The organism is Mycobacterium bourgelatii, from assembly GCF_010723575.1.
Classification (GTDB): Bacteria; Actinomycetota; Actinomycetes; order Mycobacteriales; family Mycobacteriaceae; genus Mycobacterium; species Mycobacterium bourgelatii.
The window spans coordinates 56894-114564 of record NZ_BLKZ01000002.1 but is presented as its reverse complement, the minus strand read 5'-3'; the positions used below and the strand labels follow the sequence as shown (position 1 = coordinate 114564).

Sequence of the window (57671 nt, the reverse complement as noted above, 5' to 3'; positions counted from 1 at the left end):
GCGGTCAGCTCACCGAGAAGGTGCGGCGCAAGCCGTTCAGCGTGGTGCTGTTCGACGAAATCGAGAAAGCCCACCAGGAGATCTACAACAGCCTGTTGCAGGTCCTCGAGGACGGCCGCCTCACCGATGGGCAGGGTCGTACGGTCGACTTCAAGAACACCGTGCTGATCTTCACGTCCAACCTGGGCACCTCCGACATCTCCAAGCCGGTCGGCCTCGGGTTCAGCCAGGGTGGCGGTGACAGCAACTACGAGCGGATGAAGCAGAAGGTCAACGACGAGCTGAAGAAGCACTTCCGCCCGGAGTTCCTCAACCGCATCGACGACATCATCGTCTTCCACCAGCTGACTCGCGACGAGATCATCCAGATGGTCGACCTGATGATCGGCCGGGTGGCCAACCAGCTGAAGAGCAAGGACATGGCCCTCGAGCTGACGGACAAGGCCAAGGCGTTGCTGGCCAAGCGCGGCTTCGACCCGGTGCTGGGTGCCCGTCCGTTGCGGCGCACCATTCAGCGCGAGATCGAGGACCAGTTGTCGGAGAAGATCCTCTTCGAGGAGGTCGGTCCGGGACAGATCGTGAAGGTCGACGTGGAGAACTGGGACGGCGAAGGCAGCGGCGAGGACGCGGTGTTCACCTTCGTCGGTACTCGCAAGCCTCCTGCCGACACGGATCTGGCCAAGACCGGCGCGCACAGTGCGGGTGGCCCGGACGCGTAGCTCGCGTACCGGGACTCCCGCGCCTAGCGGGTGCTAGCGCGGCTGGACTAGCGCGAAGGCCTGCTTGGCGACTTGCAGCATCCAGCTGGTCACGGTCGGCCCGTGATCGCGCGGCCAGTTCAGCTGAAAGCTGACGACCCACGGCTGCGCGGTCTTGTCGACGGCATACCAGCTGAACGTCAGGTCGCCCGGCAGGCCGCCCGCTTTCGCGCCGATGTACGGCCACATGTCGCGATCCAGCTGGATGCCGGCCACGGCGGACAGGATCTGCCTGACCGGCGCGGCCTTGCCGACGGCATCGGCCTGCAGTGCGACGTGGACCCGGCAAATGTCCTCCGCGCTGCCGTACCACTCGGCGCCGTAGCTGGACGCCGGGGTGTGCGCTCGGGTCGGATCGGGTCGATAAGGCGTCGAATTCGCCTGCTGTAGCAACTGAGCCCGGACCGGCGCGGGGGCGTGCTGCCATTGCTCGCGCAGGTCCGGTTCACCCCAACCCACCGAGAACAGTTCGTACATGGTGGGGAAGGGCGTCATGCTCGCCGGATCGTGATGCCCGGCGCTGGCCAGTGCGCGCTCGATGGCGCGCGTGCCCAACTTCTCGATCAGCAGGTCGGTGGCCATGTTGTCGCTGGTGGCGATCATCTTTTCGGCGGCCGTGCGCACCGAAACCGTCGCCCCCGGAGGCAGTTCCAGTCCGGACGAGCCCACGGCCTTGCTCTTCTCGGTGACGGTGAGCATGTCGTCCCAGGACACCGTGCCGTCCTGGATCGCTCCGGCCAGCGCGTGCAACACGTAAAGCTTGAAGATCGATGCCAGCGGCAAGGACTCGCCCGTGTTGCTGCCCGCCACGCGGTCACACTGGCCACCGTTGACCTTGGCCACCTGATAGGAGTAGCGCGCGCCCGTCTTGCTCAGGATCGCGTCGACGTCGCGCCAGGACGTGACGGACGGTGGTTCGGTTTCCAGGTCGAATCCGTCAACCAGGCCGGTGTCGTCGGTGTGAATCCGGATGTCGTGCCGTGCGCCGTATGACGACACCAGATGCAACGTCGCCACACTGGCGCCGATGTCGACGCCGTCGAAGGCGAACGGGCGATCCCACCAGAGCGACTCCATGGTGTTTTCCACGGAATCGACCTGATCCTCGACGGCCAGGGTGGCGACGCCAACCGGACCGATCGGCCAATCCGAGTTGAGCATGTCCAGCGTCTGCTGGGCCCGCAGACCGGGCGGCGTGTTCGTGTCGATCCGATGCCCGGGATTCGCCGCATTCGCCGACGGCGTGGGGGAGGAGGCACAACCGGGCGCCAGCGTCACGACCAGCGCAGCGGCCGCGGTGAACGCGAGCACCCGGCGGGGGCTAGCCTTTCTTGTCGGTCCCCGCAACGTCCATCACGACCTCAAATTCCAGGAGCGTGGCCCCCGTCGCGACCGGGTTGGCGCGCTCACCGGCGTGGGCATGGATGGCGGGTCCTTGCGCCCAGGCCTGAAAGGCTTCTTCGGATTCCCACTGCGTGACGACGAAGTAGCGGTCCTCCCCCTTGACCGGTCGCAGCAGCTGAAAGCCGAGGAAGCCGGGCTGATTGTCCACGGCGTGAGCCCGGTGGGCGAAACGCTTCTCCAACTCGGGACCAGCGTCGGCGGGCACCTCGATTGCGTTGATCTTCACCACTGGCATCTGGCTAGGTTACCGTGCCCCGCATGCCCAGCGATTTGTTGACCCATCGCGGCGGCCTGGGCGCGCCGCTGGTCTTGGTGCACGGGCTGATGGGTCGGGGCAGCACCTGGCCTCGCCAGCTACCGTGGCTGACCAGGCTGGGCGCGGTGTACACCTACGACGCGCCGTGGCACCGCGGCCGGGACGTCGACGATCCCTACCCGATCAGTACCGAGCGCTTCGTGGCCGACCTCGGGGAGGCGGTTGCCGGGCTGGGAACGCCGGCCAGGCTTGTCGGGCATTCGATGGGCGGCCTGCATTCCTGGTGTTTGGCTGCCGAGCGGCCCGAGCTGGTTTCGGCGTTGGTAATCGAGGACATGGCACCGGATTTCGTGGGCCGCACCACCGGTCCTTGGGAGCCGTGGCTGCACGCGCTCCCGGTCGAATTCGACTCCGCCGAAAGGGTATTCGCTGAGTTCGGGCCGGTGGCCGGCCAATACTTCTTGGAAGCATTCGACCGGACGCCAACCGGCTGGCGACTGCACGGCCACACCGCGCGCTGGATAGAGATCGCCGCCGAGTGGGGCACCCGCGACTACTGGGAACAGTGGCGTGCGGTGCGTTCGCCCGCACTGCTCATCGAGGCCGGAAACTCCGTGACGCCGCCGGGACAGATGCGTCGGATGGCCGAAATCGGTTATCAAACAACGTACTTGCACGTTCCCGGGGCTGGGCATCTAATTCACGACGAGGCTCCAGACGAGTACCGGCAGGCGGTCGAGTCCTTTCTGGCTATTCCTCACCCGCCAGGCCGAACCGACCGTCGGCCGTCTGAGTGACCAGTCCGTCGGCCAGCAGCGAATACAACGCACGGTCGCGCTGTGCGGTGTCGGTCAGCCACGCCACGTCCAGTTCGGCGCGAGTCACCGGAGAATCGCTGGCGCGCAAGACATCCAGCAACCTGCCGCGTACCTGACGATCGGTTCCGGCGTAGGTTTGCACCCGCCGAGGCGGGCCGGCAGACGGCGGATATCCGGCACGTCGCCATGCGCACTGGCTGAGCGGGCACAGCCCGCACCGCGGTGTGCGGGCCGTGCACACCGTCGCACCCAGCTCCATCAGCGCAACCGAAAAGCGTGGTGCCACATCACCATCCGGTAGTAGTGCTGCGACGTCCGCGTGGTCGCGGCTGGGCGACGCCGTCCCGGCATCGGCGCGACCGTGTACGACGCGGGCTACCACCCGCCGAACATTGGTGTCCACCACGGGAACTCGCTTACGATAGGCAAAGCATGCGATGGCACGTGCCGTGTAGCTTCCGACGCCGGGAAGCGTGAGTAGGACGTCAACGTCGTCCGGAACGACGTCGTTGTGGTCACGGGCAATGACGGTGGCGCATTCGTGCAGCCGCTTGGCCCGCCGCGGATAACCGAGCTTGCCCCAGGCCCGCACCACATCGGCCGGGCTGGCGGCCGCGGTGGCCGAAGCGGTGGGCCACCGCCGCACCCACTCGGTCCAGATCGGCAGTACCCGGGCCACCGGCGTCTGCTGCAGCATGAACTCACTGACCAGGATCTGCCACGCGCTCACACCCGGCTCGCGCCAGGGCAGATCACGCTGTGCGCGCTCATACCATCCCAGAAGTTCATATGAACACAGCGGTGAAGTGCCAGTTTCGCTAGGCATTGGTGGTCAAACCCCTACAGAATGGCTGCCATGCCCAATGCAAATCCGGTGTCCGCATGGAAAGCACTCAGAGAGGGTAACGAGCGATTCGTCGCCGGCCAGCCTCTGCACCCAAGCCAGAGCGTCGACCACCGGAACAGCTTGGCCGCCGGGCAGAAGCCGACCGCGGTGATCTTCGGCTGTTCCGACAGCCGAGTCGCCGCCGAGTTGATCTTCGACCAGGGCCTCGGCGACGTGTTTGTGGTGCGCACCGCCGGACAAGCCATCGACACCGCGGTGCTGGGCTCGATCGAGTACGCGGTGACCCAGTTGAACGTCCCACTGGTCGTGGTCCTCGGTCACAACAACTGCGGTGCGGTGAAGGCGACCATCAGCGCGCTCGACGAAGGCGCCATACCGGGCGGCTTCGTGCGGGACGTCGTGGAACGTGTGGTGCCATCGGTGTTGGCGGGCCGGCGGGACGGCCTGACCCGTGTCGACGAGTTCGAGGACCGGCACGTGAGCGAAACCCTTTCGCAGCTGGCCTCGCGCTCCTCCGCCATTGCGGAGCGGGTAGGCGAGGGCACACTTGCCCTGGTCGGTGTCACCTACCAGCTCGCCGAGGGAAAGGCGAAGCTGGTCGACCACATCGGTGACATCGGCGAAGAAACCTAGCCTTCTACTCGTCGGCGGCCAGCAAAGCCAGCGACACGCCGAGACGGGTCAGCCGAATCCGTGTGACCTGGGCTTATCGTGTCACTGTGCTGGATCTAGAACCCCGTGGCCCGCTACCTTCGGAGATCTATTGGCGGCGAAGGGGCTTAGCCCTGGGCATCGCGGTGGTCGTGATCGGTATCGCCGTCGCCATCGTCATCGCCTTCGTCAGCAACAGCAGCGCCGGGGCCAAGCCCGCTAACGCCGAGAAGCAAGGCACCGCTCAGGGCGCCTCGGACGCACCGCAGGCTCCGCCGCCCGGGCAACAGGCCGGGCAGCCCGAGGGAAACACTCCCGGTGCGCCGGTGCCGCCGGTGGCCAACCCGGAGTCGGCCACGCCGACCGCGGCGGTACAGCCACCGCCGGTACTCAAAGAGGGCGATGACTGCCCCGATTCCACCTTGGCCGTCAAAGGACTGACCAACCAGCCCCAGTACTACATCGGTGACCAGCCGAAATTCACCATGGTCGTGACCAACATCGGACTGGTTTCCTGCAAGCGCGACGTCGGCGCCGCGGTGCTGGCCGCCTACGTCTACTCCCTGGACAACAAGCGGCTGTGGTCCAACCTGGACTGCGCGCCCTCCAACGAAACTCTGGTGAAGACGTTCACGCCGGGTGAGCAGGTGACCACCGCGGTGACTTGGACCGGAATGGGCTCGGCGCCGCACTGCCCCTTGCCGCGGCCGGCCATCGGACCAGGCACCTACAACCTGGTTGTGCAGCTGGGCAATCTACGGTCACAACCGGTGCCGTTCGTGCTGAACCAGCCGCCGCAGCCGCCGGGACCGGTCCCCAACCCGGGTCCGGGGCAGTCGCCGCCGGCCGAGTCGCCGCCGATCCAAGGCGGTTAACCCCCCCCCGTCGACGCCGCCCGCCGTGGGCTAGTGATCTGCGATGGTCGACTCGGCCAACTGCGACAGCCCTTCCCGCACGTGGCGGGCCCACATGGCGCCGATGCCATCCACCGATTGCAGGTCGTTGGCGCTGGCCGCCAGCAGGTCCTGCAGCGTTCCGAACGACCGGACGAGCAGGTCGACGTGGGCGAACTGTAGCCGGGGTATCGCGGCCATCGCCCGGTAGCCCCGTGGGCTCAACGCGGAGTCCTGGGCGTCGGCCGTCGTCGGGTATCCGAAAACCTTTGCCAGAGCGGTGAGTTCGAGCAGGTCGGTGTCCGACAGCGAGTCCAGCTCGGCCAGGGTCGCGACGATTTGCGATTTGGACGGCGGTTCGGGACTCGCGTGGTAGTCGCGCACAATCAATTCCAGGGCGACGTCGTTGCCGCCCAGCAGCTCCTCTAGCTGTAGCCGTAGCTGGCGTCCGTCCGTGCCCAGTTCCACCGCGTCGTAGTCGATCACCCGGCCGATGCGACGGACCAGCTCGAGCCGCTGTACCACCGTCATCACGTCGCGCAGCGTGACGAAATCCTCGATCTCGGCCCTCGCCAGCTGTCGGTTCACCTCGTCGAGGCGGGTCTTGTACCGTTCCAGCGTCGCGATCGCCTGGTTGGCGCGCGACAGGATGGTCGCCGAGTCGGCCAGCACGTGGCGTTCCCCGCCGACATACACGGTCACGATGTTCATCGAGTGGCTGACGGAGATGACCGGGTACCCGGTCTGGATCGCGGCGCGCTCCGCCGAGCGGTGCCGGGTTCCCGATTCGTCGGTGGGTATCGACGGGTCCGGGACCAATTGCACATTGGCGCGAACGATGCGGCTGCCGTCGGTAGAAAGCACGACGGCCCCGTCCATCTTGCACAGCTCGCGCAGCCTGGTCGGCGCATAGCGGACGTCGAGCGGAAAGCCGCCATCACAGATGGCTTCGACGTTTTCGTCGTAGCCAAGCACGATCAGGGCGCCGGTACGGCCACGCAGGATGCGCTCCAGGCCGTCGCGGAGCCCGGTGCCGGGTGCCAGGCGCGCGATTGCCTCGCGCAGGGTCGGACGCGTCACAGCTCGCATTCTGCGGCCCCGCGGGGTTAAACGTCCAGCTTCCGAGGTCCGGTGAGTCGGCCGACCCGATGATCGGCGATGTCGACCATGTGCTCCAGAGCGGCGACGATGGTGGGCGCGCAGAGCGTGCGCAGCCCGTCCGGCGGGGCGTGGTCACCCGGCGGGACCAACGCGATGTTGAACCCCTGACGGGCGGCTTCGGCCAGGCGACGGTCCATGCCGCTGACCCGGCGCAGGTCGCCCGCCAAGCCCACTTCGCCGATCATCACCGCCGTGGCGGGCAGTGGCAGGTTCGCGAAGGCGGAGGCCAGGGCGATGGCTACGGCCAGGTCGGAGGAAGGGTCGGTCAGTCGCATGCCACCCACGGTGGACAGGTAAATGTCGTTGACCGCGATGTTCAGCCCGGCGTGCTTTTCCAGCACCGCGGTGATCATCGCGGCCCGCGCGTGGTCGATCCCGCTGACCGCCCGTCGCGGCGAGCCGGTGGACGTCCTGGACTCGCCCCCGGTGAGCAATGCCTGCACCTCGCCGAGCAATGGCCGCTTTCCGTCGAGCGTCACGGTGATGGCGGTCCCCGGGACCGGCGTCGGCCGCTGATCCAGAAAAAGATTCGAGGGATCGGCAACACCGTCGATGCCGTTGTCGTGCAGCAGGAAGCAGCCGACCTCGTCGGCGGCGCCGAATCGGTTCTTGACCCCGCGGACCATCCGGAGCGCGCCGTTGCGGTCGCCTTCGAAATGCAGTACGACGTCGACGAGGTGTTCCAGCGAGCGTGGGCCCGCGATGGCCCCGTCCTTGGTTACGTGCCCGACGAGGATCAGCGCGATCTCACTCGCCTTGGCCGCGGCCGTCAGCGCCGCGGTGACCGCCCGCACCTGCGTAACCCCACCGGCGACGCCGTCGGCCTCGGTGGTGGACAGGGTCTGCACCGAGTCCACGATGACCAGGGCCGGCCGCACCATGTCCAGGTGGCCCAGTACGGCGTGCAGGTCGGACTCGGCGGCCAGGTATATCTCTTCGAGTTCCATACCGGCGCAACCAGTCCGGTCGGCCCGCAGCCGAATCTGGCCGGCCGACTCTTCGCCGGAGATGTACAGCACGCGTTTGCCCGACTGCGCCCAGCGATGAGCGACCTTGAGCAGCAGCGTCGATTTGCCCACCCCGGGCTCGCCGGCCAGCAGCGTCACCGATCCCGGCACCACACCGCCGCCGAGTACTCGGTCCAGTTCGTCGATACCCGTCGGGCGATGCCGGCTCAGGTTCGGCTGCACCGAGCGAATCGGGACGGCCCGCGATGCTGGGTTCAAGGATGCCGCCGCCGCGCGACGCGCCCTCGCGCTAACCGATCCGCCGACCGCGCTGAGCACGGTTATCTCTTCGACCGTGCCCCAACTGTCGCACTCCAGGCAGCGGCCCACCCACTTTGCGCTGAGGTGGCGGCATTGCGAACAGCGGTACTGCGAACGTGTATTGGCCACGCCGCGACCGTATCGGTCAGGTGTGACAAACCGACCCCCGCGAATGGCTCGGAATGACTCAGGGGGTGAGTAAGGGGTGACTACGCGTCGCTTGGCTTCTTGATGGGAGCCGAAATCGGGACCTCGAATGTCGCCGCGCCGGCCTTTTCAAAGTTGAACGTGAACTTGTAGGTGATGCCGTTGGTGATGGGCTGCTTCAGCTGCAGGCTGGCCCTGGCGGCAGTGCTGCCGTCGGTGGGACCCGGTCCTACCCGCTGGCCCTCCGGTACACCGACGAACAGCAGGCGACTCGGCAGCACGCGGGTGTCGCCGCTCAGGGACACCTTGCCTATCTCGGTGTCGATGCTGACCAACTTGTCGGGCTGATCCGGTGACTGGTTGACCACCACCGCAACCAGGTCGACGGTTTGACCGGGCTGAAGGAAGTCTTTCTTCTGCTCGGCCTGGATCCGGACATCACGCAGCGCCACGTCGCCGACGCTGAACCGGGAGCCGTTGACCGCAGGTTCTTGCGCTGCGGTCTGCGAGATCTGCCCGGCGCTGCAACCACTGAGCAGTGTGGCGATCACAGCGGCCAGTCCAACCACCGCGGCGCGGATCTTGAAGCGGTTCACTCATTGCCTCCTGCTGGTGACAGCGGTTCGACTATGCACAGTAGTAGGTGCGTCGTGTAGACGGTAGCGGGGCGGGTTGTCGGCCGACCGCGGGGTAGGCGCTGGCGCCTCGAATTGATCCGCTGACCCCGCGCGTTGTGTTGTAAGCCACAGTGTGTGGGGGACGACGAACCCGCCCGGCGGAGCCGCGATTTGGTGTGTCGGAGACCGCGTCGGCGACTCGGATTCGGGGCTCGGCCGGCCCCCTGATGGCTTGTGCGGCAGCGTGACTCACTGCACGTTCTGGCCCGCCTGTCAAGCCCCAATGTTGCCCGCCGGTGCCCCTGACCTGCACCGTTGTTCGGCGGGTGTTTGGCCGCCGTGTTAGCATGGAGTGACGAAAGGGGCTCAAAACTGATGATTTTCAAGGTGGGCGACACCGTTGTATATCCACACCACGGTGCTGCGCTAGTCGAGGCGATCGAAACCCGCACCATCAAAGGGGAGCAAAAAGAATATCTCGTCTTGAAAGTAGCGCAGGGAGATCTCACCGTCCGGGTGCCTGCAGAGAACGCCGAGTATGTCGGAGTTCGTGACGTCGTAGGCCAAGAAGGACTCGACAAGGTTTTCCAGGTTCTGCGCGCGCCGCACACCGAGGAGCCGACCAACTGGTCTCGTCGGTACAAGGCCAACCTGGAGAAGCTCGCGTCTGGTGACGTGAACAAGGTGGCCGAGGTGGTTCGGGACCTGTGGCGCCGTGATCAGGAGCGCGGCCTGTCCGCGGGCGAGAAGCGCATGCTGGCCAAGGCCCGGCAGATCCTGGTTGGCGAGCTGGCGCTGGCTGAGAGTACCGACGACGCCAAGGCCGAGACCATCCTGGACGAGGTCCTGGCTGCAGCCTCCTGAGCACCTCAGTAGTCGCCATAGTCCCGGCCGCTGGGTCGGGTGAGCGGCTGGCTGCTGGCGTACCGAAGGCGTTTTACCAACTCGAGGGGCACTCCCTCGTGGAGCGGGCCGTCGAGAGCCTGCTCGATTCAGGTGTCGTCGACACCGTCGTAGTTGCGGTGCCCCCACAGCGCACCGACGAGGCCAAGCTGATTCTGGGTCGGAAAGCCACCATCGTTGCCGGTGGGGCAAACCGTACCGAGACCGTCAGCTTGGCCTTGTCTAGTTTGAAGTCCAGTTCGTCATCCAGTTCGGCCAGCGACCCGACCTTTGTGTTGGTGCACGATGCCGCGCGCCCGCTGACGCCGCCGAGCTTGATCGTGCGCGTTGTGGAAGAGCTGCGGGGCGGCGCGCCCGGCGTCGTTCCCGCCCTGCCGTTGTCGGACACCATCAAGGCCGTGGACGCCAACGGCGTGGTGCTAGGAACCCCGGAGCGCGCCGGATTGCGCGCGGTGCAAACGCCCCAGGGTTTCGCCACCGACCTCTTGGTGCGGGCTTATCAGCAGGCCGGTTCCGCCGCCTTCACCGACGACGCATCCCTGGTCGAACACATTGGCGGCCAAATTCACGTGGTCGACGGCGACCCGCTGGCATTCAAGATCACCACCCAGCTCGACCTGCTGCTGGCGCGCGCTATCTTGCGTGGATGAACGGGTTGCCGCGGGTCGGCGTGGGCACCGATGTCCACCCCATCGAACCTGGACGTCCCTGCTGGCTGGTCGGGTTGCTGTTTCCCAGCGCTGACGGTTGTGCGGGCCACTCCGATGGCGACGTGGCGGTGCATGCGCTGTGTGACGCCGTGCTGTCCGCAGCGGGACTGGGCGACATCGGCGACGTGTTCGGTGTCGACGACCCGCGATGGGAGGGCGTCAGCGGGGCGACGATGCTGCGGCACGTACTCGAGCTGATCACCGGGCATGGTTTCCGGGTTGGAAATGCCGCCGTGCAGGTGATCGGTAACCGACCGAAGATCGGCTGGCGACGGTATGAGGCGCAGGCGGTGTTGTCGCGGCTACTCAATGCGCCCGTCTCGGTGTCGGCCACCACGACCGACGGACTCGGTCTGACCGGCCGTGGTGAAGGCCTGGCCGCGATCGCGACGGCACTGATCGTGCCCACCCGATAGCCCCCCCGACAGCTCCACGCGTTCGCGGTCGCGGGGGTCCGCGACACGCCAGGTAAGCTGGCACGTCGTGACCGAGAAGGCCCGCTTGCGGCTGCATGACACGGCGACCGGCGCCGTGCGTGACTTCGTCCCGCTCCGCGCCGGGCACGTCTCCATATATCAGTGCGGTGCCACCCCTCAGGGGCTGCCGCATATCGGGCACGTCCGCAGCGGAGTGGCCTTCGACATCCTGCGCCGCTGGTTGATCGCGCGGGGCTACGACGTCGCGTTCATCCGCAACGTCACCGACATCGACGACAAGATTCTGAACAAGGCCGCCGCAGCGGGTCGGCCGTGGTGGGAATGGGCGGCCACCCACGAGCGGGCCTTTACCGCGGCCTACGACGCGCTGGATGTGTTGCCGCCGTCGGCGGAGCCCAGAGCCACCGGACACATCACCCAGATGATCGAATTAATGGAACGCCTGATCGAAACTGGTCACGCGTACGCGGCGGGTGGTGACGTCTACTTCGACGTGCTCAGCTACCCGGAGTACGGGCAGCTGTCCGGGCATCGCATCGACGACGTCCACCAGGGCGAGGGCGTGGCCACCGGCAAGCGCGACCAACGCGACTTCACCCTCTGGAAGGGCGAGAAGCCCGGCGAACCCTCGTGGCCGTCGCCGTGGGGCCGGGGGCGTCCCGGCTGGCACATCGAATGCTCGGCCATGGCACGTACCTACCTCGGTCCTGAGTTCGACATCCACTGCGGCGGAATGGACTTGATCTTCCCGCACCACGAGAACGAGATCGCCCAGAGCCGCGCGGCCGGCGACGGGTTCGCCCGCCTTTGGCTGCACAACGGCTGGGTGACAATGGGCGGCGAGAAGATGAGCAAGTCGCTGGGCAATGTGGTCGCCATCCCCGCGATGCTGCAGCGGGTGCGCCCCGCCGAGTTGCGCTACTACCTGGGTAGCGCGCACTACCGGTCGATGCTGGAGTTCACCGAGGTAGCCCTGCAGGACGCGGTGAAGGCGTATGTCGGCATCGAGGAATTCCTGCATCGGGTTCGCAACCGGGTGGGCGCCATCCTCCCCGGCGAATGGACCCCGCGCTTCGAGGAAGCCCTCGATGACGACCTGTCGGTTCCCGTCGCCCTGGCCGAGATCCACCACACTCGCGCCGAAGGAAACCGCGCGCTCGACGCCGGCGACCACGAAGGCGCCCTGCGTAGTGCGAGCTCGATCCGGGCGATGATGGGCATCCTGGGTTGCGACCCGCTCGACGAGCGCTGGGAGACCCGCGACGAGACGTCGGCCGCGCTGAGGGCCGTCGACGTGCTGGTGCAGGCCGAGATCGAGAAGCGGGAAAAGGCGCGCGAACAACGCAATTGGGCGCTGGCCGACGAGATCCGCTGCCGGCTCAAGAAGGCCGGGATCGAAGTCACCGACACCGCGGACGGGCCGCAGTGGACGCTGGGTGGTGACGGGAAGTAGATGGCCGGAAATTCGCGGCGCCGGGGAGCGATACGCAAAGCCGGCTCCAAGAAGGGGCCCACCGTCGGCTCCGGCGGCCAGCGGCGTAGGGCTTTAGAAGGGCGTGGCCCCACCCCGCCGGCGCACATGCGTCCCCACCATCCCGCGGCCAAGCGCGCTCGCGCCGCGGCCGCGCAACAGTCGCGCCGTCCCGCGAAGCGGGTCGAGGAAGCCGAAACCGTGCTGGGCCGCAACCCGGTGTTGGAATGTCTGCGCGCCGGGGTGCCCGCGACCGCCTTGTATGTCGCGTTGGGTGTCGAGGCCGACGAGCGCTTGACCGAATCCGTCTCCCGGGCAGCGGATTTGGGGATATCGATCCTCGAGGTGCCGCGCAGCGACCTGGACCGGATGAGCGCCAACGGTCTGCATCAGGGCATCGCCTTGCAGGTGCCGCCGTACAACTACACCCACCCCGACGACCTGCTGGCAGCGGCGGTCAATGCACCGCCGGCGTTGCTGGTCGCGTTGGACAACATCTCTGATCCCCGCAATCTCGGCGCGATCGTGCGGTCGGTGGCGGCCTTCGGTGGACACGGTGTGGTGATTCCGCAGCGGCGTTCGGCCTCGGTGACCGCGGTCGCGTGGCGCACCAGCGCCGGCGCCGCGGCGCGTGTACCGGTTGCGCGCGCGACCAATCTCACCCGGACGCTGAAGGACTGGGCCGACCGAGGGCTGCGCGTCGTAGGTTTGGACGCCGGCGGCGACACGGCGCTGGACGACCTGGATGGCACCGATCCACTGGTGGTGGTCGTCGGTTCCGAAGGCAAGGGATTGTCGCGATTGGTGCGACAGAACTGCGACCAGGTGGTGTCGATTCCGATGGCGGGCAAGACGGAATCGCTGAACGCGTCGGTGGCCGCCGGGGTGGTGCTGGCCGAGATCGCTCGCCAGCGCCGGCGGTGACTGCCCGGCAGAATGACGCGCCCGGGCGCTGACCACGGTTATAGTCGCTGAGTGATCGGCGGCGAGCCGTTGACGGGGCGCGATGGGGAATTGGCCGTCATTCGGCGTGCCATCGGTGGCAACCGGTCCGGGGTGGTCATCGCGGGACCGGCCGGGGTGGGCAAGACCTGGTTGGCCCGTGAGGCGCTGCGCTGCGCCGCGACCGCCGGTGAGTGCACGAATTGGATCGTCGGCACCGAGTCGGCGCGCGCACTTCCGTTGGGCGCCTTCATCGGCGTGCTGGGCAATGCGATGTCGGATCCGCTGACCAACGTCCGCCGGGTGATCAACTCCTTTGTCGCACAACAGCGTCGGCGTCGAGTAGTGCTCGGGATCGATGACGCACACTTACTGGACGGGCTGTCTGCCCTCGTCGTGCATCAGTTGGCTCAGTCGGGCGGGGTTCGGCTGGTTGTCACGTTGCGCACGGGCGGCGAGGAACCCGATGCGGTGGCGGCACTGTGGAAGGACAGACTGCTCGCCCGCCTCGATCTGGAACCGTTGTCGGCCCCGGCAACGCACCAGATGATCGAGGGCATCGTGGGCGGTCCGGTCGACGCTCGTAGCGTCACTCGCTTCCAGAAGTTGACCGGCGGGAATGCCCTGTTCCTGCGGCAGCTGGTGACCGATCAGGTCGCGGCTGGACGGATGCGGCAAGTCGCCGGTGTATGGATGTGGGACGGCGACGTTGCCGTATCACCGAGCCTGTCCGACACCGTCGGACGTCAGATGGGTCAGCTCAGCCCGCGGCTCGCGTTGGTGGTCGACACACTCTCGCAGTGCGAGCCGCTGTCCGTTGATGTGTTGCGCGATCTGGTATCCCGCGACGACCTCGAGTCCGCCGAGAGCATGGGCTTGATCAATGTCGAACGCACCAGCGGCGGCTTGATGGCGCGATTGGCGCATCCGCTGTTCGGCGAGCTTCGCCGTGCGAGCGCCGGCGAAATGCACCTTTCGCTCGTTCGCGGTCAGCTGGCACAACGGCTGGGCGCCGACCCGGACGCCGACATGCAGGCCACCGTGCGCCGGGCGCTGCTGACCCTCGAGTCTGACCTCGAACCCGCTCCCGAGCTCTATCTGACGTCCGCCCGGCATGCCATGACGCTGCTGGATCTGGACTTGGCCGATCGGTTTGCGACGGCGGCGGCACGGGCCGGGGCGCCCGGTGCGGACGGGGTTCGCGCGATGAACCTGTTGCTACTTGGGCGGGGCGAGGAGGCCGAGGCTGCGCTGCGCGAGATGACCGACCGCCCAGACGGCCATCACTGGGCGACGGTGCGGGCGGCCAACCTGGTGTGGATGCTCGGCAGGCCCGTCGATGCGTCTTCGGTTCTCGTCGGCCTGAGCGCGCTGCCCGAGACCGCGGCGCAGGTGGCCGAGCGACTGGCGGTTGAGGCGTGCGTGGACGCGGTGTCGGCACGCTGCGAGATAGCGGTTGAAAAGGCAAGGAGCGCTTTAGCTTCCGAAGCCTTGCCGGATTTCCACGCCATGATGGCAGCGCTCGCATTCATCATGGCCACGGGCGCACGCGGCGACGTCGGTGAGCTTGGCGCCGTTGCAGACGAGGCCCTGAAACGCGCCACGACCTCGTTCCAGGCATCCCACATGAGGTTCTGGTTCGGGGCCGTATACGGACGCGCCTGCCGACTCACCGGACGGATAGACGAATTCGTCTTGACCGCCGAGCAATTGGCGCAATCGGCACGCGACGTTCCCGGTCTGGCCTACGCCAACCTGGCTCTGCTGCTGGGTAACGCCTGCCTCGTACGCGGCCATGCCGCCGAGGCGGCACGCCTCGTGCATGAGGCGTTAGCAGGAGTCCAAATACACTCCATCACAACCGGTTTGAAGCCGGCCAGCTACTTCGCGTTGGCCGAGGCGCACGCCAAGCTTGGACAGCCAGACCAAGCCGGCGATGCGGTGGCCGCGGCCCGGTCGTGTGTGCCGCCGGACTTCCTGTTCATGCAGACCGCGCTAGCACTCGCCGACGGTTGGGCGATGGCGGCCGGCGGCCGCTTGACCGAGGCAGTGGCGAATGTCCACGAGGCGGCACGAATCGCCCGAGACCGCGGCCAACCAACCCACGAATTGGCCTGCATCCAGGCCGCCGCCCAGTGGGGTGACTCCTCGCAGGTGGGCAGGGCGCACGAGTTGGCCGGCGCGCTGCCGCTGCCGTTGGCCGCTGCGGTGGCGGCACACGCGCAGGCTCTGTGTGATCGCGACGGCGAGGGTCTGCTGACGGTGTCGGCGCAGTACCGCCGGATCGGTGATCGGGCGGCGGCCGCCGACGCAGCGGCCCAGGCCGCCATCGCATTCAACGAGGGGCAGCAACGCAAGCGTGGCCTGTACGCGGCCGCGATTGCCAGTGAACTGGCGGATGAGTGTGGCGGTTTGTGTACGCCCGCGCTGCGGACCCCGGCGGGCTTGAAACTGTCGGGTCGTCAGCGCGACGTCGTCGAACTCGTTGTCGCCGGTCTGTCCAACCGGGAGATCGCCGAAAAGTTGGTGATGTCGGTGCGCACCGTGGAGGGTCACGTCTACCGCGCCTGCCAGCGAGTCGGGGCCCAGTCGCGCGACGAACTGGCCTCGATCGTTCGATCCGGACCAGGCCGACCCAACGGATGAATTAGGTAGTCGACTACTCAAGCGCACTCCCGTAAATCGGCCATACCGTGCCTCCATCGAATCGACGAAGGAGTTGGCATGGTCGAGATCCTGGATAGGTCCGAAGTCGGCACGCTCGGTCTGGCACCAAAAAATCCACTCCCGTACTGGCAGCAACTCAAGGCGGTGCGGTCATTCATCGGCGGCTTTGAGGCCTTGGCGAAGGCCGGTGGCCCGGTCACCAGGATCGTGCTCGGGCCAAAGTGGTTGCTGCCCAACATCGTGCTGATCGCCAGCCCACAGGGCGCGCGGGATCTGTTGGGGCGCACCGATGAAGTTGCCGACCGCGGCCGAGCCCGCACGATGGTCGAAATGCGCGCGCTGATGGGCGGCAACCTGCTCGATCTCCCGCACGAGCGGTGGCTGCCGCGGCGACGCACGTTGCAGCCGATGTTCACCAAGCGCAAGGTGCACGACTACGCGGAGCACATGTCCGCCGCCGCGCAAGCGATCACCGGCGCTTGGCGGGATGGCGCCGTCGTGGATCTGGACAAAGAGTGCCGCAAGCTGACGCTGCGGACGCTTGGGCGTTCGGTGCTGGGCCTGGACCTCGATGAACGCGCCGACGAAGTGGGTGTGGCGCTGCACGTGTCCCTCTCCTACGTGTCGGACCGCGGGGCGCGCCCGGTGAATTTGCCGCGATGGCTTCCCACCAGGGGACAGCGGGCCGCTCGCGCGGCCAATGAAACGTTGCATCGGGTGGCCGCAGAGATCCTGCACGCGGTTCGCACCGATCCAGACCGTGACGCGCCGCTGGTGCGCGCGCTGATCGAGGCTACCGACCCCGAGACGGGGATGCCGCTGACCGACGACGAGATCTGCCACGAGTTGGTGCTTTTCATGCTCGCCGGCCATGACACCACCTCGACCACGTTGGCCTACTCGTTGTGGTCGTTGGGGCATTACCAAGGCATCCAGGAACGAGTGCGTGCCGAGGTTGCCGCACTGGGCGACCGGATGCTGACGCCGGACGACGTGGCGGAGTTGGGCCTCACGGTTCGGGTTCTGCACGAGGCGCTGCGGCTCTGTCCGCCCGGGGCGGGAACGATGCGTACCCCCACCCGTGACATCGAGGTCGACGGCTGCCGGGTGACAGCCGGAACCGTCGCCTTTGTCAGTTTCTATGCGCTGCACCGCGATCCGGAATTGTGGGAGAACCCGCTGCGGTTCGACCCGGACCGCTTTATCCCGGAACGGTCCAAGGGTCGCAGCCGTTGGCAGTACCTGCCGTTCGGCGGCGGACCTCGTTCCTGCATCGGCGATCACTTCGCGATGCTGGCGGCGACCCTCGCACTGGCCACGATCGTGCGGGACGTCGCGGTCGAGTCCCTTGACGAAGATTTACCGCTGATAACTCCGATGACCGCGATCGCTGCCGCCCCGATCCGCGCACGAATTCGAGTCCGGTAGCCGGGGGCGCGCAACTCCCCACCTAGCGCTAGGGGCGAACTGACCGATTGCTTACGTGCGCAAGCCGCAGGGGCAATTTAAGTAGTCGACTACGCACGCGCAGCGACCAACGTCGGGCAATGGTTGATCAGTACTCGGCGGATGGCCGGGTGGCGATCGTAGGGAGGCTGTCATGTCGTTCTTGACCACGGTTCCGGACATAATGGCGGCCGCCGCGGGCGACCTGGCCGCTGTCGGCTCGGCGATCAACGCGGCCAGCGTGGCCGCCGTCGGCGCTACCACGGGGGTGTTGCCCGCGGCCGCGGATGAAGTGTCGGCGGCCATCGCTGCCCTGTTGGACGAGCATGGCCGGGCCTACCAGGCACTTCGCATCCAAGCTGCGGCGTTCCACGACGAGTTTGTGCGAGCGTTGGCCGCGGGCGCCGACTCTTATGCGGCCGCTGAGGTCGCTGGCGCGTCGCCGTTGCAGACCATCGAGGAAGGTGTGCTGGGCGTGGTCAATGCGCCGACCAACTTGTTGTTGGGTCGTCCTCTGATCGGTAACGGTGCGAACGGCGGAACGATCAACGGGGTGGGCCAGCCCGGCCAGCCGGGCGGGATCTTGTGGGGCAACGGGGGTGCCGGCGGAAACAGCACCGTTGCTGGAGTGGCCGGTGGTGCCGGCGGCGACGCCGGGTTGTGGGGCAACGGCGGGCACGGCGGCACGGGCGGCAGCGGTGCGACCACCGGCGTCGGCGGCACCGGAGGCGCCGGCGGGGCGGGCGGAGCCGGCGGGTGGCTGTTCGGCGACGGCGGCACCGGCGGTGCCGGCGGGCATAGCACCGCCGCTGGGGTGGCCGGTGGTGCTGGCGGGCCCGGCGGCCGTGGCGGGACGCTGATCGGCAACGGCGGCGCCGGTGGTGGCGGGGGCACCGGCAACCAGGTAGGCACCCAGGTCGCCGGACCCGGGGGCCGCGGCGGCGACGGCGGGGCGGCCGGGCTGATCGGCGACGGGGGCAACGGCGGTGGCGGTGGCGGCACTGGCCGCGGCCTTGGCGCCGGTTTCGAGCCGTATGGCAGAGGCGGTGCGGGCGGTAACGGCGGGGCGGCCGGACTGATCGGAAATGGCGGTGCGGGCGGTGGCGGTGGCGGAGGTGGCCTCAGTGTCATCGCTGACACCAACAGCGGTGGTGGCGGTGGGGGCGGAGCCGGTGCGCCGGGCGGCACACCCGCCAGCGGGTTCGGCGTCGGCGGCGAGGGGGGCGGCCCGGGCGGCGGTGCGAGCGGAGGCAACAGCATGGGGACCTTCGGCGGCGGTGTCAGCAACGGCCAGGGCGCAGCCGGCTTCGCCTACGGCAACAACGGCGGCCAGGGCGCTGTAGGTGTCGGCCGGGCCGGCGGAGCCGGCGGCGCGGGCGGCGCCTTCTTCCCAGGCCTCCCCGGCTTCCCCACCCAAAACGGCTACGCGGGCGGCGACGGTGGCAGCGGTGGTGCCGGCGGGTCACTGTTTGGCGTAGGCGGCAACGGTGGTGGTGGCGGTGCCAGCGGCAATGGCAACACCGCCGGCAACGTGGGCGGCGGTGCCGGCGGCGCCGGCGGCGCAAACCCTGCCCCCGGCTGGTGGCACGTGCTCACGCAGATCTTCTGAGAGCCACTCGGCGACGGCTTTACACGCCAAGCAGTCGCACACTGCCCCACAGCGCCAGCACCGCCGCGACCAGTGCGGTGGGCACGGTACACAGGCCCAACCGGGTGTATTCGCCGACGCCGGGCTCGACGGCGTGCCGGCGCAGCACGCGCCGCCACAGCAGGTTGGACAGCGAACCCACGTAGGTCAGATTCGGTCCGATGTTGACCCCGATGAGGACGGCCAGCACCGCCGCCGGCCCGCTGGCCGCCACCAGCGGCACCAGCGCCAGCGTCGCGGGCAGATTGTTGACCACGTTGGCCAACACGGCCGCCAACGCCGCGATACCGAGCAGCGCCGGCAGGCTGGAGCCAGTCGGCAGCACGGCGGACAATCTGCTCGTCATCCCGTTCAGCATCACCGCCTGCACGACAATGCCCAGCGCCAGCACGAATATCAGGAACGGCAGGTTCACCGAGCGGACGATGTCGACCACCGAGGTGTGACCGCGCAGCAAGCTTCGCACCGCCAACACCGACGCGCCGGCGAGCGCAGCCCAGGCCGGCGCCACATCCACCGACTCGGCAACGACGAACCCGACCAACGTGAGCCCCACGACCACCAGTACGAAAGCCTGTGGCTGCGGCGGCGGTCCGGCCGACTCGGGATGGGGGACCACCCGCAAATCGCGTGCAAAGAACCAGCGGAAGACCAGGTACACCGCGGCGATAGCCGATAACCACGGCAACGCCATCAGCATGGTGAACTTGGTGAAAGAAAGATGTGCGCCGCGGTAGGCGAGCAGGTTGGTCAGGTTGGACACCGGCAGCAGCAACGAGGCGCCATTGGCCAGGTGCGCGGTGGCATAGGCGTACGGCCGCACCGGAGTTCGCAACCGTTGGACCATGGCCAGCACCACCGGCGTCAACAACACGACGGTGGCGTCCAGGCTGAGCGCTGCGGTGATGACAGCGGCAATGATGAACACCTGCCGAAGCAGACCGCGGGAACGCGCGCTGGCGTGCGCCATCGCCGCGCCGGCCGCCTCGAACAGACCCTCGTCGTCGCACAGCTTGGCCAGCACCAACACCGCACCCAAGAACGCGACGACCCGCGCCAGGCCCGACACCTGGGCCGCGGCCTGGTGCGGCGAGATGGCGCCGATGGCAATCAGAATGCCGGCGGCCGGGAGCGCTGCCAGCGCCTCCGGCCATCCCCGCGGACGCGCAACCGCGAACCCCAGGACGACAGCAAGCAATATGAGCGCGACGATCAGCGTCAAGACTCAGACCCAGGGATCCTCGCGCTGCCACACCGTCGGCATCTGCACCGCCACACCGTCTTCGGCGGCCAGCTCGTCCAGGATCCGGACGGAGACATCCAAGTCGTCGGCCACATAGGGGAAGGCGCGCAACGGTTTTGACAACGGGCGGAAGAAATCGTCCCAGTGGATGAGGACGACGCGACGGGCGCCCACCGCGCGCACCACCTCGGTCCAGTAGTCCTGCAGGTAGGACCGCGGCTGCACACCCAGCTGGCCGACGCCCAGGTAGACCACCTCGGCGCGGTAGCCGTTCAACGCGCCCGGCACGAATCCGGCGCTGCCCTGGATCAATACCCGCCGCCCCGAAGGACCGTGGTGGATGAACGTGGACCACGCCTCGCCGCAGCGGTAGGCCGAGGCCTTCACCGGCGGCACGACCGGCTCGCTGATCACGCCCGGAAACCGATCGGGTGGGCAATGGTGCGATTCGACCAGCGTTATCTCGAAGGGCCCGAACGTGATTGGCTCACCGGAGGTCGCGACCACCAGCCGTTCCTCGGGCAGCCCGTACCCGCGGCCGATGTTGGCTGCCGACTCCCCGCCGACCAGTTGTGCACCGGTGCGATCGGCGACCAGTGCCGAGTCCATCGCGTGGTCGATGTGGGTGTGTACGGGGATGACGGCCTCGAGCCGGGACACCTTGGCCCGGGCGAGGCAACCGTCCACACGTGCGGGGGAGGGCGCCACCTTGCGGGCCGCCACCCGCGCCAGGCTGGGGCGGGAGAAGTAGCCATCGGTCAGCAGCGCCGACGAACCGTCGTCGAGCAGCAGTGTGGACACGCCCATCCAGGTCGCCGCCAGCGGCGCATCCGACCCGGCTACCGGCACGTTGAACCGGTCCACGTAGGCGGCGAGGTCGGGGCGGCCCAGTTTTCGTCGCATCAGCAGAATGCCTTGATCTCGATGCCGGCTTTGGCCAGCCGATAACGCACGGCGTCGGCCATCTTCACGGCCCCGGGCGAATCACCATGCACGCAAACCGATTCCGCGGTGACCGGAATCCGCGTGCCGTCCACCGCGGCGACCTCGCCGGTGGTCACCATGGTCAACACCCGCTTGGCGACCGCTGCGGGGTCATACAACATCGCGTCGCGTTGTCGGCGCGAAACCAGTTGTCCGTCAGGACGATAGGCGCGGTCGGCGAATGCCTCCGGCACGGTACGCAGGCCACGGTCGGTGGACTCCTCGAACAACGCCGAACCCGCCAGGCCCAGTACCGGCATTGTGGGGTCGACAATCCGGACCGCCTCGGCGACGGCGGCGGCCTGCTCGCGGTTGGTCACCACCGCGCTGTACAGCGCACCATGGGGTTTGACGTAGGACACCGAAGAGCCGGCCGCCTGCGCGATGGCCTGCAGCGCGCCGATCTGATACACGACGTCGGCCAGCAGGTCCTCGCCGGCCACGTCGATGAAGCGTCTGCCGAACCCGGCCAGGTCGCGGTAACTGACCTGCGCGCCGATCACCACACCGCGCTCGGCCGCCGCCCGGCAGACCCGCAGCAGACGCGTCGGATCGCCGGCGTGGAACCCGCATGCCACGTTGGCGCTCGTGACGATTCCGAGCATGGCGTCGTCGTCGCCGAGTTGCCACACGCCGAATCCTTCGCCCAGGTCGGCGTTGAGGTCGATACAGGCCACGGAACCCAGCTTATTGCGGCACCCTGGCGATCACCTGATCGAGGAGTTTGTTGACCGCCGCGGTGGTGTCCCTGCTCAGCAAGCAGACCCGAGCCTCGGTCAGGACGGTGTTCTGCATGGCCATCGCATGTGTGCAGGCCCACCGCGGATCTTCTTCCTGGCGCAGCAACACCGTGATGCGTGAGCCGCCGCCGGTCACCGCCCCGGTGTCCATGAAGCTGTGGTTTCCGTTGGAGGAGTGGAAGCTGTACCGACGGTGGGCGCACGCGTCCCACGCTTGACGCGCCCGCTGCAACAACGCGGCCGAGTCGGCGGCAGAGGCGAAGGACGTGACGACCTGAGTGACGTCGGCTTGGACCACACCGGGGCTGCTGAACTGGTTGCCGCGCATGGCCACCCAGCCACTGTCGGAGTAGACCGACCCGTCGGCGATCGAGCCGATCCCCACGCACGTCCGGTCATCGATGATGGTCGAGGCATCCGCCGTGTTCGCGATCGTCAAGACCGAGTCGACGTTTGTCCCCCCGACCAAATCCACCACCTGCTGCCTGGTGAGTAGCAGTCCTTCGAGTTCGGTAGCCGAGACGATGCGTGACGACGAAGGGGCGGTGGTGGTGGTGGGGGCGTGGCCGAGCGTCGCGGCGGGCAGCGCGGTCCCCCCGACCGTGCTCGTGCACCCGGCGACGCAGGCGACTGCCAGGCAGGCCGCAGCGATGGTGCGCAACGGGCTCATGTCGGGTGCTCGGTTCCTTAATCGGCTGGGGAGTCGGGAGGCTGGGGTCTACAGCTTGGCAGCCTTGGTGACGATCTTGTCCACGACGTCGACGGCGACCGAGCCGGTGAGGCTGTAGGCGCACGTGACGACATCGATCGAGATGTTGTTACGCACGGTCAAGGCACGCTGGCAGGTCCATCCGTCGCCGCCTTCCTGGACCTGCGACGTGGTCAGCGTGCCGTTGTCGTTGCTGACCCCGGCCACCGTCCAGACGGTGTCGGGCTGATTCGGGTTGGCATCGCGGAACCGGCGGTTCGAGCACGCGTTCCAGCTCTTCACCTGGTCGTTGAAGAACTTGTCGGCATCCCGGGCGGTCGGGAAGGCCACGATGGCTTGAATGGCGTAGTGCTTGCGCCTCTTGGAGTCGTCGACGCTGTCGTCGAGTCGTTGCCCGCGGACCGCGGTCCACCCGGTGCCGTTGTACACCGCGCTCTGCGCGGGACCGTCCACCGCCAGGCAGTCCTTGTCGCTGATGCTCCTGCTCCAGTCCCACATCACCTTGGCGTTGAACCACACCTTCATCGACGTGGCACCAAACTCGCGGTTGATCTCGTCGCTGTCCAGCAGCAGCCTCTCCAGGTCGTCGACCGATATCGGAGTCTGGTTGAACGGACCGGACTTGTCGGCGGCCACCGGACTTCCGTCGACGACGTTGGCGCAGCCGGCAGCGAACGCACCCACACCGGCCGCCGCGACGAGCGTGACGAGATGCTTGCGCAGCAAATTTCCCCCTTTTCGTGTCTGATCAGGATAAACGGGCATCAGCGCCGCCGACCCAGCAAATAGCAGAACAGGTAGATCACAAACGAGATACCGGCCACGAACACCGAGACCGGAACGCCGGGGGCCAGGGACAGCACCAGGCCCCCGACGGCGGCCACTTCAGCGAATGCCACCGACGTGAGGATGGCCGCGGCGGGCGCGGCGACCAGGCGCGCGGCCGCGGCCGCCGGCGTGATCAGCAGCGACATCACCAGCAGTGCCCCGACAACCTGGACGGCCTGGGCCGCCACCACCCCGACCAGCGCGGCAAACACAATCCCTAGGGCACGCACCGGAACCCCCCGGGCGGCCGCCACCTCCGGATCGACGGTGGCGAACAGCAACGGTCGGTAGCAGATCGTCAGCACCGCGATGACGAGCGCGCAGACCACCCCGAGCATGGCCAGCCCGGAATAGCCCACTCCGACGATCTGGCCGGTGAGCAGCGCGAAGCTGGTCGCGGTCCGGCCGGGATAGAGATGGATGAACAACACCGCCAATCCCAGACCGAACGCCAGCACCACGCCGATCACCGAGTCGCGCTCCCGCGCCCGCTGGCCGAGCAGGCCGAACAATGCCGCCGCCAGAGCACTGCCCACCAGCGCGCCCACGCCCACCTGAAACCCGGCCAACAAGGCGAACGCCGCTCCGGTGAGCGACAGTTCGCTGGAACCATGTACGGCGAACGACATTTGGCGCATCACGATGAAGGGTCCGATCAACCCGGCCACCAACCCCAGCAGCGCCGCGGCCACCAGTGCTTGCTGGACGAAGTCGTGCTGAAGCAGGTGCGCGGTGACGTCGAACGCGAACAACTGGTGCAACATCTCGGCAAGGCGCTCGTTCACGTGGCGTTACCCATCGTTACCCATGGTTACCCGTGGTTTCGGTGGCCGCCTCGCCGACGATGACGTAGTGCCCCTTGACCTTCACCACTTCGATGTCGGCCCGGTAAAGGCGGGACAGCGTCTCGGTGGTCATCACCTGCTCGACGGTGCCGATCTCGAACCTGCCGTCGACCAGGTAGAGCACCCGGTCCAGGTACGGCAGGAACGGGTGGATCTCATGCGTCACAACGATGACCGCGGTACCGGCTTCCCGCCGGCGGCGGTCGATCAGCGCCGCGATCAGGCGGGCATGGGCCGGATCTAACGTCAGCAGCGGTTCGTCGCACAGCATCAGGGTCGGATCGCTGGCCAGCGCTTGGGCGATGCGTATCCGCTGCAATTCCCCGCCCGACATCAGGCCCACCCGGACATCGGCCAGTTGCTCGCCGTTGACCTGTCGCAGCGCCTGCCGCACCGCCTCGCGGCGGCCGGCACGCCCGCCGGACCGCAGCGGCGTGGCACCCCAGCGATGCCCGTCGACACCCAGCGTGACCAGATCGCGCCCGCGCAGCATCACTTCGCGATCAATCGGATGGTGTTGCGGTACATAGCCGATGCGCGCGCCGTCCACCGAGAAGGTGCCGGCATCGAGCGCCAGCTGCCCGAGCAGCACCTTGAGCAGCGATGTCTTTCCGGTGCCGTTGGGACCCAACACCGCGATCAACTCGCCGGGCGCGACCGACAGGTCCAGGTGGTCCCAGAGCACCCGCTCACCGAACGCGAGTCGCGCGCCGGTCAGCTCCACCACCCGGTGGTCCATGAATGCCTGCGGCTCAGCCGGCCGACCGCAGCGCGGCCGTCAGCTGTTCGACGGTATTGCGTTGCCAGGTCAGGTAGTCGGTGCCGGCGGGCAGGGTCTCGGTCACTTCCGCCACCGGCACCCCGGCGCGGTGGGCGGCTTCCTGCAGGTTATGGATCGCGGCGTTCGAGGTCTGCGGGTTGACCAGCAACGCCGCGACTTCGCGGCGGTCGATCAGGTCCAAAACCGATGCCATGTCGGCGGGGGACGGGTCACTGTCGTGCTCGGAGGCGGCCGCGAAGGAGGCCGGGGTTCGGTTGACCAGCCCGGCCGCCGCCAGCAGATAGTTGACGACGGGCTCGGTCGCGATCACCCCAGCGGCCGGGTAGGCGGTGGCGATGGCGCGTTGGGAAGTGGCGATCGCGTCGGCGCCATGCCCGAATTCGGCGGCGTTGGCCCGGTAGTCCGCGGCGTTGGCGGGATCGATGGTCGCCAGTCGGTCGGCGATCGTGGCGGCCACCTCCTTGGCAACGCTCAAGTTGTAGAACACGTGCTCGTCGGGTGCTCCGGCCTGCGGTCCCAGCAGGGAAAACGCATCAACGGACTGGATTTCGGGGTGCCCGGCCAGTACCCGGTCGACCCAGGGGTCGTAGCCGCCGCCGTTGTAGACCACCAGGTCGGCATCCGCGATCGCCGCGGCGTCCGCCGCGCTGACCTGATAGGAGTGCGGATCGGCGTTGGCGCCGCTGAGGATGGATTTGACGCTGACGTGCCCACCGGCGACGGCACGTGCCACGCTGCCCCACACGTCGGTGGACGCCACCAGGACGGCCGCTCCTGGATGCGAGCTTGCGCCCGTAGATCCGCCCCAGCCGCACGCCGTCAGGAACGCGACGCACAGTAGGCAGACGAGGGTTCGCACCGGCCAATATTAATGAAAATGGTTTCCATTAGAAAATCGGGCGAGACATCGCGTGCCCTGCACGTGGACCCGTTGTAGCCTCAGCGAGCGTGAGTCCGACACCGCGGAGGCATACGACGTTGGCGTCGTTGGCCGCCGAGCTCAAGGTGTCGCGCACTACCATCTCCAACGCATTCAACCGCCCGGACCAGCTTTCCCCCGAGCTGCGGGAGCGGGTGCTCGCGACGGCGAAGCGGATGGGCTACGCCGGACCCGATCCGGTGGCGCGATCATTGCGCACCCGCAAGGCCGGTGCGGTCGGGCTGGTGATGACCGAGGCGCTGACGTATGCCTTCAGCGACCCGGCGGCGCGGGATTTCGTTGCGGGAGTGGCGCAGTCGTGCGAGGAGCAGGGCCAGGGGTTGCTGCTGGTAGCGGTGGGCCCGAGTCGCAGCCTCGAGGACGGCAAGGCGGCGGTACTGGCGGCCGGCGTCGACGGCTTCGTGGTCTATTCGGTGTGCGACGACGACCCCTACCTCGAGGCGGTGTTGCAGCGCCGGCTTCCGGTGGTGGTGGTCGACCAGCCCAAGGACCTGCCGGGAGTGTCCCGGGTGGGCATCGACGATCGCGCGGCGATGCGCGGGATCGCCGAATATGTGCTCGGCTTGGGGCACCGCGAAATCGGGCTGTTGACCATGCGGCTGGGCCGGGACCGACGACAGGACATCGTCGACGCCGAACGTCTGCAGTCACCCACGTTCGACGTGCAGCGCGAACGGATCAAGGGAGTTTGGGAGGCGATGACGGCCGCCGGCGTCGACCCGGATTCGCTGACCGTGGTGGAAAGCTACGAGCACCTCCCGACGTCGGGCGGGGACGCCGCCAAGGTGGCGCTGGAGGCGAATCCGCGGATCACCGCGCTGATGTGCACCGCCGACATCCTGGCCTTGTCGGCCATGGATTACCTACGGGCACATGGCATTTACGTGCCCGGCCAATTGACCGTCACCGGGTTCGACGGCGTGCCGGAAGCGCTCAACCGCGGGCTGACCACGGTGGCGCAACCGAGCCTGCAAAAGGGGCGGCGTGCAGGCGAATTGGTGCAGCGGCCACCGCGGTCCGGGCTGCCCGTGGTCGAGCTGCTCGACACCGAGCTGATCCGGGGCCGCACCTCCGGCCCTCCGGCTTAACCCTCGGCGCCCTCGTGGTCGCCGATCAGCAGTCGCACGGCTAGGTCCAGTCGCTTGCTCACGTCGGTGGCCGAGGCCCGCCGGGTGAGCCACGCGAGCAGGTTGGACAACCACACATCCGAGATCACCCGGGCGATGTGGTACTGGTCCTCGGTGGGTTCGCCGTCGCTCATCGCCCGCGCAAACATGCTGTCGATCAGCTTCTCGACCTGGTCGACCTCGCTGGCCGCCGATGCGTCGGCGAACACGTAGGCGCGCGTCATGGCCTCGGTGAGCAGTGGGTTGCGTTGCATCGCGCGGTTGAGCTTGCCGACCATGTAGCTCAGCCGCTGATACGGGGATCCGCCGGCCACCGCCGAGCGGTCGGTCTTCGCGTCGATCCGGCTGAATTCCCGGCCCAGTGCCGAGACCAGCAGATGCACCTTTGACGGGAAATACCGGTAGAGGGTGCCGACGGCGACGTCGGCGCGGTCGGCGACGGCCCGCATCTGGACCGCCTCGTATCCGCCTTTAGAGGCGATCGCCATGGTCGCGTCCAGGATGCGCTTGCGGCGCTCCCGCTGCGCTTCGGAACCGAGTTCAGACTCGGCAAGTACCGCCACGTTCAGGACCTCGCGCGGGTTCGCTGGAGACATGTACCGGGCAACTCCTCGTGCGGGCGGTCCGGTCGCAAACGATACGCATGCTGAGCGTAGATTTCCCACCTCCACGGAGTCTGGGTCCCGTCCGTTTAGGGACGTGTACTGGCGCAACACTCGCCGATTTGACGGGTGATTGCTTCCACTATTAGAACACGTTCTAGTGGGTATGAAAGGCTCACTATGATGTGAATTTAATGACTCGGAGGTCTGCACGTGGTAGCGACCGTCACTGACGAACAGCTCGCCGTTCGCGAGTTGGTGCGCGACTGGGCCCGCGCCGCGGCCTCCGGGGAACCGGCGACCGCTGCCAGCCGCCAGATTGAACAGGGCAACGCCGACGCCTGGCGCCCGGTGTTCACCGGTCTGGCCGAGCTGGGTTTGTTGGGCGTTGCCGTGCCCGAGGAGCACGGTGGGGGCGGGGCCACCATCGAGGACCTGTGCGCGATGGTCGAAGAGTCGGCCAAGGCGTTGGTGCCGGGACCGGTCGCCACCACCGCACTGGCCACGCTGGTGGTCGGTGATCCCGAATTGCTCGCCGCGCTGGCGTCCGGCCAGCGAGTCGCGGGCGTGGCGCTCAAGGGCGACGTGCGATTCGACCAAGCGACGTCGCGGGCATCGGGCACGGCAGCCTTCGCACTGGGTGCCGTGCCCGACGGGGTGGTGCTGCTGCCGGCTGGCGCGGACTGGCTGCTCGTCGACGGCGCCGACGACGGCGTCACGGTGGAACCGCTGTCGGCCACCGACTTCTCCCGGCCGCTGGGCCGGGTGGTGCTGACGGATGCGCCCGCAACCGTGGTGGCCGGAGAGCGGATCGAAGACCTGGCGGCGGCCCTGCTGGCCGCCGAGGCCGCCGGAATCACCCGGTGGGCGCTGGACACCGCCGTCGCCTACGCCAAGGTGCGGGAACAGTTCGGCAAGCCGATCGGCAGCTTTCAGGCCATCAAACACATTTGCGCCGAGATGTTATGCCGCGCCGAGCAGGCCGAGGTGGCCGCCGCCGACGCCGCCCGAGCGGCTACGGAGCCCCGGGAGGCTGGAGAAGCGCGCCAGTTCGCCATCGCCGCCGCGCTGGCCGCGGCTCTGGGTATCGCCGCCGCCAAGGCCAACGTCAAAGACTGCATTCAGGTGCTCGGCGGCATCGGCTGCACCTGGGAACACGACGCCCATCTGTACCTGCGCCGGGCCTACAGCATCGGCCGTTTCCTCGGTGGCACCGAGCACTGGCTGCGCCGCGTCACCGCACTGACGCAGGATGGCGTGCGTCGCCGCCTCGGCGTCGACCTGTCCGGGGTTGAGGGGCAGCGGGCGGAGATCGCCGCGGCAGTGGCTGAGGTTGCCGCGCTGCCCGAGGAGAAGCGCCAGGTTGCGTTGGCTGACGCGGGCTTGCTCGCCCCGCACTGGCCGCCGCCGTACGGCCGCGGCGCGGGTCCCGCCGAGCAGCTGCTGATCGACCAGGAGTTGGCCGCCGCCGGCGTGGTGCGACCGGACCTGGTGATCGGCTGGTGGGCGGCGCCGACCATCCTCGAGCACGGCACGCCCGAACAGATCGAGCGCTTCGTCCCGGCCACTTTGCGCGGTGAATTCTTCTGGTGCCAACTGTTTTCCGAGCCCGGTGCCGGTTCCGACCTGGCGTCGCTGCGCACCAAGGCGGTGCGTACCGACGGTGGCTGGCTGCTCACCGGGCAGAAGGTGTGGACGTCGGCGGCGCACAAGGCCGCGTGGGGTGTGTGCCTGGCGCGGACGGACCCGGACGCACCGAAGCACAAGGGCATCAGCTACTTCCTGGTGGACATGAAATCACCGGGCATCGAGATCCGCCCGCTGCGTGAGATCACCGGTGACTCGCTGTTCAACGAGGTCTTCCTGGACAACGTGTTCGTGCCCGACGAGCTGGTGGTCGGCAAGATCAACGACGGCTGGCGACTGGCCCGCACCACGCTGGCCAACGAGCGGGTGGCGATGGCCACCGGAACCGCGCTGGGCAATCCGATGGAAGAGCTGTTGGCCGTGTTGGCCGAACTCGACCTCGACGTCGCCCAGCAGGACCGGCTGGCCAGGTTGATCCTGCTCGCCCAGAGTGGTGCCCTGCTGGACCAGCGGATCGCTCAGCTGGCCGTGGGCGGGCACGATCTGAGTTCGCAATCGAGCGTGCGCAAGCTCATCGGTGTGCGCTACCGGCAGGAATTGGCCGAGTTCACGATGGACGTCTCCGAGGGTGGTGGCCTGGTGCGCAACCGAGCCGTCTTCGACTTCCTCAACACCCGGTGCCTCACCATCGCCGGCGGCACGGAGCAGATTCTGCTCACGGTGGCCGCGGAACGGCTGCTCGGCCTGCCGCGCTGATCTGGCGAGCGGTCCCGTGGCGAGCCGGTAATCCTGCAGGTCTCGACTCGCAGTTTGTCTGCATGGTTACAGGCTCGGTGGAGTCGGTGGGCATCCGGCGTGGCGGCGTCGTGAGCTGCCCGGGGGCTGGCGGCGAGCCTGAAATCTGGCAGGTCTGCACTCGAACATTTCCTGCATGGTTACAGGCTCGGTGAACTCGGTGGGCATCCGGTTGGCGGCGTCGTGAGACTCGCGGTTGCTGGCCCGAGCTGCAGTCGCAACAGTCCGTCTGCTCGCAGTTTGCTAGCAGATCTGCAGGCTGGGTTCGCCCGTGGTACTCGGCGCGCTAGGAGAAGTTCGTCTGCGCGCAGGTGCTCGGCGAGGTGAGGTTGACGCCGGAATAGACGACCTGCATGTGCGTGCAGACGATGACGTTCGCGTTGGTCACCGGCTGACCGGTCGACCAACTGACCGCGTTGATAATGCCGGTCGTCTGGTACTTGTCCGGCGGGCCCTCACCGAAGTACACGGTGGTGATGGTGTCCGTCCCGCCTTCTTTGAAGACGCGTTCGAACTGGCTGGTGGCGTGCGCATCCAGGTACACCAGCCGGTTGGAAGACCGGATCTCGGTGGTCTGCCGCGCCCACAGGCTGGGCGGAAAACCGGCCGGGCCGTCGGGGGTGCGCAGATTGGTGCCCGCGACGAAGTCGCAGTTGCCGTCGGGGTGGCAGTTGACGAAGCTGTGTGTCTCCAGCTGGGTCGTCTCGTCGACCGGGAACAACGTGGTGGCGGTGTTGGCCGCCGCCCCGGCTACCGGGGCTCCCGTCATGGGTAGGAACGTCATCAGGCATCCCGCGACGGTCAAGCCCGTCACCAGCCGCTTCATCCTGCGTCCTCTCGTCGACGAGTCGTAGCTAACTCATACCGAAGCAGATTCTGGACGAGATTGACAGGCCCTACTCGTCCCTACTCGTCGTACGTCACTTCCACCGAGTCTGATTCCGGGTGCGCCTGGCAGGCCAGAATTAGCCCCTCGTCAAGGTCCTGTTGTTCCAGCACGTCGTTGACTTCCATGCTGACCTTGCCATTGCGCAGCGTGCAGGCGCAGGCACCGCAGTGACCTTCCCGGCACGAGAACGGGGCGTCGAGGCCCTTCGCCAGCAGCACGTCGAGCAACTTTGCGCTGCGCGGCCACGACACGGTGTGTGTCTCGCCGTCCAGTTCCACCACGGCGGTGGCCGGCGGCTCGTCGCCGGTCTCCTCGATCTTCACCGCCGCGAAGGGGTCTGACTCCAGCGACTTGAACACCTCGATGTGTATCCGCGCCGGGGGCACCTGCAGCGTCTCGAGGGCCAGGCGCGCCGCCTCCATGAACGGACCGGGGCCGCAAATGTATGCGGGCCGGTCGGTGAAGGGTGCGGCCAGCTTCGCCAGCGCGGCGGCGCTGGGCAGCCCCTGCAGCGATTCCAGCCAGTGCACCACCGTGAGCCGGTCCGGGTACTTGGTCGCCAGATCCTGCAGCGCATCACGGAAGATGACCGAGCGGTCGTCGCGGTTGGCGTAGACCAGGGTCACCTGCCCGCTGCCCTCGGACAGCGCTGACTTGCAGATCGCCATGATCGGGGTGATGCCGCTACCGGCCGCGAGCAGCAGGAAGTCGTCGTCGAGCGTCTTGGGCACGAAGTTGCCGGACGGCGCCAGCACGTGGATGCGCATGCCCTTGTGGGCGTGGTCGCACAGCCAGTTGGAGGCGTAGCCGTCCGCGGTTCGTTTGACCGTGACGGTCAGCGCCTCATCGGTGAACGGCGAGCTGCACAGCGAGTAGCAACGTGCCACCGAGCCGGTCTTTTCGCTCGGGACGCGCAGCGTCAGGAACTGCCCGGGCGCGTAGCGCAGCCGCTCCGGCGGGATGGCCGGATTCCCCGCCCCTTCGGGTACTTCAAAGACCAGCGACCGCGCATCGTCCGTCTCGGCGATGACCTCGGCGATCTGTAGCTCGAGGACGTGGTCGCCGAGCGGTTCGTCGGGAACGTCGGCGCCGATGTCCCGGCGAACGTTCCCCGGAATAGCCTCAGCCAAGACCAGCCCTCTCTTCCGTAACAACTAGAACATGTTATAGATAACCCGATTCATACCGCTACCAGGCGCAGGAATACCCTGCTCGACACAAATCGGAACGTGTTCTAGTCTTTCCCTAAGCCGAAAACGTGTTCTCCCAGGAGGCAACCGTAGTGACGTCCATTCAACAGCGCGATGCCCAGGCGGTATTGGCTGCCATCGATGATCTGCTTCCCAAGATCCGGGAGCGCGCTCAACTCACGGAGGATCTGCGTCGCCTGCCCGACGAGACCGTCAACGAGCTAGAGGCCGTCGGTTTCTTCACCCTCTTGCAGCCCGAGCAGTGGGGCGGACTGCAATGCGACCCGGCGCTGTTCTACGAAGCGGTCCGCCGCCTGGCGAGCGCATGCGGTTCCACCGGCTGGGTGAGCTCGATCATCGGCGTGCACAACTGGCACCTCGCGCTGTTCGACCAGCGGGCGCAGGAGGAGGTCTGGGGTGAGGACACCAACACCCGGATCTCGTCGTCCTATGCCCCGATGGGCGCCGGTGTCGTGGTCGACGGCGGCTACCTGGTCAACGGTGCGTGGAACTGGTCGTCGGGTTGCGACCACGCCACGTGGACCTTCCTGGGCGGTCCGGTCATCAAGGACGGCCGACCTGTTGACTTTGGCAGCTTCCTGATCCCGCGCTCGGAATACCGCATCGACGACGTGTGGCACGTGGTCGGTCTGCGCGGCACCGGCAGCAACACCATCGTCGTCAAGGATGTCTTCGTGCCGCGGCACCGGTTCCTGTCCTACAAGGCGATGAACGACGGCACCGCCGGCGGGTACGAGACAAACACCGCCCCGGTCTACAAGATGCCTTGGGGCACCATGCATCCCACCACCATTTCGGCGCCGATCGTCGGCATGGCGTACGGCGCGTACGACGCACACGTGGAGCACCAGGGTAAGCGGGTTCGTGCGGCATTCGCGGGGGAGAAGGCCAAGGACGACCCGTTCGCCAAGGTTCGCATCGCCGAGGCGGCCAGTGACATCGACGCCGCGTGGCGGCAACTGAGTGGCAATGTCACCGAGGAGTACGCGCTGCTGTCCGCGGGCAAGGAGATCCCCTTCGAGCTGCGTGCCCGCGCGCGGCGCGACCAGGTGCGCGCCACCGGACGTGCCATCGCCTCGATCGACCGGCTGTTTGAGGCCTCGGGTGCCACCGCTTTGGCCAATGACCAACCCGTGCAACGGTTCTGGCGTGACGCGCATGCCGGCCGGGTGCACGCGGCCAACGACCCCGAGCGGGCCTACGTGATCTTCGGGAACAACGAGTTCGGGTTGCCTCCCGGCGACACCATGGTCTGATCGGCGGGGTCCTGGCAACGTGACCGCAACAGAAGAAATAACGTTCGAATCCACCTCGCGCTATGCGGAAGTCGACGTCGACGGGCCGCTGAAGCTGCACTACCACGAGGCGGGCATCGGCAATGCCCCCACCATCGTGCTGCTGCACGGTGGGGGACCGGGCGCGTCAAGCTGGACGAACTTCGCCCGCAACATCGCGGTGTTGGCCCAGCACTTCCACGTGCTCGCCGTCGACCAACCCGGTTATGGCCACTCAGACAAGCGCGCCGAGCACGGGCAGTTCAACCGCTACGCGGCGCGGGCGCTCAAAGGGTTGTTCGACCAGCTCGGCTTGCAACGGGTTCCGTTGGTGGGCAACTCGTTAGGCGGTGGCACGGCGGTGCGGTTCGCCCTGGACTATCCCGACCTTGCCGGACGGCTGGTGCTGATGGGGCCGGGCGGGCTGAGCATCAACCTGTTCGCGCCCGACCCGACCGAGGGCGTGAAGCGGCTGGGCAAGTTTTCCATCGAGCCCACTCGCGAGAACCTCGAGGCGTTCCTGCGGGTGATGGTCTACGACCAGAAGCTGATCACCCCCGAGTTGGTTGAGGAGCGGTTCGCGTTGGCCAACACGCCGGAATCCCTGGCGGCCACTAGGGCCATGGGAAAGTCGTTCGCGGCGGCCGACTTTGAGCTCGGCATGATGTGGCGCGAGGTGTACAAGCTACGTCAGCCGGTGCTGCTGATCTGGGGTCGCGAAGACCGGGTCAACCCGCTTGACGGTGCGCTGGTCGCGCTCAAGACCATCCCGCGCGCGCAACTCCACGTTTTCGGGCAGTGTGGGCATTGGGCGCAGGTGGAGAAGTTCGACGAATTCAACAAGCTCACCATTGACTTCTTAGGAGGTTCGAGATGAGCATCCGGTCACTGGGCTACCTGCGCATCGAAGCCACCGACATGGCCGCATGGCGCGAGTACGGCCTGAAGGTCCTCGGCATGGTCGAGGGCAAAGGCACCGTCGAGGGCGCGCTCTATCTGCGCATGGACGACTTCCCCGCCCGATTGGTGATCGTGCCGGGGGAGCAGGACCGGTTGTCCGAAGCCGGCTGGGAATGCGCGAATGCCGAAGGGCTGCAGGAAATCCGGAACCGACTGGACGTCGAGGGTGTGGCGTACAAGGAGGCTACCGCGGCGGAGTTGGCCGACCGTCGGGTCGACGAGATGATCCGCTTCTCCGACCCGTCGGGAAACTGCCTGGAGGTATTCCACGGTGCCGCGCTGGAACACCGGCGGGTGGTCAGTCCGTACGGGCACAGGTTCGTCACCGGCGAGCAAGGTCTGGGCCACGTGGTGTTGACGACCCGCGACGACGCCGAGACATTGCACTTCTATCGGGATGTGCTGGGCTTCAAGCTGCGTGACTCGATGCGGCTGCCACCACAGTTGGTCGGCAGGCCCGCCGATGGAGCGCCGGCCTGGCTGCGGTTCTTAGGCTGCAACCCTCGCCATCACAGCCTTGCCTTCATGCCGGGCCAGACCCCCAGCGGCATCGTGCATTTGATGGTCGAGGTTGAGAACTCCGACGACGTCGGCTTGTGCCTGGACCGAGCGTTGCGGCGGAAGGTGCCCATGTCGGCCACGCTGGGCCGGCACGTGAACGACCTGATGCTGTCCTTCTACATGAAGACGCCCGGCGGATTCGACGTCGAATTCGGTTGCGAGGGAAGGCAGGTCGCCGACGACGACTGGATCGCCCGGGAAAGCACCGCGGTCAGTCTGTGGGGACACGACTTCTCGATCGGCTTCAAGGGCTAACCTCGGGGCCATGACTGCCGCGCCGATTGACCCGCGCACGTTCCGCAGCGTGCTGGGTCAGTTCTGCACTGGGATCACCATCATCACCACCGTGCACGACGACGTGCCCGTCGGGTTCGCCTGTCAGTCGTTCGCGGCGCTGTCGCTGGATCCACCGCTGGTGCTGTTCTGTCCGACCAAAGTGTCGCGGTCGTGGCAGGCCATCGAGGCCAGCGGTCGCTTCGCGGTGAACATACTGACCGAGAGCCAGAAGCACGTCTCGGCGCGCTTCGGGTCCAAGGAGCCGGACAAGTTTGCCGGGATCGATTGGCACCCTTCCGAACTCGGCTCGCCGATCATCGACGGCTCACTGGCCTACATCGACTGCACGGTGGCCTCTGTGCATGACGGTGGGGACCACTTTGTGGTCTTCGGTGCGGTTCAGTCGCTGTCCGAGGTCCCCAAAATCAAGCCCCGCCCGCTGCTGTTCTACCGGGGCGAGTACACCGGCATCGAACCGGACAAGACCACACCAGCGCAATGGCGTGATGATCTGGAAGCTTTCCTGACGACCACGACCCAAGACACCTGGCTCTAGGTTTCGGTCGCCAGGCCGCTTCTCGCGCCGACTGTGTGGCCTCTGGCCCCATGATCGCGATGGCCGGGCATTTACCCCCACGCTCGGTGAAGGGCTCGACCGGCGTCGCTCGTCGGCTGTGTGGCCTCTGGCCCCATGATCGCGATGGCCGGGGATTTACCCTCACGCTCGGCGAAGCCGGGAGCGCGGCCGCGGCGGGCGTCCGGCGACTCAAACGCGTTGAGCGTCGGGCCAAATGGCGCGAGCGGCCGGCGACGCACAGAACGTGTCTTGTGCGGTGGTGATGTCCATGTCGATGGCCTGCAGGCTATCTACTTTGTGCGCACGGCAGTTCACGGTCAGGACACGATTCGTGCCCTGCTCTACCTGCTCGGCCTCGATCGTCAAGACCAGGACGAGGGTGAATCCGGCCCCGGTGGGCAGGTAGAAGGTGAGGTCGCGGCTGGTGGGCGATCCGCCGTTGCTGACGACGTAGCCGTCGCCGCTGGGATACGCCGCCTGGCCGACCATCTGGGTCCGTTCGAAGTGGGTGCTGTCGCCCTCCGCGCGCCACACCGAGAAGCGGGTGTTCGGGCTGCCGTTGAAGACGTGCTGGGCGATCGGGATGATGATTTCCTCGCGGCCGTCCCCGTCGAGATCCTGTAATCCGACGCCGCTCGGGCTGGACGGTTCGAGTAGCTCGTCGATCGTCTGGACGACCGCGCCGGATCCGTCGGTGACGACCACCTTCACCGCCCTGGGTCCCGGCGCTTCGGGGAGGCTGAAGTAAGTCACATCGAAATTCGCGCCGACCCGATCGTTGGCATGCAGCCGGCAGTCCGAGTGCGCCAGCTGGGTCTTGGGATTGATCGCCGCAACGGTGACCGCGCAAGGTGCCAAGTACCTGGGATCGGCACCAGCTCTCGGGGCCCACGGACAAACGACCCCGGCGATGGCGATCGCAATGACCGCGGTGACTAGGGTCGCGGGCTTCATGCGGCTGCACAATACCGCCACGGCGGGGCATCGCCAATGGTCAATTTCCGCGGGCGGCTCAACGCGTGAATTGGGTCAGTCACGAAGACCCTGCACTATTGCAAATTTTTTATTTGAATGTGCCCAGAACCCCTTTACACGTGGCCGGCGGCGGCACCACGCCACCGAACTTCGAGCGTTCGATTCAGGCAGTTGCCAACGGCTTTCGATCTGTCGGCATCCGGGGTGGTGGTTGCCGTAGCGCACCGATCGGGTCCTTTGGCATAGGCATAGGGTAGGCGCTTGTCCAATGATTTGACGTCTCGAACATTACCTTCGAACGCTGTTGCTGAATTTCCTCGCGGCTATTACTTGGCGAGCACCAGACTGTTACGATCAGTCACCCCCTAACAAGCCCCGCATGTTCTCGGCAACTCGGAGGACGCAGTATGAGCGTTATCGCTTCAGGCCCGTTCATCGATTGGGAGGAGCTGACCGGCCAATCGGCGTTTGTCGTCGATCTCGTCAGCATCCCGATCTTCAGCGCGGTCGCCGGTCTGATCACCAACTGGACCGGAGTGATCATGCTCTTCGCGCCGGTCTTCTTTACCGGTTTCTACGTGCCGGGGTTGCGGTCGGTGTTCCCGTTCCTGCCGCGCAAAGTGCAGATCCTGCCGATTTTCGCGCCCAACGGCATCCTTGGTTTCCAGGGCTTCATACCCTGTCGTGCCGAGAAAATGGCCAGCCTGATCGTTGATATGTCGATCGCGCGGATCGGCAGCATCCGAGATTTCTACGAGGAACTTGGGCCGGCCGAACTCGCCGACCGCCTAGCGGATGCTTTGCGGCCGAATATTCGGCAACTGGCTGAAGACATCATCGAGAGCGAACACCGCACACTTTGGCGCAGTCTGCCGGTCGCCGTGCAGAACCAGACACTGCGGACACTGGACGAAAGGCTGCCGCAAATCTCGCGGCGAGTGTTCGCGAAGATCGGCGAAAATATCAGCGACCTGCTGAACGTGAAGTTGATGGTGGTCAACCACTTGCGCCGTAACCCGGCTGTTCTGGTCGGCATCATCAAGGGCATGGGCGCCCCGGAGCTGCGCTTCATGGTCAAGATCGGCGCCCTCGGGTTCTTCTTCGGCATCCCGCTAGCCCTCTACATCTCGTGGGTGCGCGAGGCGCATCCCCCCGTCTTGAGCGCCGTCCCGATGTGGCTGGTTGTGCTCGCCGGCGCTGCGCTGATCGGGATCGTGGTCAACTACCTCGCGGTCAAGGTGGTCTTCGAGCCCGGTGACCCAAAGCCCCGCTACCGGTACCCGTGGAAGCAGGGGCTGTTCCCCAAGCGCCAGCACGAGGCCGCCGCCGAAATTTCACTCATGCTCGCCCGCGAGGTGATGACGGTTCCGAACTTCGCCAACGAGCTGTTGTTCGGTGCCAGTGGTGATAAGACCGCTCTGCTAATCGAGGAGGCGGTGGCGGAAGAAGTCGAGCAGCTCCTTACCCCGATAGCCACCGTGACCGCACGGTCGCTGGGAATAGTCAACGTCGGAGTCCTGGAGCGGAAAGCCAGTCTGGCAGCGGTGGAGCTCGCGCCCGATTTATTGTCGTTCGACGAGTTCAGTGAGCGGCGGGAAAAGAAGATCGCGGACTTTGCGGCCGAGAAATTCCGTGCCCTGCCGCCGCACGAGTTTTCCGAGATGCTGTATTCGGCCATCGAACAAGATGCGTGGTTGCTCTATGTTCACGGCGGGGTGTTGGGCATCGCTGTGGGCGCGCTGCACCTGCTGCTGTTCGGGTGGTAAACGCCCCGATCAGCTGGGCGGGCCCTTCCCAATGATCTTGTCCTGACGACCGTCGGTAGCCCAACCACCGCCGTTGTAACCTTCGGTGTCGATGCACGCGGCCACGAATTGCTTACCAAATGATGTCAGCGTAATGCTGCGGTAAACACTGATCGATCTCGGCGCTTTAGCCATGGCCGCGACGGCCACCGGTTGCACTTCCAATAACGCGTACCGCCGGTAATCCTCTACGGGCTCCTTAGAAAAATCGATCAAGCCCAATCGATTAAGGTTGGCCAGATAGTGGTAACCGCGATCGGGCCATTTGCATCCCGCCATTTCGGTGATCATATTGACACCACCGGCTAACTTGACAGAACCAACTTGGAAGAGGGTTTTCGTCCGCACATCGATGGCCGGCTGCGTTCCGGCTACGGCCAGAAAACGAAGAATTCGTGCCTCGTCGGGAAGCAGTTCGTCGAGAATATTCGAAAATGACGGATGCACATCCCGACGCGAATATTCGGGCTTACAGGAAATTCGAATTAGCGCCTCGCCCCGCTTCTTCAACTCTGCGGTTTCATCCCGGACGCCGGTGGTGCCCAGGAACGAGCTGACCACGTTGTCGATGGCTGCTGACGGTGCGACGCCATGTTGCACCTGTTGCACCTGCCGTAGCGTCTCAGCAAACAAACCGGCCGGGCGGGAGGCGACGCGGCTCATCGTACCCAACAGCCCACCTTTGTTGCCTTCTGCGGCCGGTGCGGGCTCTGCGTGCTCGACTGGCGCCGGCGACGCCGATGCTTTGGCCGGCGCTGCCGCCGAGCCATGGGATTCGGGGGCGCTCCGCTGCCCTTCCTGGGCCGCGGCGGGTAGCACCTCGGCCTCGATCTCGACCACCTCCCGGGGCGACGTGCCGTTGGCAGCCGCTGCGATCTCACGCACCGCTGAGCTCGAATTCGACAGGTAATTAATGAGGTTCGTGACTCCGGTGACCGCGTCCCGCGGATGGGTCACTGCACGCAACGTCTGCACGAACAGGCCTCGCGTGTGCTCGACGACGCCTGCCGCGTCCCGAAGCGCCGTGGAGAATTGTGCGTACGCCTCCAACTCGGCGGGCCGGTGAGTTTCGCCGTCATGGGCCAACTCCCTGCCCGTCTGGCCGTTCGATTCGCTCATGTTCTACCTGCTCACAGATCTTGTGCGTCAGATCACATTAGTTTGTGGTGGTCCGAAGTGTAACCGCTTGCCGGATCGTCGCGAGCAATCGGTTGACAATATTCGGCACCCGTCGATTAGAGGGCTTCAGTTGCGACACGCAAAGCGGCGGAGCGCGCGAGGCGAGCGAACTTCGCCAGCCGGTGTAAAGGAGCCGTCCCCGGTCGCACAAACGAGGGTGGCCGCGCTCTCGTTAACCCGTCTGAACAGCTTGTTTGTCGTCAGCGGCCGGAACTATCACCAAACCCGCACAAGGGGTAAATGGCGTACAGGAGATTGCTGTCAAAAATGTGGACAGACAGGACTATAACGTTTGTATAACCGTTGCGTCTCTATTCAATAACGTACACAGCGGCACTATGTGGACTCAATACCATCCCTTCATCACTCCTAACCCGGCGTTGATCAAGGGAACCTCGAATGTCGCGAATCTGTACAAAGCCAAGTTTTTTGTGCGCAGAGCAGGCTTTGTCGGCGGTAGCGACTGATACGGGTCGCCGGGCGCCAGGGAGTTGGTGCCGTTGAGTTCACTCGCGGAAACAAAAGCTTCGGCTCAGCCACCTGCTCCGGCGTCCCCAGCCGCGCCGGTACGTCGGCCCGCCCGGGCCCGCCTCGCGACGCTGGCCAGGCCAGGGCGTTGGTTAGTGCGACGGACCGACCAAGGTCTGCAGACCCTCGGCCGCTTCTTCGAACTGGGCGCGCAGTCCCTGATCTACTTGGTCACCGACATCCTTCGACTCCGCCATCCGTGGCGGGAAACGCTTAACCAGGCCGCGTTCATCGTCGGTGTCACCGCGATCCCCGCCTTGCTGATAGCCGTCCCCTTCGGGGTGATCATCGCGGTGCAGGTCGGCAACCTCATTCAGCAAATCGGCGCGACGTCGATCTCCGGCGCGGTCGGCGGCCTCGGTGTGATCGGCCAAGCCGCGCCGATCATGGCGGCACTGCTGCTCGGCGGCGCGGCCAGCTCGGCGATGACCACCGACCTGGGTTCACGCTCCATTCGTGACGAGGTTGATGCGTTGCGGGTCATGGGCATCGACCCGGTCCAACGACTTGTCACGCCGCGTCTGGCCGCGATCATTCTGCTTGCACCGGTGCTTTGCATTTTCATCATCTTCATGGGCCTGGCGGCCGGCTATGTGGTCAACGTGGGTTACCAGTCCGGTACCCCGGGCAGCTACATCGCCTCCTTCGGGTCGTATGCGACCGTTGGCGACGTCGGGGTGGCGTTGGCCAAGACGTGGCTCTTCGGCATCATCGTCACCCTGATCGCCTGCCAGCGCGGCCTTGAGACGCGGAAGGGCGGCCCGCGCGGCGTGGCCGACTCGGTCAATGCGGCCGTCGTTTTGGGCGTTGTTACGGTCTTCGTTCTGAACCTGGGCATCACCGCTCTGGTTGCCACGTTCATGCCAACGAAGGTGGGTTGATGGCCGCCCCATCGCGGCATATGCCGCACGGTATGGCCGCGTCGCTGCGCGCCGGTTATTTGGTGTTCAACCGCGGCGGGTCAGTCTTCGAACGCCTCGGTCACCAGGCCACCTTCCTGGCCCAGGTGATCGCTTCGCTGCCGCGCACCATCACGCGCTACCGGCGGCAAACCGGAACGATTCTGGTCGACATGATCTGGGGCAACGGCTCGATCATCGTCGGCGGCGGCACCATTGGCGTGCTGGCGTTCATGGGCATCGCGATCGGTGGCGCGGTTGGGCTCGTCGGCTACGCCGTCCTGGACATGGTCGGGATGGGTCCGCTCACCGGCTTCATCTCGGCCTACGCGAACACCCGGGAACTGGCGCCGATGGTCGCGGCCATCGGCTTCGGGGCGCAGGCCGCCACCAGGATGACCGCCGAAATCGGCAGCATGCGGATCGCTGAGGAGATCGACGCGCTGGAGGTTCAGGGGATCCCGGCGATTCCCTACGTGGTGACTACCCGCGTCCTCGCCGGGATCATTACCATCATTCCGCTGTACCTGTTCACGTTGGCGTTGAGCTATCTGTCCTGCGCGCTGATGGTGAGCCTGCATCAGGCATCCGGCACCTACACCCACTACTTCGACATGTTCATGCAGCCATCCGACGTGGTGTACTCGGCGATCAAGGCGGTCGTCTTCGTCGTCCTGATCATCGGGATCCACTGTTATGAGGGGTTTTACGCGAGCGGCGGGCCGGAGGGTGTCGGACGCGCCTCAGGACGGGCGATTCGCGCCAGCTTGATCACCATCGTCGTCTCGGACATGTTGTTGACCTTGCTGTTCTGGGGCAACAACCCCGGGTTGAGGCTGTCGGGGTAGGCATGCCAACATTTCTCACCCGAACCGCGCGGCCGCCCAGCGCCGGCACGCTCCGACTTCGCGGCCTGATTGTCGCCATGGTCCTGACCGTCGGGGCCGTCTTTGTGTACCAGGCGACCACCGGGAAGTATGTTGACAACTTCAAATTGACCATGATCGCCAACACAATTGGCGAGGGCCTGGCGCCCGGGGCCGAGGTGAAGTTCCACGGCATGGCCATTGGATCGGTCAAGGAACTCGAAACCATCGGCTACAACAAGCAGAGAATGACGGTGCTGCTCGACCCTCGGCAGGCGAAGGCGCTCACGTCAGACACGATCGCACGGTTCACCTCGTCGAATCTCTTTGGCACGACCGAGGTTGAGCTCGTCAGCGAGGGCAAGGGGCCTCAGTTGCGTCCGAATCAGACGTTGACGGTGCGCACCGACGTCCAGGCGGCCACGATCACCGAGTTGCTGCGGGAGGGTCAGCGACTGAGTCGGATTCTCGACACACCCGAGCTCAATCACGTCATCGAAGTCCTACGCAACCACGCGGACCTTGTCGAGCCGGCCACCAAGGCGGGGCTGGATATCGCGAAGATCCTGGCCGACTCCCAGACAATGCCGCTGTCACACTCGCTTTCGGTGCTCGCGTCGTTCTTGAACGGTCTCGGCCCGGTTCTGCCCGCCCTCAACCTGGCGCCCGACCTGGTTAATTCGATGAGCTTCCTGAATGCGCCGGGTGGCGTGGACCGCACCAACCTGGTCATGCACCAGACGGGCCAGCTGTTGGGCGATGTCGGCGACATCGTGCTGCGGAACAACCCGTGGCTCATTCCGCTGATGAACGGAACGATGAACGCCGCGGTCCCCGGTATGTACGCGCTGGGCAGCCTGGCGCCGGCCTACGATCGCATCTCCGGGTTACTCGACCGCACCAGCACCGCTTTTCCGATGGTCGACGGCGACGTGCGGATGCGCGTTGAGGTAATCATGAACACCGCGCCGGGCATCGCGGCCGCGCTTCCTGGGCCGGCGCCAGATCTGCCCGGTCCGCCGCCTGGGCTGCCCGGGCCGCCGCCAGGGGGTGACGAATGAAAAAGCTGACCAGCTCTGTCTTTTGGGTCGCCCTATTCACCACCGTCGCCACGGTGTGCGGGCTGATGCTTTTGACCGCCCTGCGCAATCCGGTCAGCGGAACGGTCAACCACTACTCGGCGGTCTTCACCGACGTCTCCGGCCTGGACGCCGGCAATGACGTCCGAATCGCCGGCGTGCAGGTAGGCAAGGTCGAGGCGATCCGCCTCGAAGGCCAGATGGCCCGGGTTGATTTCACCGCGTTGACCGCCAATCCCCTGTACAAGGACACCGTCGTCGCCGTGCGGTTTCAGAACCTGCTGGGACAGCGCTACCTGGAACTGGTCCAGTCGGGCGCCGCGGGTGAACGGTTGGCCGCTGGGGCGACCGTGCCGGTGGGACAGACCATTCCATCGTTCGATATCACCAAGCTGTTCAACGGATTCCGGCCGGTATTCGACACGCTCGACGCCGCCCAGATCAACCAGTTCGGCGAAAACCTGCTCCGGTTGATCCAGGGTGACGACAGCGGGCTCGGACCACTGCTGCACGATCTGGACACCATCACAAAGTTCGCCGCAAATCGCCAGGCCGCCATTACGGTGCTGCTGCGCAACCTCGGTGAGATATCGAACGACCTGGGCGGCAAGTCCCAGCAGCTGTTCCACGTCATCACCACGCTGAACGGACTGCTGGCGTCGTTTACGGCCAAGGCCAACGACTTTAATACTTCGCTCGACATCGAACTGCCGTTGATGCGCAGTCTGGTCCACACCCTGCAATACGCGGAACGCACGTTTGACGGAACGACCGTGCCCGCCTATGACCTGGTGAGCCGGATGTTTCCACAGACGCCGACGATCATCGCCGGCCTGTCGCTGGTGCCCTCCCTGATCGAGGGATTGCGCGACTCACTCGTCGACGAAGGGCCAACCACCCCGGCCTATACCTGCACCAACGGCGAGGTCCACCTGCCCAACATCGGCGAAGTGTCGTTCGGGCAGCAGGATTTGGTGGTGTGCCAGTAGTGAGAGCGCACATCGGAAAGAACTGGGGCCGGGTCCTCGACGACCGTGAAACGGCGAAACGCAGTCGCCGCTACGGCGTCGCAGGCATCATCGTCATCATCATCGCGCTGGTCATACCCGTCGTCGCCTTCCTCAATCCCCTTGGCGAGAAAAGCTATACCGCCAATGCCACCCATTCGGGCGGTGTGCGCAGCGGTGACGACGTGCGCATCGCCGGGGTGCCGGTCGGGGAGGTCACCAGCGTCAAGCTGGCGGGCAACCTCGTGCAGATCAAGTTCAATGTGAAGGATTCGGTCTTCGTCGGTTCGGAGTCCACGCTCGAGGTTCGGCTACTGACGCCGGTGGGTGGGCACTATGTGGCGCTCAACTCGCAGGGTGCGGTGCCGTTGGGCCAGAAGGTGATTCCTCCTGGGCACGTCAAAGCCGCATTCGAGACCAGCGATCTCATTCAGTCGGTGACGCCGCTAGTCAAGGATGTCAACGGCAAGGTCCTGCACGACACCTTCACCGAGGTAGCCAACGCCGCCAACAAGTATCCGAATGCACTGCGCGAGATCGTGCATTCGGCCAATGAGTTGACCAGGTTCTTGAGCAAGATGTCCGACGACGTGGATCGCGGATTGGGCTTCGTCAACGATGCGGTCAGTTCCCTTACCGCCAATCGCGAGCATCTTCTCGCGCTGATCGAGCAATTCGCGTTGGTTGGGCGCGGTTACACCTCGAGGGCCGTCGACATCATCGAGTTCTTCACGCTGCTGAGCGAGTTGACCCGGATCGTGGACCGCATCATGGTCTTCTACAGTCGCGAGGTCGCGCCCTCGGTCAACGGAATCGACGACATTTTCGACACCCTGTTCACCAACCCCGACCGGATCGGCCGCGCCGCCGACGGCCTAGGGCAGATCCTCAACATCGTGGTGCCGATGCTCAGCGGGAACGGCGTTGCCGTGGACGACCACTTCCTGGTACCTGGCCAAGACCTCTGTCTGCCCAACCTCATGAGGCACTGCTGATATGACGCTGATATGAGGCTGATATGACTAGGAAACGCGTTGTCATTGCGGTCGTGGTGGCCGTCGCGTTGATTGCCGCCGGTGTGACCGGAGCCAAACTGGTGCTCCCGAAGATGGACGACACCAAGGCGATGTGCGCCGAATTCACCGACGCCGTGGGCCTTTACCCAGGCAACAAGGTCCAGTTGCTGGGCATCGAAGTGGGTGGGGTAACGGCCGTCACGAACAAACCGGACTTCGTGCAGGTCGACTTCACCGTCCCCAAAGATCTCGACCTCCCCGCCGACGTCGGAGCCGTCACCTACTCACAATCGATCGTCACCGACCGGCATGTCGAACTGACCAAGCCCTACAGCGGTGGGCCGAAATTCACCGGCTCGCAGTGCATCAAGCTGGAAAGCACCAAGACTCCGCTCGGCATCAGCGAAACCTTCGCGGCCGCAGACAATTTGGTTGACACCTTGCTGGACACCCCGCCGGGGACGGACCCGTCGAAGTCGCCAGGCGCGCAAGCCATCAACGACACCCTCCGCGTGGTGAGTCGGTCGTTGGAAGGCACTGGCACGGAGCTCAATCAAACGCTGCGCGATTTGGTCACCATCATCGGCGACCCGAATCTGGCTGACGCCCACACTCGCGAACTCGTCGACAACGGCGAGTTGCTCACCTCGACCTTGCTGCAGAACTGGGGCAACGTCGCGACCGCGTTGGTCACCCTGCCCGGCAGCCTCGCGATGATCGAAGGACTCGCGGACGGCTTCGGGTCCGCGTTGCACGATCTTGCGCATGCGCTGCCGATCCTGGTCGACGCGCTGAACCGGTTCGCGCCCAGGGTCTATCACAACATCACCGACAAGCTGATCCCCTGGGTCCGGGACATCCTCAACGCCTATACCCCAAACATCGTCGGGACCATCAATTCATGGCCACAGTTCACCAATTGGCTGGCTGACACGGTGGAACCGTCGTGGGGCACACACCATGTCCCGTATGTGCCCCCGCAGGTGTCGGTTTCGCCACCACAGGTCAGTGCGATCTGCGGGTTGCTGCGCGAACGGCACACCCCGGGTAGCGAAGCGGCTTGTGCGCCCGGCACCGCCTCGGATCCGGTCACCCTCGGTCTGACCGACCTCATCCTGGGGAACGCACTGTCATGACGGGACGAACGATGCGCGGGCTGAGCGTGCTGCTGAGTGCCCTGGTGATCGGCCTGACGGGCGCGTGCTCACTCGACCCGACGCGGTTGCCGGTACCCGGCTCCTACGTTCCGGGAGGCAAATACAGCGTCAAGATCGAATTTTCCAGCGTGCTGAACCTGCCGGCCAAGGCCAAGGTGGACTACGGCGGCGTGCGGGTCGGTGTCCTGAACCGAGTTGAACTGGTGGGCAACACCGCGGTCGCCTACGTCGACATCTCCGATACCGCTGCGCTGCCGCAGAATACGCGCGCCGAACTCCGTCAGGCCACCGTGCTGGGCGACATCTACATCGCGCTGATGCCGCCGGACGACCCGGCGCCGACGCCGCTGCGCGACGGCGACACCATTCCATTGCGGAACACCACGCCGGCCGACAACGTCGAGAACATGCTGCGCGGGGTGTCGAACCTGGTAACGGGCGGAACGCTGACCACCTTGCAAGAGTCACTGGTCAACTTCAACAACGCGTTTCCGAAGGATCCGTCCGAGCAGATCCGTATTCGCAACAAGCTGACCGGCCTGCTGCACGACCTGGCGGCGAACCAAGAGACGATCGATGAAATCCTCGCCAGCGCGGAGAGCGTCACGAGCACGTTGCACGCCGACGCGGCAGTGCTGGACAGCTTGATGGCCAACGGCCCGGGCAACATCAACGCGATGACCGGCGTACTGCCGGACATCCTTCAACTCCTGGTCTATCTTCAGGGACTCGGCCGCGGCGGAGCTGACTTGCTGGTGCCACATGCGCCCGACTTCATCCAGATGCTTTCCTACGTCACGCCGTTGGTGGGTTCGATCGCGACCGCCGACACCACGGTGCCGGTCAACGTCGACAAGTGGAATGCGTTGATCCGCGACAAGCTGATCCCGTTCTTCAACAACGGCGGCCCGAAATTCAATGTCACGCAGGTTCATCAGCCGCAGGGCCCGCCGGAAGTGGATCCGGCGGACAAGGCGGACCAGGCGATTTCCGCGTTGCGAACGATGGGGCTACTGCCATGAGGTTGAAGGCCGCGACGACTTTGGTGCTGCTGGCCGTGATGACGGTGTTCGGAGTGGCGTATCTGTCCCTCGAAGTTCTGAAGAAGAACCCGACCGTAAAGCCCACTCGGGTAACGCTTGTGCTGGACAAGTCGGGCGGGCTGTTGCCGACCTCGCAAGTGACGATGCGCGGCATCCAGGTGGGTCGCGTCACCGGGGTCCAAGCCACACCGAGCGGTCTGAGGGTGTCGATCGATCTCGACCCCGCCCATCCGGTACCGGCCAATAGCGCGATAAGCATCCAGAACCTGTCATTGGTGGGCGAGCAGTACATCGACTTCAAGACGAAACACATTGCGCCGCCGTACTTCAGCGATGGCGCGGTGATCCCCGCGGATCGGGTGGCTCCGTCGGTGACGGTGAGTGAGTTGCTCGCCAAGGCCAATGGCCTTCTCTCGGTGATCAATCCGAATCACGTCCAGAGCATCGTGACCACCGTCTCCGAGGTTTTTGCGAACAATGACGCGACCCTGGACTCGTTGGCCACCACCGCGGGCTTGGTTTCCAAGATGGAGTTAGAGAAGAAGCAACTGCTTACGACGCTCTTCGGCAACGTCTTCACGCTGGTCGCCGATCTCGATGAGGTACACGCCGACGCGTCGCTGCGCCAGGCCGGCATGGTGTTGCCCCCGGCGCTGTTGGCGCTGACCAAGTTGGTCCGCAACACCGATGAGTACACCAACGCTGCGGACGGTACCTTCGCGCCGGGCGCTGCGGTGCCGACGATGGTTGCCAATATCAACGAGTACATCGATATGTTGTCCGGGCCGCTCGGAACTTTCGCTACTGTCCTGGAGCCGGCCACTGAGCCCCTGTACGGAGTCAGGGTCAACGGGGGGCATTGGATGGACTTCTGGGAGTCGACCTTCAACGACGCGGGCGGGCTGCGTCTACAGGTGAATGCGCCTGAGGGGCAATAACAGTGAGGATCGAGCATGAGCGCCGACACGATAAGTGACACCGAAGAGAGCGTCATCGACGACAGCAGTGTCGACAGCGCCACCCGGGAAGTCGAGGCGACTGAAGAAGTCGAGGCGGCCGACGAGGCGGACGACGCCGACGACGCCGACGACGCGGACGAGAAGGCCGCCGACGAGAAGGCCGCGGCTGGCGAGAAAGCCGACGACGAGGGCGAGTCGCGGCTCGGTCGGTTGCGCAAGCTCCGAATACGGCCGTCGCTGTCATGGCGCACGGTTGCCGCCTTGCTTCTGTTGGCGGCGATCGGCGGGGCGTTCTTCGGGTACCGCCAGTACGACCGGCTGAACCACGAGGTCACGGCCCTGAAGCAGGCCGAATCGGACCGCGCAGCTGCCGCCAAGCTGGCCAAGGAGTACGCGTTGAAGTCGCTGACGTACACCTATGAAAACCCGGACGCCTTTTTCCAGTCCGTGGAGGACGGCGTCTCCCAATCCCTGAAGGACAAGTACGTCAACGCCACCCCCATTCTCAAGGGCGTCATGGTGCAGGCGCAGGTCACGTCGTCGGGCGAGGTCCTTGCTACCGACGCCGTCGCACAGCCCGGGGACGTGTACCAGGTGGTGGTATCCGCCGCGCAGACCACACGCAACTTGCAGAATCCCAAGCCCCGCGTATCACTGATCCTGTTGCAGATCACCGTCAACAAGGTCGACGGCAGTTGGCAAGTCTCCGACATCGGACCGAAGACGGGTAGTCATGCCGGCAACGCTGACCAGCTGCCGCCGCCGGTGCCCAGTCCCGCCCCGGCGCCGGCCCCTGCACCCGCGCCACGGCGTTAGGATGTGCCGCCTGAAAAAGTAACGCCCCTCCGCGACTCCTAGGAGGTTTGGCCGACGCGCCGCGCGGACATTCGTAGTGGCATGTGCGCCGCCTCAGACGTCAAGGACCGGGTGGTGCTGGCGCACAACCTCTACGACGGCGAGACCGCGTCCCCCGCAACTCGCGCCCTGGCGGACTACATCATCGCCCAGGTCGAACAGATCGAGCGCGGCGACGAGGGCCTGCGCCGAGGTGAGGATCCCATTCACGACACCCGAGTGTCGATCCGGCGGTTGCGCAGCACGCTGCGGGTGTTCGGCAAGCTCTTGGATGAGTCGGCAATCGATGGCACGGAAGACGAGTTGAAGTGGTTCGCCGGCCTGCTCGGGGACGTGCGCGATTGCCATGTGCAGCAACGCCGGTTCATCGAAGCCCTGAATCAGATTCCCGACGAGCTGGTGCTAGGGCCGGTCAAAGCGCGGATCCGCAAGGACCTTCGAGCGGCTGAGTTGCCGTCCCGAACTCGGGTGAGCGAGGCAATGGACTCGGCGCGGTATCGCGCACTCATGGACGTGCTGCGCCTATGGCGGGCAGCACCGCCGATTGCCGGCAACGACATCACGGCCAAGACGTTGCGGAAGCGAGCCCGCCGTGCCGAGCGTAAGGCGGATCAACGGTTGGCCAAGGCGCTCGAGTCGGGTGACGATGACATGCTGCACACCGCACGCAAGGCCGCCAAACGGGCACGTTACGCCGCCGAGTTGCGCAGGCCGCTGGACCAGCGTGCGAAGCGGACAGTGAAGCGCTACAAGCACATACAAGGGGTGCTGGGGGAGCACCAGGATGCCGTGATCGCTATCGAGGCGCTGCGTCGGTTGGCGGTAACGGCGGGTACGAGTTCAGGGGAGAACGGCTTCACGTACGGCATGTTGTACGAGCGTGAGCGTCGAATCGCTGAGCAGTGCCGGGCTGACGCACAGCGGCTCCGATAAGTGCAATCCGGGATGGCCCGTTGAGGGGGCGGGCTATCCCGGATTGCTCTCTAACCGATCTTAGGCCGTCCCGCGGTAATTGCCTTGCGGGTAATTGCCTTGGGCGCTGTAGTCGGCGTCGGCGTCCGCGGTGCCGCGGGTCGGTGCGGCCGAATCGTCACGCCACGCACCGTCATGGCCGTTCTCGGTCCACTCAGCTCGGTCGGCTTGGTCGGTTCCATCGTCACGCTGGTCCCTCCGGACCGTCGGATCGATGCTGTCAGCGCGTTCCCACTGTTCCCGTAGCTGGTCGCGCGATGTCGTGGCTTCGTTCTGGTGCTCGGCCGCCTGCTCTTGCAGTCTGGCGGCTTCCGCGGCCTTGACCTCTGCCTCGGCCTGAGCCGCACGCGCTTTGGCGGCGGTTTCGTTGGCCAGTGCTTCGCGCCGCTCAAGCTCGGCGGTCTGCATTCTGGCCTGCTCGCGAATCTCTTCGGCCTGCCGGTGCTGGCGGCGACGCTTCGCCCTGTTCATGGCCAGGACGAGGATGATGACGACCGCGATCACCGCCACGGCGACGACGATCCAGACAATATTGCTGGTACTCATTTGAGCTCCATAGGTTGTTGGGTATGCGGTTGTACCCCGGCCCGTGCCTACCGAATCCCCATATTCGACATCGATAAAACGGCGGGGTTCGCCTCGCTCCCGCGACGATGCCCATCTTGTCACCGACCGTTCGTACAATCGAAAGTATGTTCGAAGGACAGACGGACGCCGACGTAGTCGACGCGATCGCCGCCGCGGCACGCGAGCAAAACGTGCAGTGCGCAAGAGAACTGGCCGCAATAGGCGAACTGTATGCACGCCGCGCTCCGGTAGGTGACACCGAGCGCGATCAATGGGCCATCGATGGACACGCGAATGTGGTCGCCGAGATCTCCGCGGCCCTGCGCATCACTCGAGCCAGGGCCAGTGGGCACCTCCGCTACGCGATCGCGCTACGCGAGCGGTTGCCACGCCTCGCGGAGGTATTCGCGCGAGGAGACGTCTGTTTTCGAGTGGTGGCGACGGTGATCTCCCGCGTTTACCTGGTGCAGGATCCGAAGATCCTCGCCGAGCTCGATCAGGCCATAGCCAGACGCGCGCCGAAGTGGACGCGGCTGTCAACGGCGAAGCTTGGCGAACGCATCGATATGTGGGTTGTTCACGCTGATCCAGCTGGCGTTCGGGTACCGCCCGAACGAGACGATGTTCGCTTCGTAGAGGTCAAGCCCAGCAGTGATGGGATGGCACAGGTGTGGGCGCAGCTGCACGGCAGCGATGGAGTTGCGTTGGATCAGAAGCTCGAGGCGCTCGCCGACACCGTGTGTCGTGAAGACCCCCGGAACAAAGAACAGCGGCGTGCCGATGCCCTCCGGGCGTTGGTCGACGGCGCGGATGGATTGCAGTGCCAGTGTGGCTCGTCCGATTGTGCTGCTGCACAACGGAAGACCGACACCAATGTGGTAATTCATGTCTTGGCCGAGCGGGCGACGATTGACGGTGACTCCGAGGCCCCCGGATATCTGCCGGGGTTCGGCCCGGTCTCGCCGGCGTTGCTGCGCGACTTGGCCACCACCGCCAAGCTCAAGGACTTGGTTATTCCGCCGCTCAGCCCAGAACCCGGATACCGGCCCTCGGCGGCTCTCGCTGACTTCGTCCGCTGCCGGGACCTCACGTGCCGATTCCCCGGATGTGATGCACCCGCAGCAGTCTGCGACATCGACCACACGATCCCTTACCCGCTGGGTCCGACGCACGCGTGTAATCTCAAGCTACTCTGCCGTTTTCACCACCTGCTGAAGACCTTCTATGCCGGGGTAGCGGGCTGGTTGGATCTCCAGCTACCCGATGGCACGGTGGTGTGGACCAGTCCGACGGGCCACATCTACCGCACCGAACCTACTGGCGGTGTCTTCTTCGAATCGCTGAGCCAACCGACGCCGATGGCGTTACGCGGGCTAAAGATGCCTCGGCGGAAGCGAACCCGTGCCGCCGAGCGCCATGCACGCATCATGGCCGAACGGCGCATCAACGAGGAACGATTCGCCGCGCAACCACCGCCGGATTTCTAACCTGACGGTCGGGTCAGAATGGCCATATGGCATTGGACCTGACCGAATACTTTGACCGCGTCAACTACCGCGGGACCACCGAGCCGACGCTTGAGACACTGCAGGCTTTGGTGACGGCGCACACCCGAGCGATTCCGTTCGAGAATCTCGATCCGTTGCTGGGTGTGCCGGTTGACGACCTGGGCCCAAATGCGTTGGCCGACAAGCTGGTAAGCCGACGGCGGGGTGGTTACTGCTATGAGCAGAACGGACTGATGGGTTACGTGCTGGCTGAACTCGGTTACCAGGTGCGACGCTTCGCCGGCCGGGTGGTCTGGATGCTGCCGCCGGATGCACCGGTCCCCGCGCAGACCCACACTGTTTTGGGGGTGACTTTCCCGGGCTCGGACGGCTCATATCTGGTGGACGTCGGTTTCGGCGGCCAGACGCCGACGTCACCGCTCCGCCTGCAAACCGGCGGCGTCCAGCAGACGACGCACGAGCCGTACCGACTCGAGGACCGCGGTGACGGCCTACTGCTGCAGGCGCAGGTCCGTGGTGAGTGGCAGTCGCTGTACGAGTTCACCACCGAGACCCGTCCCCAGATCGATCTGACGGTGGGTAGCTGGTATGTCTCGACCTGCCCGGCGTCCCACTTCGTCACGGAGGTGACCGCCGCGATGGTCACCGACGATGCGCGGCTGAATCTGTCCGGCCGCCAGCTGACCATCCACCGTGCTAGTGGATCCGAGAAGGTCCTACTCGACGACGCCGCCGCCGTGGTGGACACGCTCCGCGACCGGTTCGGAATCAACGTGGACGATGCCGCCGAGCGCGATGTGCTCGTGGCCCGCATCGACCAGCTACTGAGCCGACAGCCAGGGCCCCATTCGGTGTAGGGCCTCTTCGATGTCGCTGGTAGGTCCGGCGAATGAAAGGCGTACGAAGGACCCGCCGCGCGCCGGGTCGAAGTCGATGCCCGGGGCGATGGCAACCCCGGTGTCGGCCAGCAGCTTTGAGCAGAAACTCAGCGAATCTCTGGTGAAGTCGCCGACGTCGGCGTAGACGTAGAACGCACCGTCGGTTGGGGCCAGCCTCTCGACGCCGATGCCACGCAAACCGTCGAGCAACAGAGATCGATTGACGGAGTAATGCGCCAGGTGCCCGTCGGCTTCTGCCTTCGATTCCGGCGTGAACGCCGACACCGCCGCGATCTGCGACAGCACCGGCGGGCAGATGGTGAAGTTGCCGGTCAGGCAGTCGACCGCACGGCGGAGCTCGGTTGGTACCAGCAGCCAGCCCAACCGCCAACCGGTCATCGCGTAGTACTTGGAAAAGCTGTTGACTATCACGGCATTCCGCGACGTCTGCCAGGCGCAGCTGGTCTGCGGCGCGCCCTCGTAAACCAGCCCGTGATAGACCTCATCGCTGATCAGTCGCGCGCCGGTCTCGTCGCACCACGATGCGATAGCCGCCAGCTCCTCGGGCGGTATGACCGTTCCCGTCGGATTGGCCGGGCTGGCAACGATAACCCCCTGCACCGGCGGGTCGATTTCGGCGAGCATCTGCGCCGTGGGCTGGAACCGCGTCTCCGGGCCGCACGCGATCTCCACCACCTCGCATCCGAGTGCCGACAGGATGTTTCGGTAGCAGGGGTAGCCGGGACTGGCCATCGCTACCCGATCGCCGACGTCGAAGCAGGCTAGGAAGGCCAGTAGGAACCCGCCGGACGAACCCGTGGTGACCACCACCGCGTCGAGGTCGACTTCGATGCCGTGCTTGTGTTGGTAATCGGCCGCGATGGCACCGCGGAGTTCTGGGATACCCAGCGCCACGGTGTAACCCAATTGGTTGAGATGCAGGGCGGACGCCGCGGCGGCCCGTACCGGCTCGGGGGCGCCGACACTCGGCTGCCCCGCGGACAGGTTGACCAGATCGCCGTGGGTGCGCTGGCGTTCCGCTGCAGCCAGCCAGACATCCATCACATAGAACGGTGGGATCCCGGCCCGCAGCGAGACGTGATCGGTCACGGCACTCCCGGCAAGACTTCTGCTTCGAGCCGGCGCAGCAGCTCACGCGGTGTCTCCAAGAGATGCGTACTGCCGTGTGCACGTTTGAAATACAGGTGCATGTCGTGTTCCCACGTAATGGCGATGCCACCGTGCAGCTGAATGCCTTCGGCCGCGACGGTGCTCAATGTCTCGCTGGCGGCCAGCCGTGCGGTGGCGGCGTTGGTGGGGGTCGGGTCGTTGCACGCTTCGTCAACCACCGCCTTGGCCGCGGCGACTTTGACGTAGAGATCGGCCATCCGGTGCTTGAGCGCCTGGAAACTGCCGATCGGCCGGCCGAATTGCACTCGGCTCTTGGTGTATTCCACGGTGAGTTCGAGGCAGCGTTCCGCGGCGCCGATCTGCTCGGCCGCCAGCAGAATCGCCGCTGTGTCCGCAATTCCAGGGTCCGCACCCAGGTCGGCGGATTCTTCAGCTCGCACCTTCGCCAACCGGCGGGTCGGGTCCATGGTGACGACGGGCTCCGCGCTGAACCGTGTCCACCGGCTCAGCTTGCCGCCTTTGCCGTCTGTGGCGACGACGACGTCGGCGACGTCGCCGTTGACGACATAGTCCGAGTCGAGCACGAGCGCGCCTATCGATTCTCCCGAGGCCAACGCTTCCAACGTCTCGGCATCGGGCTCGTCAACGGACAACAGGGCGAGTTCGGCAAGGGTGGTGCCCAGCAGGGGAGACGGCACGAGTGCGCGACCAAGTTCCTGTAAGACCGTTGCCGCGTCGGCCAATTCACCACCGGCGCCGCCCAGCTCTTCCGGTATCACCAGAGCCGCGGCGCCAACCTGCTCGCACAACAACTTCCACAGCGACTCGTCGTAGCCGCGGTCGGATTCCATGGCGGCGCGCACCGCAGCGGGGCTGGCGTGCTTGGTGACCAGCGCGGCCACAGTTTCGCGCAGCAACTCCCGTTCTTCACTCATTGGCGCCGCTCCTCTTCATCGCTGTGCTCTGCATCGTCGCCGGCGCGACTCATAGCGCCTCCAGCACTCGTCGCCGGTGTTCCTCGGGCGTACCCCAGGCCGTCCGCAAGGCCTGCACTCGCAGCAGCAACAACGACAGGTCGTGTTCTTGAGTGAACCCGATGGCGCCGTGGGTCTGCAACGACGATCGCGCGGCCAGCAGGGCCGCCTCGCCCGCCGCCGCCTTCGCGGCGCTCACATCCCGAGGTTCCAACGTCAGCGCCGCGCCGTAAACCAGCGGTCGGGCCAATTCGACGGCGATGTGTACGTCGGCGAGCTTGTGTTTGATCGCTTGATACGACCCGATCACCCGGCCGAACTGGGACCGCTGCTTGGCGTACTCGACGGCTGCGGTCAACAGCGCCTCGGCCGCTCCGACCAACTGGGCGGCGGTGGCCAACGCGCCGAACTCGTACGCGCGCTTAGTGTCCGCCTGCCACGTCGCGCCAGTGGCCGCCACTTCGTAGAGGTGGCGGCTCGGGTCGACGGATTCGTGCTTGTCGCCGGCAGTCGCTTCGCTGACTTCCCCCGCATCGGGGCCACCGTCAACCACCAGCACCAGCCCGGCCGTGTCGGCGTCAACGGCATAAGGCACCTGCGGCGGTTGTGCAACGGTCGCGATCAACTCACCGGAAGCAAGGCCCTCGCTGCGGTCGTCGCCGGCGAGCAAGATCGGTGCGACGGCAATGGATTCGGTGACCGGGCCCGGAACACACCAATGGCCGAGTCGTTCGAGCGCGACCACCAGATCGACGGGATGAGCATCCAGGCCGTCAAACTTCTCCGGCACGATCAGGGCGGTGACGCCGAGATTGGCGAGTTGCTCCCACACCTTGCGGCCGGGCGCGAAGTCACCCGCCGACCACGCGCGCACCGCGGCGGGCAGATCCGCGGCGCCCAGCGCCGCGTCGATGCTGGCCGCGAAGTCGCGCTGCTGTTCATCTAAGGCAAAGTCCATTACCGCTTCTCCCCTTTTGGTTCGCGGGGCAGACCCAACAAGCGTTCCGAAATGATGTTGCGCTGAATCTCGTTGGTACCGGCGTAGATCGGGCCGCCCAGCGCAAACAGCAGGCCTTCGGTCCACGGCCCGGCCAGTTCGCCGTGGGCGCCCCGGATGTCGAGTGCGGTCTGATGCAATTCGACGTCGAGTTCCGACCAGAACACCTTGGTGACCGACGATTCGGCGCCCAACTCCCCGCCGGCGGCCAGTCGGGTCACGGTGCCGAAGGTCTGCAACCGGTAGGCCTGCGCTTTGATCCATGCGTCGGCAACCCTGTCGGCGAATTCCGGCGGTGAGCCGCTGTCCTTCCACAGCTGCACCAGTCGCTCCGCGGCGGCCAGGAAGCGCGCCGGGCTGCGCAGCGACATGCCACGCTCGTTGCTCGACGTGCTCATGGCGGCGCGCCAACCGTCGTTCGGGGTGCCGATGACGTCCTCGTCGGGCACGAAGACGTCGTCCAGGAAGATCTCACCAAATCCGGTGTCGCCGCCCAGTTGGACGATCGGACGCACAGTGACGCCCTTTGCCTTGAGATCGAACATGCAGTACGTCAACCCGTGGTGGCGTTGGGATTCCGGGTCGGAACGGAACAGGCCGAACCCCATGTCGGCGAACGGCGCCCGCGAACTCCAGATCTTCTGGCCGTTGAGCAGCCAGCCGCCGTCGGTCTTGGTGGCGGTGGACCGCAATGACGCGAGGTCGCTGCCAGATTCCGGCTCCGACCAGGCCTGCGCCCAGATCTGTTCCCCGCTGGCCATTTTCGGCAGGATCCGGTCGAGCTGTTCTTGGGTGCCGTGCGCGAACAGGGTCGGCGCCAGCATTGAGGTGCCGTTGGCGCTGGCCCGTCCCGGCGCGCCGGCACGGAAGTACTCTTCCTCGTACACCACCCAGTGCAGCAGTGGAGCGTCCCGACCGCCGTACTTCTTCGGCCACGTGATCACCGACAAGCCGGCGTCATACAGCACCCGGTCCCAGATCCGGTGCTGGGCAAATCCTTCGGCATTGTCATAGGACTTCGTCGGGATCGACTCACGGTTCGCCGCAAGGAAATCGCGCACCTCGGCCTGAAAGGCCAGCGTCTCTTCGTCAAGTGTCAGGTCCATCTGGAATCCATCCTCAGGCCATTTCTCGCAGTTGGGGTTTGACCACTTTCCCGCCGGCGTTACGCGGCAACGCGTCGACGAACCGCACCGAGCGGGGTGCCTTGAAGTTCGCCAAATGCTCACGGGTATAAGCGATCACCGATTCTTCATCCAGATCTGCGCCGGGCTTGGGCACCACGAAGGCGCGGCCCACCTCG

At 66.0% G+C, this 57671-nt stretch carries 56 protein-coding genes (2 of these 56 running past the window's edge); 31 read left to right on the top strand and 25 right to left on the bottom strand.

Going from position 1 to position 57671, the window contains the following annotated elements; all coding sequences use genetic code 11:
- Nucleotides 1-719 carry the 3' end of an ATP-dependent protease ATP-binding subunit ClpC gene (gene clpC1, locus G6N68_RS25560; protein ID WP_163719024.1) on the top strand. Its footprint begins 1819 nt before the window's first position, so only the last 719 of its 2538 coding nucleotides appear in the window; its start codon lies off the left edge, out of view; the stop codon is at nt 717-719.
- Between the two features lie 33 nt (nt 720-752).
- On the opposite strand, the gene G6N68_RS25555 is transcribed toward clpC1, so the two are convergent.
- Together G6N68_RS25555 and mhuD are read right to left on the bottom strand one after the other, a co-directional pair.
- The gene (locus G6N68_RS25555; protein WP_163719023.1) at nt 753-2105 is read right to left on the bottom strand and encodes a serine hydrolase; all 1353 of its coding nucleotides are present in this window, start codon (nt 2103-2105) and stop codon (nt 753-755) included.
- Nucleotides 2080-2397, bottom strand: a complete 318-nt coding sequence (mhuD, locus tag G6N68_RS25550; RefSeq protein WP_163719022.1) for a mycobilin-forming heme oxygenase MhuD — start codon at nt 2395-2397, stop codon at nt 2080-2082. Before mhuD ends, G6N68_RS25555 begins: the two co-directional genes overlap by 26 nt.
- Before the next feature lie 14 nt (nt 2398-2411).
- Here mhuD and G6N68_RS25545 point away from each other — a divergent pair, with 14 nt between their 5' ends.
- Complete coding sequence (locus G6N68_RS25545) at nt 2412-3215, top strand: alpha/beta fold hydrolase (RefSeq protein ID WP_163719021.1); 804 nt, start codon at nt 2412-2414, stop codon at nt 3213-3215.
- Here the strand turns inward: G6N68_RS25545 and G6N68_RS25540 are convergent.
- Nucleotides 3169-4062, bottom strand: coding sequence for an iron-sulfur binding domain-containing protein (locus G6N68_RS25540; protein ID WP_163719020.1), 894 nt, complete (start codon nt 4060-4062; stop codon nt 3169-3171). The two genes, G6N68_RS25545 and G6N68_RS25540, sit on opposite strands and share 47 nt — an antisense overlap.
- Nucleotides 4063-4092: 30 nt before the next feature.
- On the opposite strand from G6N68_RS25540, the gene G6N68_RS25535 reads away from it, so the two are divergent.
- Nucleotides 4093-4716: a carbonic anhydrase gene (locus G6N68_RS25535; protein ID WP_163719019.1), complete on the top strand. Its 624-nt coding sequence runs from the start codon at nt 4093-4095 to the stop codon at nt 4714-4716.
- 86 nt (nt 4717-4802) lie between these two features.
- Nucleotides 4803-5609, top strand: a complete 807-nt coding sequence (locus G6N68_RS25530; RefSeq protein WP_163719018.1) for a hypothetical protein — start codon at nt 4803-4805, stop codon at nt 5607-5609.
- A gap of 30 nt (nt 5610-5639) precedes the next feature.
- Here the strand turns inward: G6N68_RS25530 and disA are convergent, their stop codons facing one another.
- The 3 genes from disA to G6N68_RS25515 all read right to left on the bottom strand — a co-directional run bounded on the left by disA (nt 5640) and on the right by G6N68_RS25515 (nt 8799).
- The gene (gene disA / locus G6N68_RS25525; RefSeq protein WP_163719017.1) at nt 5640-6716 is read right to left on the bottom strand and encodes a DNA integrity scanning diadenylate cyclase DisA; all 1077 of its coding nucleotides are present in this window, start codon (nt 6714-6716) and stop codon (nt 5640-5642) included.
- 17 nt (nt 6717-6733) lie between these two features.
- Nucleotides 6734-8185, bottom strand: a complete 1452-nt coding sequence (radA, locus tag G6N68_RS25520; RefSeq protein WP_163719016.1) for a DNA repair protein RadA — start codon at nt 8183-8185, stop codon at nt 6734-6736.
- Between the two features lie 80 nt (nt 8186-8265).
- Nucleotides 8266-8799 carry a copper chaperone PCu(A)C domain-containing protein gene (locus G6N68_RS25515; protein ID WP_163719015.1) on the bottom strand — a complete coding sequence of 178 codons (534 nt, stop codon included), beginning with the start codon at nt 8797-8799 and terminating at the stop codon, nt 8266-8268.
- A gap of 396 nt (nt 8800-9195) precedes the next feature.
- Here G6N68_RS25515 and carD point away from each other — a divergent pair, with 396 nt between their 5' ends.
- The 8 genes from carD to G6N68_RS31665 all read left to right on the top strand — a co-directional run bounded on the left by carD (nt 9196) and on the right by G6N68_RS31665 (nt 19005).
- The gene (carD, locus tag G6N68_RS25510) at nt 9196-9684 is read left to right on the top strand and encodes an RNA polymerase-binding transcription factor CarD (RefSeq protein WP_003419482.1); all 489 of its coding nucleotides are present in this window, start codon (nt 9196-9198) and stop codon (nt 9682-9684) included.
- On the top strand, nt 9681-10373 hold the full coding sequence (gene ispD / locus G6N68_RS25505; protein ID WP_163719898.1) for a 2-C-methyl-D-erythritol 4-phosphate cytidylyltransferase: 693 nt from the start codon (nt 9681-9683) through the stop codon (nt 10371-10373). The genes carD and ispD overlap by 4 nt, the downstream gene beginning before the upstream one ends.
- Nucleotides 10370-10849 (top strand): 2-C-methyl-D-erythritol 2,4-cyclodiphosphate synthase, encoded by a 480-nt coding sequence (ispF, locus tag G6N68_RS25500; protein WP_163719014.1) that lies wholly within the window; start codon nt 10370-10372, stop codon nt 10847-10849. Before ispD ends, ispF begins: the two co-directional genes overlap by 4 nt.
- Nucleotides 10850-10916: 67 nt before the next feature.
- Entirely contained in the window at nt 10917-12323 is a 1407-nt protein-coding gene (gene cysS, locus G6N68_RS25495) for a cysteine--tRNA ligase (RefSeq protein ID WP_163719013.1), read from the top strand.
- Complete coding sequence (gene rlmB / locus G6N68_RS25490; protein ID WP_163719012.1) at nt 12324-13265, top strand: 23S rRNA (guanosine(2251)-2'-O)-methyltransferase RlmB; 942 nt, start codon at nt 12324-12326, stop codon at nt 13263-13265.
- A gap of 51 nt (nt 13266-13316) precedes the next feature.
- The gene (locus G6N68_RS25485; protein ID WP_163719011.1) at nt 13317-15929 is read left to right on the top strand and encodes a LuxR C-terminal-related transcriptional regulator; all 2613 of its coding nucleotides are present in this window, start codon (nt 13317-13319) and stop codon (nt 15927-15929) included.
- 78 nt (nt 15930-16007) lie between these two features.
- A complete protein-coding gene (locus G6N68_RS25480) occupies nt 16008-17378 on the top strand; it encodes a cytochrome P450 (RefSeq protein WP_163719010.1) in 1371 nt (456 codons plus the stop codon).
- Nucleotides 17379-17550: 172 nt separating this feature from the next.
- On the top strand, nt 17551-19005 hold the full coding sequence (locus G6N68_RS31665) for a PE family protein (RefSeq protein WP_163719009.1): 1455 nt from the start codon (nt 17551-17553) through the stop codon (nt 19003-19005).
- A gap of 19 nt (nt 19006-19024) precedes the next feature.
- Here the strand turns inward: G6N68_RS31665 and G6N68_RS25470 are convergent, their stop codons facing one another.
- From G6N68_RS25470 to G6N68_RS25435, 8 genes are read right to left on the bottom strand one after another with little or no spacing between them, the layout of a single operon-like run.
- Nucleotides 19025-20266, bottom strand: a complete 1242-nt coding sequence (locus tag G6N68_RS25470; RefSeq protein WP_163719008.1) for an SLC13 family permease — start codon at nt 20264-20266, stop codon at nt 19025-19027.
- 3 nt (nt 20267-20269) lie between these two features.
- Nucleotides 20270-21190 carry an MBL fold metallo-hydrolase gene (locus G6N68_RS25465; protein ID WP_163719007.1) on the bottom strand — a complete coding sequence of 307 codons (921 nt, stop codon included), beginning with the start codon at nt 21188-21190 and terminating at the stop codon, nt 20270-20272.
- Nucleotides 21190-21948 (bottom strand): LamB/YcsF family protein, encoded by a 759-nt coding sequence (locus tag G6N68_RS25460; protein WP_163719006.1) that lies wholly within the window; start codon nt 21946-21948, stop codon nt 21190-21192. Before G6N68_RS25460 ends, G6N68_RS25465 begins: the two co-directional genes overlap by 1 nt.
- Before the next feature lie 10 nt (nt 21949-21958).
- Nucleotides 21959-22681 carry a sensor domain-containing protein gene (locus G6N68_RS25455; protein WP_163719005.1) on the bottom strand — a complete coding sequence of 241 codons (723 nt, stop codon included), beginning with the start codon at nt 22679-22681 and terminating at the stop codon, nt 21959-21961.
- Between the two features lie 48 nt (nt 22682-22729).
- Nucleotides 22730-23443: a sensor domain-containing protein gene (locus tag G6N68_RS25450; protein WP_240356004.1), complete on the bottom strand. Its 714-nt coding sequence runs from the start codon at nt 23441-23443 to the stop codon at nt 22730-22732.
- 41 nt (nt 23444-23484) lie between these two features.
- Nucleotides 23485-24333, bottom strand: a complete 849-nt coding sequence (locus G6N68_RS25445) for a metal ABC transporter permease (RefSeq protein WP_205351516.1) — start codon at nt 24331-24333, stop codon at nt 23485-23487.
- A 16-nt stretch (nt 24334-24349) separates the two neighbouring features.
- Entirely contained in the window at nt 24350-25132 is a 783-nt protein-coding gene (locus G6N68_RS25440; protein WP_163719003.1) for a metal ABC transporter ATP-binding protein, read from the bottom strand.
- A gap of 13 nt (nt 25133-25145) precedes the next feature.
- Nucleotides 25146-26012: a metal ABC transporter solute-binding protein, Zn/Mn family gene (locus tag G6N68_RS25435; RefSeq protein ID WP_371871755.1), complete on the bottom strand. Its 867-nt coding sequence runs from the start codon at nt 26010-26012 to the stop codon at nt 25146-25148.
- Between the two features lie 110 nt (nt 26013-26122).
- On the opposite strand from G6N68_RS25435, the gene G6N68_RS25430 reads away from it, so the two are divergent.
- A complete protein-coding gene (locus G6N68_RS25430) occupies nt 26123-27202 on the top strand; it encodes an Rv3575c family transcriptional regulator (RefSeq protein ID WP_163719001.1) in 1080 nt (359 codons plus the stop codon).
- Here G6N68_RS25430 and kstR read toward each other — a convergent pair.
- A complete protein-coding gene (gene kstR / locus G6N68_RS25425; RefSeq protein WP_163719894.1) occupies nt 27199-27804 on the bottom strand; it encodes a cholesterol catabolism transcriptional regulator KstR in 606 nt (201 codons plus the stop codon). The genes G6N68_RS25430 and kstR overlap by 4 nt on opposite strands.
- A 252-nt stretch (nt 27805-28056) precedes the next feature.
- Between kstR and G6N68_RS25420 the strand changes: the two genes are divergently transcribed.
- A complete protein-coding gene (locus G6N68_RS25420; protein ID WP_163719000.1) occupies nt 28057-30186 on the top strand; it encodes an acyl-CoA dehydrogenase family protein in 2130 nt (709 codons plus the stop codon).
- Nucleotides 30187-30511: 325 nt separating this feature from the next.
- On the opposite strand, the gene G6N68_RS25415 is transcribed toward G6N68_RS25420, so the two are convergent.
- Nucleotides 30512-31051 carry a hypothetical protein gene (locus G6N68_RS25415; protein WP_163718999.1) on the bottom strand — a complete coding sequence of 180 codons (540 nt, stop codon included), beginning with the start codon at nt 31049-31051 and terminating at the stop codon, nt 30512-30514.
- Nucleotides 31052-31131: 80 nt separating this feature from the next.
- A complete protein-coding gene (locus G6N68_RS25410) occupies nt 31132-32208 on the bottom strand; it encodes a ferredoxin--NADP reductase (RefSeq protein ID WP_163719892.1) in 1077 nt (358 codons plus the stop codon).
- Between the two features lie 188 nt (nt 32209-32396).
- Between G6N68_RS25410 and hsaA the strand changes: the two genes are divergently transcribed.
- From hsaA to hsaB, 4 genes are read left to right on the top strand one after another with little or no spacing between them, the layout of a single operon-like run.
- Entirely contained in the window at nt 32397-33581 is a 1185-nt protein-coding gene (gene hsaA, locus G6N68_RS25405) for a 3-hydroxy-9,10-secoandrosta-1,3,5(10)-triene-9,17-dione monooxygenase oxygenase subunit (protein ID WP_163718998.1), read from the top strand.
- 19 nt (nt 33582-33600) lie between these two features.
- Complete coding sequence (hsaD, locus tag G6N68_RS25400) at nt 33601-34476, top strand: 4,5:9,10-diseco-3-hydroxy-5,9,17-trioxoandrosta-1(10),2-diene-4-oate hydrolase (protein WP_163718997.1); 876 nt, start codon at nt 33601-33603, stop codon at nt 34474-34476.
- Entirely contained in the window at nt 34473-35375 is a 903-nt protein-coding gene (gene hsaC / locus G6N68_RS25395) for an iron-dependent extradiol dioxygenase HsaC (protein WP_163718996.1), read from the top strand. Before hsaD ends, hsaC begins: the two co-directional genes overlap by 4 nt.
- 10 nt (nt 35376-35385) lie before the next feature.
- The gene (gene hsaB / locus G6N68_RS25390) at nt 35386-35952 is read left to right on the top strand and encodes a 3-hydroxy-9,10-secoandrosta-1,3,5(10)-triene-9,17-dione monooxygenase reductase subunit (protein ID WP_163718995.1); all 567 of its coding nucleotides are present in this window, start codon (nt 35386-35388) and stop codon (nt 35950-35952) included.
- A 210-nt stretch (nt 35953-36162) separates the two neighbouring features.
- Here the strand turns inward: hsaB and G6N68_RS25385 are convergent, their stop codons facing one another.
- A complete protein-coding gene (locus G6N68_RS25385; RefSeq protein WP_240355892.1) occupies nt 36163-36927 on the bottom strand; it encodes a hypothetical protein in 765 nt (254 codons plus the stop codon).
- A gap of 428 nt (nt 36928-37355) precedes the next feature.
- Here G6N68_RS25385 and G6N68_RS25380 point away from each other — a divergent pair, with 428 nt between their 5' ends.
- Nucleotides 37356-38714 carry a DUF445 domain-containing protein gene (locus tag G6N68_RS25380; protein ID WP_163718994.1) on the top strand — a complete coding sequence of 453 codons (1359 nt, stop codon included), beginning with the start codon at nt 37356-37358 and terminating at the stop codon, nt 38712-38714.
- Nucleotides 38715-38723: 9 nt separating this feature from the next.
- On the opposite strand, the gene G6N68_RS31180 is transcribed toward G6N68_RS25380, so the two are convergent.
- The gene (locus tag G6N68_RS31180; protein WP_240355891.1) at nt 38724-39872 is read right to left on the bottom strand and encodes an Abi-alpha family protein; all 1149 of its coding nucleotides are present in this window, start codon (nt 39870-39872) and stop codon (nt 38724-38726) included.
- 551 nt (nt 39873-40423) lie between these two features.
- Here G6N68_RS31180 and G6N68_RS25370 point away from each other — a divergent pair.
- From G6N68_RS25370 to G6N68_RS25325, 10 genes are all read left to right on the top strand, one after another.
- Nucleotides 40424-41341 (top strand): MlaE family ABC transporter permease, encoded by a 918-nt coding sequence (locus G6N68_RS25370; protein WP_163718993.1) that lies wholly within the window; start codon nt 40424-40426, stop codon nt 41339-41341.
- Nucleotides 41341-42207: an MlaE family ABC transporter permease gene (locus G6N68_RS25365; protein WP_163718992.1), complete on the top strand. Its 867-nt coding sequence runs from the start codon at nt 41341-41343 to the stop codon at nt 42205-42207. The genes G6N68_RS25370 and G6N68_RS25365 overlap by 1 nt, the downstream gene beginning before the upstream one ends.
- 2 nt (nt 42208-42209) lie before the next feature.
- The gene (locus tag G6N68_RS25360; RefSeq protein WP_163718991.1) at nt 42210-43286 is read left to right on the top strand and encodes an MlaD family protein; all 1077 of its coding nucleotides are present in this window, start codon (nt 42210-42212) and stop codon (nt 43284-43286) included.
- Nucleotides 43283-44293, top strand: coding sequence for an MlaD family protein (locus G6N68_RS25355; protein ID WP_163718990.1), 1011 nt, complete (start codon nt 43283-43285; stop codon nt 44291-44293). Before G6N68_RS25360 ends, G6N68_RS25355 begins: the two co-directional genes overlap by 4 nt.
- Nucleotides 44284-45306: an MlaD family protein gene (locus tag G6N68_RS25350; RefSeq protein ID WP_240355884.1), complete on the top strand. Its 1023-nt coding sequence runs from the start codon at nt 44284-44286 to the stop codon at nt 45304-45306. The genes G6N68_RS25355 and G6N68_RS25350 overlap by 10 nt, the downstream gene beginning before the upstream one ends.
- Nucleotides 45307-45329: 23 nt before the next feature.
- Nucleotides 45330-46463, top strand: a complete 1134-nt coding sequence (locus G6N68_RS25345) for an MlaD family protein (RefSeq protein WP_163718989.1) — start codon at nt 45330-45332, stop codon at nt 46461-46463.
- Nucleotides 46460-47506, top strand: coding sequence for an MlaD family protein (locus G6N68_RS25340; RefSeq protein ID WP_163718988.1), 1047 nt, complete (start codon nt 46460-46462; stop codon nt 47504-47506). The genes G6N68_RS25345 and G6N68_RS25340 overlap by 4 nt, the downstream gene beginning before the upstream one ends.
- On the top strand, nt 47503-48465 hold the full coding sequence (locus G6N68_RS25335; protein ID WP_163718987.1) for an MlaD family protein: 963 nt from the start codon (nt 47503-47505) through the stop codon (nt 48463-48465). Before G6N68_RS25340 ends, G6N68_RS25335 begins: the two co-directional genes overlap by 4 nt.
- A 15-nt stretch (nt 48466-48480) precedes the next feature.
- Complete coding sequence (locus G6N68_RS25330; protein ID WP_163718986.1) at nt 48481-49302, top strand: hypothetical protein; 822 nt, start codon at nt 48481-48483, stop codon at nt 49300-49302.
- A gap of 81 nt (nt 49303-49383) precedes the next feature.
- Complete coding sequence (locus G6N68_RS25325) at nt 49384-50274, top strand: CHAD domain-containing protein (RefSeq protein WP_163718985.1); 891 nt, start codon at nt 49384-49386, stop codon at nt 50272-50274.
- Between the two features lie 60 nt (nt 50275-50334).
- On the opposite strand, the gene G6N68_RS25320 is transcribed toward G6N68_RS25325, so the two are convergent.
- A complete protein-coding gene (locus tag G6N68_RS25320; RefSeq protein ID WP_205351515.1) occupies nt 50335-50859 on the bottom strand; it encodes a hypothetical protein in 525 nt (174 codons plus the stop codon).
- Between the two features lie 146 nt (nt 50860-51005).
- On the opposite strand from G6N68_RS25320, the gene G6N68_RS25315 reads away from it, so the two are divergent.
- Nucleotides 51006-52367 (top strand): HNH endonuclease signature motif containing protein, encoded by a 1362-nt coding sequence (locus tag G6N68_RS25315; RefSeq protein WP_163718984.1) that lies wholly within the window; start codon nt 51006-51008, stop codon nt 52365-52367.
- 26 nt (nt 52368-52393) lie between these two features.
- Complete coding sequence (locus G6N68_RS25310) at nt 52394-53245, top strand: arylamine N-acetyltransferase family protein (protein ID WP_163718983.1); 852 nt, start codon at nt 52394-52396, stop codon at nt 53243-53245.
- Here G6N68_RS25310 and G6N68_RS25305 read toward each other — a convergent pair.
- The 5 genes in view from G6N68_RS25305 to fadD3 are tightly spaced (at most 49 nt apart) and all read right to left on the bottom strand, a layout consistent with a single transcriptional unit that may run on beyond the window.
- Nucleotides 53210-54376, bottom strand: a complete 1167-nt coding sequence (locus G6N68_RS25305; protein WP_163718982.1) for a pyridoxal phosphate-dependent aminotransferase — start codon at nt 54374-54376, stop codon at nt 53210-53212. The genes G6N68_RS25310 and G6N68_RS25305 overlap by 36 nt on opposite strands.
- Nucleotides 54373-55332 (bottom strand): acyl-CoA dehydrogenase IpdE2, encoded by a 960-nt coding sequence (gene ipdE2, locus G6N68_RS25300; RefSeq protein WP_163718981.1) that lies wholly within the window; start codon nt 55330-55332, stop codon nt 54373-54375. The genes G6N68_RS25305 and ipdE2 overlap by 4 nt, the downstream gene beginning before the upstream one ends.
- A 49-nt stretch (nt 55333-55381) precedes the next feature.
- Entirely contained in the window at nt 55382-56329 is a 948-nt protein-coding gene (locus G6N68_RS25295) for an acyl-CoA dehydrogenase family protein (RefSeq protein ID WP_163718980.1), read from the bottom strand.
- Nucleotides 56329-57474, bottom strand: a complete 1146-nt coding sequence (locus tag G6N68_RS25290; protein ID WP_163718979.1) for an acyl-CoA dehydrogenase family protein — start codon at nt 57472-57474, stop codon at nt 56329-56331. Before G6N68_RS25290 ends, G6N68_RS25295 begins: the two co-directional genes overlap by 1 nt.
- 13 nt (nt 57475-57487) lie before the next feature.
- On the bottom strand, nt 57488-57671 hold the end of the coding sequence (gene fadD3 / locus G6N68_RS25285) for a 3-((3aS,4S,7aS)-7a-methyl-1,5-dioxo-octahydro-1H-inden-4-yl)propanoate--CoA ligase FadD3 (RefSeq protein ID WP_163718978.1). 1337 nt of this gene lie beyond the right edge of the window; 184 of the gene's 1521 nt are visible here — the last part of the coding sequence; its start codon lies off the right edge, out of view — the gene reads right to left on this strand; it ends in the stop codon at nt 57488-57490.

Coding starts and splice junctions, on each gene's coding strand:
- mhuD (WP_163719022.1), bottom strand. CDS start 2,397: ATGCCAGTGGTGAAGATCAACGCAATCGAGGTGCCCGCCGACGCTGGT.
- G6N68_RS25540 (WP_163719020.1), bottom strand. CDS start 4,062: ATGCCTAGCGAAACTGGCACTTCACCGCTGTGTTCATATGAACTTCTG.
- G6N68_RS25535 (WP_163719019.1), top strand. CDS start 4,093: ATGCCCAATGCAAATCCGGTGTCCGCATGGAAAGCACTCAGAGAGGGT.
- disA (WP_163719017.1), bottom strand. CDS start 6,716: ATGCGAGCTGTGACGCGTCCGACCCTGCGCGAGGCAATCGCGCGCCTG.
- carD (WP_003419482.1), top strand. CDS start 9,196: ATGATTTTCAAGGTGGGCGACACCGTTGTATATCCACACCACGGTGCT.
- ispF (WP_163719014.1), top strand. CDS start 10,370: ATGAACGGGTTGCCGCGGGTCGGCGTGGGCACCGATGTCCACCCCATC.
- rlmB (WP_163719012.1), top strand. CDS start 12,324: ATGGCCGGAAATTCGCGGCGCCGGGGAGCGATACGCAAAGCCGGCTCC.
- G6N68_RS25480 (WP_163719010.1), top strand. CDS start 16,008: ATGGTCGAGATCCTGGATAGGTCCGAAGTCGGCACGCTCGGTCTGGCA.
- G6N68_RS31665 (WP_163719009.1), top strand. CDS start 17,551: ATGTCGTTCTTGACCACGGTTCCGGACATAATGGCGGCCGCCGCGGGC.
- G6N68_RS25465 (WP_163719007.1), bottom strand. CDS start 21,190: ATGCGACGAAAACTGGGCCGCCCCGACCTCGCCGCCTACGTGGACCGG.
- G6N68_RS25455 (WP_163719005.1), bottom strand. CDS start 22,681: ATGAGCCCGTTGCGCACCATCGCTGCGGCCTGCCTGGCAGTCGCCTGC.
- G6N68_RS25440 (WP_163719003.1), bottom strand. CDS start 25,132: ATGGACCACCGGGTGGTGGAGCTGACCGGCGCGCGACTCGCGTTCGGT.
- G6N68_RS25415 (WP_163718999.1), bottom strand. CDS start 31,051: ATGAAGCGGCTGGTGACGGGCTTGACCGTCGCGGGATGCCTGATGACG.
- hsaC (WP_163718996.1), top strand. CDS start 34,473: ATGAGCATCCGGTCACTGGGCTACCTGCGCATCGAAGCCACCGACATG.
- hsaB (WP_163718995.1), top strand. CDS start 35,386: ATGACTGCCGCGCCGATTGACCCGCGCACGTTCCGCAGCGTGCTGGGT.
- G6N68_RS25385 (WP_240355892.1), bottom strand. CDS start 36,927: ATGAAGCCCGCGACCCTAGTCACCGCGGTCATTGCGATCGCCATCGCC.
- G6N68_RS25380 (WP_163718994.1), top strand. CDS start 37,356: ATGAGCGTTATCGCTTCAGGCCCGTTCATCGATTGGGAGGAGCTGACC.
- G6N68_RS31180 (WP_240355891.1), bottom strand. CDS start 39,872: ATGAGCGAATCGAACGGCCAGACGGGCAGGGAGTTGGCCCATGACGGC.
- G6N68_RS25365 (WP_163718992.1), top strand. CDS start 41,341: ATGGCCGCCCCATCGCGGCATATGCCGCACGGTATGGCCGCGTCGCTG.
- G6N68_RS25360 (WP_163718991.1), top strand. CDS start 42,210: ATGCCAACATTTCTCACCCGAACCGCGCGGCCGCCCAGCGCCGGCACG.
- G6N68_RS25355 (WP_163718990.1), top strand. CDS start 43,283: ATGAAAAAGCTGACCAGCTCTGTCTTTTGGGTCGCCCTATTCACCACC.
- G6N68_RS25345 (WP_163718989.1), top strand. CDS start 45,330: ATGACTAGGAAACGCGTTGTCATTGCGGTCGTGGTGGCCGTCGCGTTG.
- G6N68_RS25340 (WP_163718988.1), top strand. CDS start 46,460: ATGACGGGACGAACGATGCGCGGGCTGAGCGTGCTGCTGAGTGCCCTG.
- G6N68_RS25335 (WP_163718987.1), top strand. CDS start 47,503: ATGAGGTTGAAGGCCGCGACGACTTTGGTGCTGCTGGCCGTGATGACG.
- G6N68_RS25330 (WP_163718986.1), top strand. CDS start 48,481: ATGAGCGCCGACACGATAAGTGACACCGAAGAGAGCGTCATCGACGAC.
- G6N68_RS25325 (WP_163718985.1), top strand. CDS start 49,384: ATGTGCGCCGCCTCAGACGTCAAGGACCGGGTGGTGCTGGCGCACAAC.
- G6N68_RS25320 (WP_205351515.1), bottom strand. CDS start 50,859: ATGAGTACCAGCAATATTGTCTGGATCGTCGTCGCCGTGGCGGTGATC.
- G6N68_RS25315 (WP_163718984.1), top strand. CDS start 51,006: ATGTTCGAAGGACAGACGGACGCCGACGTAGTCGACGCGATCGCCGCC.
- G6N68_RS25310 (WP_163718983.1), top strand. CDS start 52,394: ATGGCATTGGACCTGACCGAATACTTTGACCGCGTCAACTACCGCGGG.
- ipdE2 (WP_163718981.1), bottom strand. CDS start 55,332: ATGAGTGAAGAACGGGAGTTGCTGCGCGAAACTGTGGCCGCGCTGGTC.
- G6N68_RS25295 (WP_163718980.1), bottom strand. CDS start 56,329: ATGGACTTTGCCTTAGATGAACAGCAGCGCGACTTCGCGGCCAGCATC.
- G6N68_RS25290 (WP_163718979.1), bottom strand. CDS start 57,474: ATGGACCTGACACTTGACGAAGAGACGCTGGCCTTTCAGGCCGAGGTG.